The sequence below is a fragment of the Pedobacter westerhofensis genome, from assembly GCF_900182595.1.
Taxonomy (GTDB): Bacteria; Bacteroidota; Bacteroidia; order Sphingobacteriales; family Sphingobacteriaceae; genus Pedobacter; species Pedobacter westerhofensis.
In genome coordinates, this window is sequence record NZ_FXTN01000011.1 from 230,686 (window position 1) to 278,072 (window position 47,387).

At 42.5% G+C, this 47,387-nt stretch carries 48 protein-coding genes; 25 read left to right on the forward strand and 23 right to left on the reverse strand.

What is annotated here, in order from left to right; translation table 11 throughout:
- Window positions 1–262: 262 nt before the first annotated feature.
- Both FN831_RS21000 and FN831_RS21005 read right to left on the reverse strand, forming a co-directional pair.
- Window positions 263–1,024, reverse strand: coding sequence for a DUF72 domain-containing protein (locus FN831_RS21000; protein ID WP_142530156.1), 762 nt, complete (start codon window positions 1,022–1,024; stop codon window positions 263–265).
- 32 nt (window positions 1,025–1,056) lie between these two features.
- Window positions 1,057–1,419 (reverse strand): hypothetical protein, encoded by a 363-nt coding sequence (locus FN831_RS21005; protein WP_142530157.1) that lies wholly within the window; start codon window positions 1,417–1,419, stop codon window positions 1,057–1,059.
- Between the two features lie 209 nt (window positions 1,420–1,628).
- Between FN831_RS21005 and FN831_RS21010 the strand changes: the two genes are divergently transcribed.
- Window positions 1,629–2,207, forward strand: coding sequence for a TetR/AcrR family transcriptional regulator (locus FN831_RS21010; RefSeq protein WP_142530158.1), 579 nt, complete (start codon window positions 1,629–1,631; stop codon window positions 2,205–2,207).
- 24 nt (window positions 2,208–2,231) lie between these two features.
- Here the strand turns inward: FN831_RS21010 and FN831_RS21015 are convergent, their stop codons facing one another.
- The 3 genes from FN831_RS21015 to FN831_RS21025 form a co-directional block, all read right to left on the reverse strand.
- Entirely contained in the window at window positions 2,232–3,008 is a 777-nt protein-coding gene (locus FN831_RS21015; RefSeq protein ID WP_394348330.1) for a saccharopine dehydrogenase family protein, read from the reverse strand.
- Between the two features lie 417 nt (window positions 3,009–3,425).
- Window positions 3,426–4,004, reverse strand: coding sequence for a TetR/AcrR family transcriptional regulator (locus FN831_RS21020; RefSeq protein ID WP_142530160.1), 579 nt, complete (start codon window positions 4,002–4,004; stop codon window positions 3,426–3,428).
- 50 nt (window positions 4,005–4,054) lie between these two features.
- Entirely contained in the window at window positions 4,055–4,963 is a 909-nt protein-coding gene (locus FN831_RS21025) for an alpha/beta hydrolase family esterase (protein ID WP_185960562.1), read from the reverse strand.
- A 191-nt stretch (window positions 4,964–5,154) separates the two neighbouring features.
- Between FN831_RS21025 and FN831_RS21030 the strand changes: the two genes are divergently transcribed.
- From FN831_RS21030 to FN831_RS21075, 11 genes are all read left to right on the forward strand, one after another.
- Entirely contained in the window at window positions 5,155–5,517 is a 363-nt protein-coding gene (locus FN831_RS21030) for a winged helix-turn-helix transcriptional regulator (protein ID WP_142530162.1), read from the forward strand.
- 89 nt (window positions 5,518–5,606) lie between these two features.
- A complete protein-coding gene (locus FN831_RS21035; RefSeq protein ID WP_142530163.1) occupies window positions 5,607–5,975 on the forward strand; it encodes a hypothetical protein in 369 nt (122 codons plus the stop codon).
- A gap of 47 nt (window positions 5,976–6,022) precedes the next feature.
- The gene (locus FN831_RS28175; RefSeq protein WP_246101668.1) at window positions 6,023–6,235 is read left to right on the forward strand and encodes a hypothetical protein; all 213 of its coding nucleotides are present in this window, start codon (window positions 6,023–6,025) and stop codon (window positions 6,233–6,235) included.
- Complete coding sequence (locus tag FN831_RS28470) at window positions 6,211–6,573, forward strand: SDR family NAD(P)-dependent oxidoreductase (protein WP_394348331.1); 363 nt, start codon at window positions 6,211–6,213, stop codon at window positions 6,571–6,573. The genes FN831_RS28175 and FN831_RS28470 overlap by 25 nt, the downstream gene beginning before the upstream one ends.
- Before the next feature lie 245 nt (window positions 6,574–6,818).
- A complete protein-coding gene (locus tag FN831_RS21045; protein WP_142530164.1) occupies window positions 6,819–7,439 on the forward strand; it encodes an RNA polymerase sigma factor in 621 nt (206 codons plus the stop codon).
- A 105-nt stretch (window positions 7,440–7,544) separates the two neighbouring features.
- The gene (locus FN831_RS21050) at window positions 7,545–8,645 is read left to right on the forward strand and encodes a FecR family protein (protein WP_142530165.1); all 1,101 of its coding nucleotides are present in this window, start codon (window positions 7,545–7,547) and stop codon (window positions 8,643–8,645) included.
- Between the two features lie 187 nt (window positions 8,646–8,832).
- Window positions 8,833–12,108, forward strand: coding sequence for a SusC/RagA family TonB-linked outer membrane protein (locus FN831_RS21055; RefSeq protein WP_185960563.1), 3,276 nt, complete (start codon window positions 8,833–8,835; stop codon window positions 12,106–12,108).
- A gap of 14 nt (window positions 12,109–12,122) precedes the next feature.
- Window positions 12,123–13,526 carry a RagB/SusD family nutrient uptake outer membrane protein gene (locus tag FN831_RS21060; protein ID WP_142530167.1) on the forward strand — a complete coding sequence of 468 codons (1,404 nt, stop codon included), beginning with the start codon at window positions 12,123–12,125 and terminating at the stop codon, window positions 13,524–13,526.
- A gap of 8 nt (window positions 13,527–13,534) precedes the next feature.
- The gene (locus FN831_RS21065; protein ID WP_185960564.1) at window positions 13,535–14,662 is read left to right on the forward strand and encodes a TlpA disulfide reductase family protein; all 1,128 of its coding nucleotides are present in this window, start codon (window positions 13,535–13,537) and stop codon (window positions 14,660–14,662) included.
- A gap of 11 nt (window positions 14,663–14,673) precedes the next feature.
- Window positions 14,674–16,176: a redoxin domain-containing protein gene (locus tag FN831_RS21070; RefSeq protein WP_142530169.1), complete on the forward strand. Its 1,503-nt coding sequence runs from the start codon at window positions 14,674–14,676 to the stop codon at window positions 16,174–16,176.
- A gap of 151 nt (window positions 16,177–16,327) precedes the next feature.
- On the forward strand, window positions 16,328–17,575 hold the full coding sequence (locus tag FN831_RS21075; protein ID WP_142530170.1) for a glycoside hydrolase family 28 protein: 1,248 nt from the start codon (window positions 16,328–16,330) through the stop codon (window positions 17,573–17,575).
- A gap of 14 nt (window positions 17,576–17,589) precedes the next feature.
- Here the strand turns inward: FN831_RS21075 and FN831_RS21080 are convergent, their stop codons facing one another.
- Genes FN831_RS21080 through FN831_RS21095 form a run of 4 tightly spaced genes read right to left on the reverse strand, consistent with a single transcriptional unit; the run spans window position 17,590 to window position 24,175 of the window.
- Entirely contained in the window at window positions 17,590–18,618 is a 1,029-nt protein-coding gene (locus FN831_RS21080; RefSeq protein WP_142530171.1) for a DUF6268 family outer membrane beta-barrel protein, read from the reverse strand.
- A 14-nt stretch (window positions 18,619–18,632) separates the two neighbouring features.
- Window positions 18,633–21,758 carry an efflux RND transporter permease subunit gene (locus tag FN831_RS21085; protein ID WP_142530172.1) on the reverse strand — a complete coding sequence of 1,042 codons (3,126 nt, stop codon included), beginning with the start codon at window positions 21,756–21,758 and terminating at the stop codon, window positions 18,633–18,635.
- Between the two features lie 12 nt (window positions 21,759–21,770).
- On the reverse strand, window positions 21,771–22,829 hold the full coding sequence (locus FN831_RS21090; protein ID WP_142530173.1) for an efflux RND transporter periplasmic adaptor subunit: 1,059 nt from the start codon (window positions 22,827–22,829) through the stop codon (window positions 21,771–21,773).
- A 2-nt stretch (window positions 22,830–22,831) separates the two neighbouring features.
- Entirely contained in the window at window positions 22,832–24,175 is a 1,344-nt protein-coding gene (locus FN831_RS21095; RefSeq protein WP_142530174.1) for a TolC family protein, read from the reverse strand.
- A gap of 410 nt (window positions 24,176–24,585) precedes the next feature.
- Here FN831_RS21095 and FN831_RS21100 point away from each other — a divergent pair, with 410 nt between their 5' ends.
- The 4 genes from FN831_RS21100 (at window position 24,586) to FN831_RS21115 (ending at window position 28,120) form a co-directional block, all read left to right on the forward strand.
- A complete protein-coding gene (locus FN831_RS21100; protein WP_142530175.1) occupies window positions 24,586–25,173 on the forward strand; it encodes a Crp/Fnr family transcriptional regulator in 588 nt (195 codons plus the stop codon).
- Window positions 25,174–25,238: 65 nt separating this feature from the next.
- On the forward strand, window positions 25,239–26,267 hold the full coding sequence (locus FN831_RS21105) for an alpha/beta hydrolase family protein (RefSeq protein WP_142530176.1): 1,029 nt from the start codon (window positions 25,239–25,241) through the stop codon (window positions 26,265–26,267).
- 158 nt (window positions 26,268–26,425) lie between these two features.
- Complete coding sequence (locus FN831_RS21110) at window positions 26,426–26,995, forward strand: Crp/Fnr family transcriptional regulator (protein ID WP_185960565.1); 570 nt, start codon at window positions 26,426–26,428, stop codon at window positions 26,993–26,995.
- 87 nt (window positions 26,996–27,082) lie between these two features.
- Entirely contained in the window at window positions 27,083–28,120 is a 1,038-nt protein-coding gene (locus FN831_RS21115; RefSeq protein ID WP_142530178.1) for an NADP-dependent oxidoreductase, read from the forward strand.
- Between the two features lie 71 nt (window positions 28,121–28,191).
- Here the strand turns inward: FN831_RS21115 and FN831_RS21120 are convergent, their stop codons facing one another.
- The 4 genes from FN831_RS21120 to FN831_RS21135 form a co-directional block, all read right to left on the reverse strand.
- Window positions 28,192–29,469 carry a methylated-DNA--[protein]-cysteine S-methyltransferase gene (locus tag FN831_RS21120; protein ID WP_142530179.1) on the reverse strand — a complete coding sequence of 426 codons (1,278 nt, stop codon included), beginning with the start codon at window positions 29,467–29,469 and terminating at the stop codon, window positions 28,192–28,194.
- 12 nt (window positions 29,470–29,481) lie between these two features.
- The gene (locus FN831_RS21125; protein WP_142530180.1) at window positions 29,482–30,195 is read right to left on the reverse strand and encodes a 2OG-Fe(II) oxygenase; all 714 of its coding nucleotides are present in this window, start codon (window positions 30,193–30,195) and stop codon (window positions 29,482–29,484) included.
- A 178-nt stretch (window positions 30,196–30,373) separates the two neighbouring features.
- Window positions 30,374–30,958, reverse strand: a complete 585-nt coding sequence (locus FN831_RS21130; protein WP_142530181.1) for an NADPH-dependent F420 reductase — start codon at window positions 30,956–30,958, stop codon at window positions 30,374–30,376.
- A 69-nt stretch (window positions 30,959–31,027) separates the two neighbouring features.
- The gene (locus tag FN831_RS21135; RefSeq protein WP_142530182.1) at window positions 31,028–31,450 is read right to left on the reverse strand and encodes a nuclear transport factor 2 family protein; all 423 of its coding nucleotides are present in this window, start codon (window positions 31,448–31,450) and stop codon (window positions 31,028–31,030) included.
- A 104-nt stretch (window positions 31,451–31,554) separates the two neighbouring features.
- On the opposite strand from FN831_RS21135, the gene FN831_RS21140 reads away from it, so the two are divergent.
- Entirely contained in the window at window positions 31,555–31,911 is a 357-nt protein-coding gene (locus tag FN831_RS21140; RefSeq protein WP_142530183.1) for a winged helix-turn-helix transcriptional regulator, read from the forward strand.
- Between the two features lie 3 nt (window positions 31,912–31,914).
- Here the strand turns inward: FN831_RS21140 and FN831_RS21145 are convergent, their stop codons facing one another.
- Together FN831_RS21145 and FN831_RS21150 are read right to left on the reverse strand one after the other, a co-directional pair.
- Window positions 31,915–32,790 carry an aldo/keto reductase gene (locus FN831_RS21145; protein ID WP_142530184.1) on the reverse strand — a complete coding sequence of 292 codons (876 nt, stop codon included), beginning with the start codon at window positions 32,788–32,790 and terminating at the stop codon, window positions 31,915–31,917.
- Window positions 32,791–32,799: 9 nt separating this feature from the next.
- A complete protein-coding gene (locus FN831_RS21150) occupies window positions 32,800–33,219 on the reverse strand; it encodes a helix-turn-helix domain-containing protein (RefSeq protein WP_221931375.1) in 420 nt (139 codons plus the stop codon).
- A 184-nt stretch (window positions 33,220–33,403) separates the two neighbouring features.
- Between FN831_RS21150 and FN831_RS21155 the strand changes: the two genes are divergently transcribed.
- Genes FN831_RS21155 through FN831_RS21170 form a run of 4 tightly spaced genes read left to right on the forward strand, consistent with a single transcriptional unit; the run spans window position 33,404 to window position 36,353 of the window.
- Window positions 33,404–34,219, forward strand: coding sequence for an SDR family oxidoreductase (locus tag FN831_RS21155; RefSeq protein ID WP_142530185.1), 816 nt, complete (start codon window positions 33,404–33,406; stop codon window positions 34,217–34,219).
- Between the two features lie 25 nt (window positions 34,220–34,244).
- Entirely contained in the window at window positions 34,245–35,168 is a 924-nt protein-coding gene (locus FN831_RS21160) for a helix-turn-helix domain-containing protein (protein ID WP_142530186.1), read from the forward strand.
- Window positions 35,169–35,175: 7 nt separating this feature from the next.
- Window positions 35,176–35,898, forward strand: a complete 723-nt coding sequence (locus FN831_RS21165) for a helix-turn-helix transcriptional regulator (RefSeq protein WP_142530187.1) — start codon at window positions 35,176–35,178, stop codon at window positions 35,896–35,898.
- Between the two features lie 59 nt (window positions 35,899–35,957).
- The gene (locus FN831_RS21170; protein ID WP_142530188.1) at window positions 35,958–36,353 is read left to right on the forward strand and encodes a VOC family protein; all 396 of its coding nucleotides are present in this window, start codon (window positions 35,958–35,960) and stop codon (window positions 36,351–36,353) included.
- Window positions 36,354–36,381: 28 nt separating this feature from the next.
- Here FN831_RS21170 and FN831_RS21175 read toward each other — a convergent pair whose 3' ends face one another.
- The 4 genes from FN831_RS21175 to FN831_RS21195 form a co-directional block, all read right to left on the reverse strand.
- A complete protein-coding gene (locus tag FN831_RS21175; RefSeq protein WP_246101670.1) occupies window positions 36,382–37,557 on the reverse strand; it encodes an FAD-dependent monooxygenase in 1,176 nt (391 codons plus the stop codon).
- A gap of 70 nt (window positions 37,558–37,627) precedes the next feature.
- Window positions 37,628–38,527 carry an AraC family transcriptional regulator gene (locus FN831_RS21180; protein WP_142530190.1) on the reverse strand — a complete coding sequence of 300 codons (900 nt, stop codon included), beginning with the start codon at window positions 38,525–38,527 and terminating at the stop codon, window positions 37,628–37,630.
- Between the two features lie 361 nt (window positions 38,528–38,888).
- Window positions 38,889–39,773 carry a helix-turn-helix domain-containing protein gene (locus FN831_RS21190; RefSeq protein WP_142530191.1) on the reverse strand — a complete coding sequence of 295 codons (885 nt, stop codon included), beginning with the start codon at window positions 39,771–39,773 and terminating at the stop codon, window positions 38,889–38,891.
- A gap of 77 nt (window positions 39,774–39,850) precedes the next feature.
- Window positions 39,851–40,669: an SDR family NAD(P)-dependent oxidoreductase gene (locus FN831_RS21195; protein WP_142530192.1), complete on the reverse strand. Its 819-nt coding sequence runs from the start codon at window positions 40,667–40,669 to the stop codon at window positions 39,851–39,853.
- A 207-nt stretch (window positions 40,670–40,876) separates the two neighbouring features.
- On the opposite strand from FN831_RS21195, the gene FN831_RS21200 reads away from it, so the two are divergent.
- From FN831_RS21200 to rhuM, 4 genes are all read left to right on the forward strand, one after another.
- A complete protein-coding gene (locus FN831_RS21200; RefSeq protein ID WP_142530193.1) occupies window positions 40,877–41,671 on the forward strand; it encodes an aldo/keto reductase in 795 nt (264 codons plus the stop codon).
- A 104-nt stretch (window positions 41,672–41,775) separates the two neighbouring features.
- On the forward strand, window positions 41,776–42,753 hold the full coding sequence (locus FN831_RS21205) for an aldo/keto reductase (RefSeq protein ID WP_142530194.1): 978 nt from the start codon (window positions 41,776–41,778) through the stop codon (window positions 42,751–42,753).
- A gap of 109 nt (window positions 42,754–42,862) precedes the next feature.
- Window positions 42,863–43,777 carry a helix-turn-helix domain-containing protein gene (locus FN831_RS21210; protein ID WP_142530195.1) on the forward strand — a complete coding sequence of 305 codons (915 nt, stop codon included), beginning with the start codon at window positions 42,863–42,865 and terminating at the stop codon, window positions 43,775–43,777.
- 21 nt (window positions 43,778–43,798) lie between these two features.
- Complete coding sequence (gene rhuM, locus FN831_RS28475) at window positions 43,799–43,924, forward strand: RhuM family protein (protein ID WP_221931376.1); 126 nt, start codon at window positions 43,799–43,801, stop codon at window positions 43,922–43,924.
- 62 nt (window positions 43,925–43,986) lie between these two features.
- Here rhuM and FN831_RS21220 read toward each other — a convergent pair whose 3' ends face one another.
- From FN831_RS21220 to FN831_RS21235, 4 genes are all read right to left on the reverse strand, one after another.
- Entirely contained in the window at window positions 43,987–44,796 is an 810-nt protein-coding gene (locus FN831_RS21220; protein ID WP_142530196.1) for a helix-turn-helix domain-containing protein, read from the reverse strand.
- Between the two features lie 62 nt (window positions 44,797–44,858).
- A complete protein-coding gene (locus FN831_RS21225) occupies window positions 44,859–45,890 on the reverse strand; it encodes an SDR family NAD(P)-dependent oxidoreductase (protein WP_142530197.1) in 1,032 nt (343 codons plus the stop codon).
- 100 nt (window positions 45,891–45,990) lie between these two features.
- Entirely contained in the window at window positions 45,991–46,611 is a 621-nt protein-coding gene (locus FN831_RS21230; RefSeq protein WP_142530198.1) for an FMN-dependent NADH-azoreductase, read from the reverse strand.
- A gap of 137 nt (window positions 46,612–46,748) precedes the next feature.
- Window positions 46,749–47,093, reverse strand: a complete 345-nt coding sequence (locus FN831_RS21235; protein WP_142530199.1) for an EthD domain-containing protein — start codon at window positions 47,091–47,093, stop codon at window positions 46,749–46,751.
- Window positions 47,094–47,387: the final 294 nt, after the last annotated feature.

Genomic DNA, 47,387 nt, shown 5'->3' on the forward strand with positions numbered 1-47,387 from the left:
GAAAACAAATGAATTGATTCATTTCTGTTATAATTTCATTTTCTTTATAAGAAAGAACCGGTAGCCTGGCTCCCGGCTGGTCTTTCAGAAAAATATTAGTTTGATGATCAATCTACTGATATCTGTGGCCGATTTGAATATTGCTTGAACCTTACATCAAATCCTTTCTTGTTATGGTAAACTAAACCTTATAATTTACAAAATGTATTTCTAAAACAATAAATTTTGCAAATTAATTTTACTTTAAGTGTTCTTAATTTTATTAAAGTGGCTTTATGAGCTCTTTCAAAGTATTCAGGTTCGCGACTGCCTCTCCCATCGTATTGTTAAAATAAGTGTAAACTGTTTTCCCCTCAGCCAGCCAGTCGTTAATATAACCGGCATATTCTGCCAGGAGATCTGTCTCATAGCTCCCCCTGTAGCTCCCGTCCGGACCATGAAAACGTAAATACACAAAAGCAAGATCAGATTCCAGCATCGGCGTAACAGCCGGCGGTTTATCCTGGATCACCATCGCCATGCGCTGATTTTCCAGCATGCCGTACACATCCTCATGGTACAGGGAAACATGCCTGAACTCTACGGCGATTTTCCATTCTTCAGCAGGATCATTTTCACGCAGGATTTCCGTAAGCAACATCAGCTGTTTTAGGTTACCGATCCGTACGCTGGGAGGGAGCTGAACCAGCAGGCAGCCTTTTTTATCTCCCGCAGCAGCGATCACGTTCATGAACTTTTTGATCAGCTCAGGATCAAAAGCAAGCCCTTTGTTGTGGGTAATCTCTTTAAAAAGTTTATAGCTGAACCTGAAATCGACCGGCACCTCAGCCGCCCAGCGCTGTACCGTAGATGCCATCGGAATTTTATAAAAAGAACTGTTCACCTCGATACTGTTCATCAGTGAGCCATAAAAGCACAGCCTGCTTTTATCCTGAAATTCAGGCGGATAAAAAAGCTTGTTCCGTACAGGCAACAATAAACCGCTTGTACCTGAAAAGTAACCGGGGACAGATATTTCTTCCATAGCCCTATAAACTCATCACAGAAAAAATTGTTTTACAGCGAGATAAAACGCTCTGGCCTGTCCTCTCCCAGAGCAGCATAAAAATCCGGAAAGCAGCCAATCTCCGCACCATCCAAAATCGTGGTGACAACGCATTCTGTTGGTTTAGGTAAAGGCTGATATGCAAATCCTGTCGATTTTTCGGCCTTCATCAGCACAATATTCTTCTCTCGCGACAGCTGCGCAAGGCGCTGCCCGATTTCGTTATCCATACTGAGCGCAATCGCATTCTCATTAAAAAAACACATGGCCACTACTTTAAAACTGTGGGTATTGCTCTCTAATTCAGGTAAGATCGATTGGATCAAACGCTGTAATCCTGTATTTGGGGAAAGAAAAAAGTAAGCTATGGTCATCGGTACAAAAGAACAGAAGTGGGTCCAGGCTTACAATCCCCTATTAGGGGGATCAGTCCGTCTATATGCAAGCTGCCAAAAAACTATATTTGCAGTACCATACCATGCAAAAGAAAAACACTCAAATGCCTGTGAACACATTACTTTCGGGAACCAGGGAAGGAATTTATTAATTTGGAACATTCGGTTTGATATAATAGCTTTGTGCCATGCCGCGTCTTAAAGAATTTGATTACGACCAGAAACTGGAAACAGCAAGAAATCTTTTTTGGGAAAAAGGGTACAATGCAACCTCGATGCACGACCTGGTGGATACGCTGAAGCTAAACCGCAGCAGCATCTATGATACCTATGGCAATAAACACACGCTATTTATCAAATGCCTGAACAGCTATATCCTTAAAAAAGAAGGAGATTACCAGGCAGCAGCAGCAAAAGCAAATTCGCCCCTGGAGGCTGTTCAGCTCATTATCAAAAGTGTGGTCAAAAACATGGTACTGGAAGAAAAAACCTGTATGTCTGTGAAAACAACTTTTGAACTGGGCCAAACAGATCCGGAAACACAGGCGCTATTAAACAACCAGGCTAAAAATTCTGTCAGATTATTCTCCGGGCTCCTGCAAACAGCCAAAGACCAGGGAGAGCTTGCACAGGATAAAGATCCCGAAATGATTGCGCATTTCATTGTAGCCTCCTTTAGTTCATTATGGAATGCAGATATTCTTTTTAAGGATAAAAAATTAACAAAAAAACTCCTTGATCATTTAATAGGAACCATAGCAGGCTAATTCATTGTGGCAGCCTTGATGTGATTAAAAATCAGTGATACGAACATCCAACAGTGACTTCAGCAGCTCTGCCCCGTAGGCAGAAGCAGGAGATTGAAATCCTGGTTGGTATGCTCCGCTCAGAGCGCGGCTAACTATCTCTACTGCAGAAGTAACCGTAGGCATATAACCATCCTGTGTATCTGCCATTGACCGCACAATCGTTCCATCCTCATCTGTAATTTCCACGAGGATCTTGCTTCGCGCTGAGCCGGCCCCCGCTTGTGGCTGCCCCTCTTCAAATTTCACAGTTGCGTTACCGCCTGTAGCTGCAGGAACCGCCATTGAAAAATATTCCTCGATATCAGGAATGCCCGTTGATTTATAACTGAGCACAACACCGCCCAGTGGCATCAGTGAAAAATCCTCAGGGCCATCGCCTAGATCAAAAACAGCAGATGGAGCTTCATCCAGTTTTTTGATCAGGCCATTCTTCCTGACCAAGAGTCCGGCACCAATAATATTAGCGCTGCTGGCTACCGAGCCGGGCGTAAAGCCTCCTGAGTACTTAAATGCTACCCGCATTTTAACCGGATTTTTTACCCGGTTTGCGGTATGTAAAACCAGGGGATCATAGGTAGCGAACAATCCTGCGCCAGATAACAACATGATACCTGCTGCTTTTGCTGCGGCATCTTTAGATTCGGCAAGGCGATAAATATCAACTTCGGCTGTGATATCAAAATAGTGGACCTTAAACTTTATGGATGCTTCCATTGCCTGCTCAGCAGTTTCGCTAAAGGGCCCGGCTATGTTCAGCAAAGCAGTTTTACCTTCCAGGCTTCTTTTCCATCCCTCAGCATCATCTATTGAAAATACATGGTAGGGAACGCTGAGTTCAGCAGCAAGGGCTGCTAATTTTTCCTCATTTCTGCCGGCAATTTCGAAATCCAGGCCTCTGCGGGCGGCTTCTTTAACAATTAATGTACCGGTGTATCCGGTTGCACCGTAAATCAGTAATTTTCCTTCTGAAGTATGCTGTAAGTTATTTATATGATTTAATTTTCTGTAATATTTGTTTCAGAATTAAAGCAACAGAGATGATTTCATTCCAAATAAAAACGAATCTAATGCTTTATTTTCACAGCAAACCTAAGTTAAATGTAAAACAAACGTTTCAGATTAGTGTCATTTTAAACTTACTCCAGGAGCATCATCCCCGATTGGGACTGAAGAAATTTATTCTGAAAACTGGGAAATCAGGTATTTGGCCATTTTTTTGATCCTGACCGGGTCTTTGTGAATGATATAGGATTCGTGCCATCCTGTAAAGTTGCTGATGATGAAATTCGTAATGGTTTCAGCGTCAGCCTTGGTGACGATCTCTTTTTGTTCAATAGCCTTTTGGACGAGATTTAACAAAAACTCATGCGTGAACTCACTGTCTTCCCTGAGCAAAGCCATTACATCAGGATCAGTGCCAGCGAGTTCAAAGGTGGTTTTTATAGCCAGGCAATGGTTATCACTGTAAAGTATAGTATTTACACAATCATTGATCATACCGGTGATTGCTTTCAGCGGAGACTTAATTTTTGATGAATGTGCCGACGCTTCCTTCATCCGGCCATGTACATAATTGGTAATACACCTCACAAAAAGCTGGTGTTTATCACCAATTGTATTATAAAGGCTGCTGCTGTTAATCTGCATCGCTTCCGTCAGGTCGCGCATAGAAGCACCATTGTAGCCCTTCTTCCAAAAAACTTCCATCGCTTTTTGAATTGCCTTTTCTTCATCAAATTCAACGTTCCTTGCCATATTCTTCCTCAAAGATAGCACAAATCTGAAATGTATGTTTTAGATTAATGTCATTTAACGCGCATCTCCGATGACCCGGTCGAAAGTTTGAAAAATCTCACAGCCTCTCTGGGCGCATCCAGGTCTCCCGTTACAGTTCCCATTAACCGCGGGAACCTGGCTGTTTGCTGTGGCACTACATGTCCACCACCATTTACCGTGTATAGCTCTACTACCGGCTCAGCCTCACGCAGCCATACCTCCTGATCAACTGAGCTTGGATCGCTTTCAACTCTATGAGGCAATCGTACGGCATCTTTAACTTTAACAGCCCTGCCTGCCTGTGCAAAACGTTCTGCGGTTGCCCTGGCTGAAAGTACATATCCAAAATTTTGTCCAAAAAAGAATATTTTGCCTCCCTCATAGGGAACGATAGGATCGCTGGTACCATTCACCAGCATGATCCGGGAAGTGATGTTATCAATCCTGCCGTTAAAATTATCAGGCGTTGGCAGAGAGGCGCCTATTGCTGCAATTGCATTCAGCAGCTGTGGTTGTTCAATCGCCATTCTGTATGCCATCCCCCCGCCGTTGGAATAACCAAACGCAAACACTTTCTGCGGATCAACCCCATAACCTGATTCATATTTCCTGACGAGGGAGGTGAGAAATCCAACGTCATCAATATTCTGCTTTTTAGCAGGATAAGGCGCGTTCCTGCGACAATCATTCCAGTTTTTTTTATAGCCGTCGGGATATAAGACGATAAAATTATGATCATCAGCCATCTGATCAAACTCGTAACCTGTCCACTGGCGGATCCTGTCGCCATCAATCCCGGATCCATGTAAAACAATAATCAACCCCGGTTTACTGCTTTTAACCACAGATCTTGGAACGTAGCTGAGGTACGTTCTTTCGTAATTATCCCATTTAATCATTTCCTTTTCTATACTGGCACTTAATTTCGGAGCTTTCATGTAAGGCACGTACAACCAATAAAAAAAAGCGATCAACCCGAGAATCATCAGACAACCAATAGCAGAGACTGTTATTATCATAATTTTTTTAAATATTTTCATGTTGAAGGCAAAGATATGTACATTAGCTATTCAATTAATAGCAGTATACCAAAGCATAGTACTATCCTTTGGTATAGTTAAAAATCACTATGGAAAACGATCATATCTCAGAAAGTGAATGCAGCGCAAAAATCCGGGCTATGGAAGATGCATTATACGTAATTGGCGGCAAATGGAAGTTAAGGGTGATCCTTGCCCTCTCCAATGGCTCAAGAAGGTTCAATGAGATACAGCGGAAAGTTGCCGGGATCACGCCCCGTGTTTTATCTGCTGAATTAAAAGATATGGAAGCCAATGGTTTTTTAAAAAGGAAAGTAAATATTGAAGCTACGCCTGTGATTGTTGAATATGAGCTTACAGCGTATAGTTATAGTTTGAAGGAGGTGGTGGAATCATTGATCAACTGGGGCACAATGCACCGTATCAAATTAAAGCAGGAAAACGGTAGCTGACATTTGCTTACGCTATTTGAATCTCATAAACAATAGATTGATTTTCGCAAACCAGGAATTCCCATAGCAGTTACCTTTGATCAAAAAAGATGATGTACATAAAATTGATCAGTGGATTTCTCATACTATTTTCTGCTTTTATGGGGGCCAGGCATGGATGGAGCAGACTCAATTTCAAACCCGGTGATACCACTCCCATAGCTGAACTTCAGCGGACATTAAACCTCAGCGCCGATACCCTAAAGGTTTTTTCAATAGCTACAATCCTTGGAGGTTTGCTATTGCTGCCTCCACAGACATTCCTGGCAGGAAACATTCTGAACATCTGCCTGTTTGTATTTTTAATCATTCGCTTTCTGATCGCAGGCGATATTAAACACGCCTTGATTGAAATTCCGTTTTTATTGATTCCTGTTGTGCTGATCTTTCTTAAACATCCACTGTCGCCAAACATTTAACTAAATAACAACTTGCTATAAAATGAAATTTATCAAACAACACAATTTTGATTACAGGCGTTGCCAGCGGAATCGGTCTTGGGCTTACAGAAAGATTTCTTAGTGAAAACAATACTGTCAATATCTGCGGCAGACCTGAAGAATTGCTGAACGAAGTAGCTGCAAAGTTCCCCTCGGGGATTACACGGGTTGTGACCTTGCTATTGCGGCAGAAAGAACTGCGCTATACGACTGGATTGCAGAAAACCACAGCGATGTAAATGTGCTGATCAACAATGCAGGAATCCAGAATTGGATGACTGTATCTGATGAAAATTTTTATCAGAAAGCCAGTGCAGTGATAACTACAAATTTTACGTATCCTGTACACCTCACTAACCCATTCCTTGGTCTGACCTCCCTGGATACGATCATTAATGTAACCTCCGGTCTGGCATTTGTTCAGCTTACAAAAGTTCCCGTTTACTGTGCAACTAAAGCATTTTTTCATACTTTCACCAATGCGCTGAGGTATATGCTTAAAGCGCGGAATATCGAAGTAACAGAAATAATTCCCCCGGGCATTAGATACCGATCTTGGCGGAAATGGAATTCATGACGGAAACCCCTCTGTTAGTGATTTCGTAACCGCTGTCTTTGATCAGCTGAAAGAAGGAAAAGAGCAGCTTACATTTGGCTTTAGTGAACTGATGTTTAATGCAAACCAGAAACCATCGCGGCAACGTTCAATAATATGAAACCTTAGGATGAATTGCCTTTTATATCAAGCCAGCAGGTAACCTGCTGGCTTTTTGGTTAACCTTAATTTAACAATTCATTCATGCAAAACAGTATATTTGAATCATGGCAGATGGGTTTAAAGAAACATGGCGGGAGTTTACTGAGGGCAGCCATGATGCTTTAAATCAAATTTACACACAGCATTATCTAGGTTTGATTAACTATGGTACTAAGCTCAGCGGCGACAGACAATACGCGAACGACTGTTTTGTCGAAATGCTGATCCATTTGTGGGACAAACGGGATAGGCTGCCCCAGGTAGATAATGTAAGAAGTTACCTGATGACATGTTTGAGGACACTGATCCTGCAGAAATTCCGGTCTGACAAACTTCGGGAAGTTAAAGAAAGCTATGCGCATTCGCTCATCAATCAGGAGGAAATCTCTTATGAAGATTATATCACCAGGATACAGACAGACTCCCTTGTTAAAGATAAACTCAAACGAAGCCTTGAAAAATTAACTGAACGCCAACGCGAATTATTGCAATACCGCTTCTTTGACAGTATGAATTATGATGAAATTGCAATAAGATGTGGTATTTCAAAAAAAACAGCCTACAATATCGTATATGATGCGCTCACAAAATTAAAAACCGACCTTAATAACGAGAACAGCGGAGAAAATATGTATTTACTGGCTCTTATCTTCCTGACAATGGGATCTATCAGTCATATTATCTGACAACTACCTCAAGTAAATTACATTTATTACAAAAAATTATAAATTACTCCAGTTTTTCATAGGAAAAATGACAACTCCGATCATCAATAGTCTAAACATCGTAGAATGGACTATTCGAAATTTGAAGTTGAAGACTTTTTGTGTGACGATTCATTTCTGGAATATTGCCTGGAAACCAATCCGGAAGCAGTTAAATTTTGGAATGACTGGTTAGATAAACATCCTGAAAAAGCCCTGGTTGCAGAGCGCGCCCGTAAACTGTTTTATACCCTCAATGGCAATATAACTGCCGAAACCTTCCACCGGGATCATGAGCTCTTTAAAAGTGCGGTAACAGAAAGACTTGGCGAACACATAGTCAAACCTGATTTTTTTGCGGTAAATAGAAAAAATTACGTCCGACGCCTATGGATTGGTGCAGCAAGCCTTGCTGCATGCGGAATACTTGTGGCCAGTCTTTTCTTCTTAAAATCTGAGCAAACAAAAATACCCGCACACAGTGAAACCCTCTCATACGCTACTCCTATGGGCAAGAAAAGGAAAGTCAAACTTCCTGATGGATCAGTGGTAACGCTCAACGGTGGTAGTCATCTCCAATTACAACAAGGCTTTAATACCGGCAACCGCGAGCTCAGCCTCACAGGTGAAGGATACTTTGTCGTTGTCCATAATGCCGCAAAGCCATTTATCGTTCATACTGAAAAAATTACGATCAGAGATGTAGGTACAGAGTTTAACGTGAAAGCTTACCTGAACGATAAGGCGACTGAAGCATCATTAATCAATGGACTGATTGAAATTACGATCAAAGGAACAGCTCATACAACAGTGGGCCTAACACCAGTTATCCTTGCTCCAAATAAAAAGTTCATACTGATAAACGATGCCCCTGCAAGCGGTAAGACACCGGGAATTACAAAACCAATCTTTGACGTGAAAAACATTACCACTACCGAAAACAATTCAGTAGCCGAAACTGACTGGACTCAAAATAAATTAACATTTGTAGACGAGCCGCTATCCGAAATCGCAACGCAGATAGAAAGATGGTATGGTGTAAAGGTTATTATTGCGAACCCCGCTTTAAACAACCTGCATTTTACCGCCACTTTCGACCACGGTGATATCGTACAAATCTTAGAGGCACTTAAACTATCCGGAAACTTTAACTACAGAAAGGAGGACAATATGATTCGTATTTACTAAACCGGTATATACAAAAAATGGGGAATACATAAGTATTCCCCGGGCGACTTAAATCTAAGAAACAGGCAAATCAATTGGCGTTGGTGCCTGCTTCAACCTAAACTTTAAATCATTTAAACTTATGCAAAAAAGCACAAAAAACGGTGCACTTTTTTCCCTATGCCCTATCGGTAAAATTCCCCTTGTTATGAAACTAGCTTTCACGCTGATCATTGTCAGCTGTTTAACCGTCTCCGCAACTGCTGTGCGCTCACAGGACGTGAAGATGTCAATCAACCTTAAGAATGCCCCAATCAGTACAGTGCTTAAAAGCATTGAAAAAAGCACTCCTTATAAATTTGTATACAATAACAACACCTTTCCGGCAAGCACTAAGGTGAGTATCGAAGCCAATAGTCTTTCTGTTGCGGAAATTCTAAGCAATGTACTCGCAAACTCCGGGTTCACTTTTAAGCTACTGGGCGACAACATGATTGTGGTAACTAAACTGAATCAGACCGCTCAGCCACAAAGGATCTCAGGTATAGTAGTTGATGAGCAAGGCATTCCTGTTCCCGGCGTAACCATCCGGTTCAGGAACGACAAACGTACAAGCACTGGTACAGACGCCAACGGGCATTTCGGAATCCAGTCGGCCGATGATAGCGATGTCCTGATTGTTAGCCTGGTTGGCTTTAAAACACAGGAGTTTAATGTGAACAGCATTCCCTCCAACTTTCGTATTGTGATGCAATCCTCTATTGGCAGCCTGGACGAAGTTCAGGTGATTGGTTACGGAACCACAACTCGCCAGCTGAACACGGGCGCAGTGAGCTCTCTGAGCATGAAAGACATTGCTAACCAACCGGTCTCAAACCCATTAGCCGCAATGCAGGGTAAACTTGCCGGTGTTCAGATCACACAGAATAATGGTTTGCCAGGTGCAGGTTTCCGCGTTCAGATCAGAGGCGTTGGCTCCATTGGAAGTGGAACATTGCCTCTTTATGTGATCGATGGAGTGCCTTTCACTTTATTCAACGGATCAACACCCGCAACTGACGGACTGAACGCATACGGTATAAGTGGCGCAAATGGTGGTGAGGCCAGTCCTCTCGGCATGATCAATCCGGATGACATTGAGCGCATAGACGTATTGAAAGATGCCGACGCTACCGCAATCTATGGTTCAAAAGGAGCTAATGGTGTAGTACTGATCACTACCAAAAAAGGTACTGCAGGGAAAACTAAATACAGCGTAAACTTTTATCAAGGTGTTGGTACAGTAGGCCATTTCCTGGACATGCTGAATACACAGGATTATTTAGCCATGCGCAAAGGAGCTTTCGCCGCATCAGGAGCAACACCAAGTACTGCGAACGCACCAGACCTTGTAACCTGGGACCCCAATGCTTACACTAACTGGCAGCAGAAATTCATCGGTGGTACGGCCCATACTACAAACGCAGATTTCTCGGTTTCCGGCGGAAATGCACAGAATACATTTTTGTTTAGCTCAAACTACCGCCATGATGGAACAGTATATCCCGGTGATTTTGGAGGCAATATCTTCTCAAACCGCCTCAATGCAGGACATAAAAGCGAAGATAACCGTTTTGGAATCAACCTGAATGTGAATTATGCCTACCAGCATAATGTGATGCCTTCCACGGATCTTACCTCATTGTATAATCTTGCTCCCAACTTACCATTGTACAATCCAGATGGTTCACTTTACTGGCACCCATCAGTTACCAACCCAATGGCATACCTGATGAGGCCAAACGACAACACGACAACGAACCTCATTACCAACATGGATGTGCATTATGATATATTGCCAGGACTAGTTGTCAAAGCAAATCTCGGTTACTCCCTGACAGGAGAAAAACAAACGCTGGAAACACCACTTACATCTTTGAATCCAAGCACTGTCAATCTGGCCTCACCAGCAAATACATTGCGCTACGCAAATAATACCATCTCAAATTATATTGTAGAGCCACAGCTAGCGTACCAAAGAAAAATAGGAAAAGGAAGTTTAGATGCACTTGTAGGTTCTACATTCCAAAGAACACAGGCAGATGGGTTGAGTTTGACGGGTACGGGTTTTAGTAGTGATGCTTTGATCGGATCCATAAACAATGCCGCTGCAATCGTCAATAATGGCAGTAATAATTCTGATTATAAATACAATGCGTTATTTGCCCGCGCTAATTACAACTGGGAGGATAAATACCTGATTAACGGAACATTCCGACGTGACGGATCTTCAAGATTTGGTGCCAATCGCCGCTTTGGTAATTTCTGGGCAGTTGGTGCTGGCTGGATATTTACGAATGAATCTTTCATGGAAGATATCTCCTGGCTAAGCTTTGGAAAGCTGCGCGGAAGTTATGGATTAACAGGTAATGATCAGATAGCAAACTATCAGTCTGATGCTTATTACAATGCAGTAGGGTCAGCATCATCTTACCAGGGACAATCAATCATCTTCCCGAGCAACATTCCTAATGCAGACCTGCACTGGGAAACCAACAAAAAACTGGATGCGGCAGTTGAACTCGGGTTCTTTAAAGACAGGATCTTCCTGAAAGCAGATTATTTCCGCAACCTGTCTTCAGATCAGTTATTAAATATTGTCGTTCCCACACAGGCAGGTATCAGTTCGTACCTTGCAAACTTTCCCGCTGTTGTGGAGAACAAAGGATTTGAATTTGAGCTGAGTACTACCAATATCCAGGCTAAAAACTTCAGATGGACTACGTCCCTCAACCTAACTATCCAGCGTAACAAAATTTTGAGTATTGACCAGCCGCAAAAACTATTTAGCACCTATTTTATAGGCCAACCTGTAAATGCTATTCAATTGTATCACTATACAGGAGTGAATCCTGCAACAGGGATACCAACTTACCAGGATATGAACGGAGATGGTGGGGTTACCTTTGCCGGAGACCGGTCTGGTGCGCCGCTTGGGCATCCCTATTATGGTGGCCTGACAAACAGCTTTACCTGCAAGAATTTAACACTGGATGTTTCTTTCCTTTTCAATCATCGCATGGGCTATATCAATAACAGCTCATCATATCCTCTTGGTGTTAGCGCGACTAATCAGAATGTTACCGCATTACAACGCTGGATGGCTCCGGGCAATAATTCGCTTTATCCAGGGGTAACGACAGTAAGCACTGCAGATTATTCAAATTACAATTCTTCAGACGCAAACTGGGGTGATGCCTCTTTTATAAAGTTAAAAAATGTGAGTCTGAATTATCTGTTGCCTAATCAATGGACCAAAAAAATCGGCTTCAACACGGTGTCTGTATTTGCAAGGGGAGAAAATCTTTATACCTGGGCAAAACAGAAGTACACTTACGATCCGGAATCAACAGTATCAGGTGCTGCACCAGGTTTAGGAACCGGCCAGTTTATCGCGATGCCTCAATTACGGACAACGGTTATCGGTCTTAACTGCACATTTTAAATATTTAGAACGACATGAAAATAAAATATGACTTAACAAAAGTATTATTGATCTGCATTGGTTCAATGGCAGTGGTCTTCTCATCCTGTAAAAAATCTCTGGAACTGGATGCACCTTTAAATAAAATAGATGCTTCTACTGCATATACTACGGATGCTACGGCAACAGCTGCAATTGGTGCGCTCTATAATTATGGTATTTATAATTCCTTCAGTACCTGGCTGGCCAATGTATCGCTGCTTGGTGGTATTAGTTCAGATGAAATCCATTTTTCATACACCACTACGCCGGCTATTTCCGAGTTCGAAAATAATTTGATTACCCCTGCAAATGGAACAAACGGCACCTTCTGGGGAAGTGCCTACGCAGAGCTGCTTGTTGCAAATGCGGCAATTACCGGTATCGGCGCTTCAAACACATTAACCCCTTCAGTAAAATCGCAATTACTGGGAGAGGCTAAGTTTTTCAGGGCATTTGTAAACTTTTACCTGGTCAATTATTACGGTGGTGTGCCTTTAACAGGTAGCGATCCTTTGACCAGTGCTACTTTACCGCGTTCTACAACTGCACAGGTTTACGCATCGATCATCAGTGATTTGAAAGAAGCTCAGACATTATTGCCAGTGGCATATGTAGGAACGTTAAAATCAAGGGTAAACCAACATGCTGTTACCGCTCTTCTGGCACGTGTATATCTTTATCAAAAAGATTATGTGAATGCTGAGGCTATGGCAACTGCCGTTATTGGTTCAGGTACATATACGATGGCCACTACCAACTCGGTATTTATGAATACCAGCACCGAAACTATTCTGCAGTTTGCCACGTATTACGGATATTCTGCTGTGGCAAGTTCTTACCGCACCGCCATAGCCACAGCAACTACAGTTCCACCTAACTATACATTGACCACTTCGGTCGTAAACAGCTTTGATGCAGGTGACAACCGAAAAATCAACTGGGTTGACTCTACCGTAAGCGGCACAAAGTTCTACAGGATAAATAAGTATAAACTTTATACCGCCGCTACTGCCGGGGCAGGAAATGAATTTAACGTCATCCTCCGTCTGGCAGAACAATACCTGATCAGGGCAGAAGCAAGGGCACAGCAGAATAACTTAAACGGGGCTGCAAGTGACGTAAACGTTATTCGCACAAGAGCTGGTCTGGCTAATTTGTCAACAACCGCTACTGCCACACAGACATCCATCCTTGCTGCTATCGCGAAAGAAAGAAAAGTTGAATTATTTGGTGAATTAGGGCATCGGTGGTTCGATCTACTGAGAACAGGACAGGCAAATACAGTTTTAAGCGCAATGAAACCGACAACATGGAATGCAACCCGATCAGTGCTATTCCCTATTCCCGATCAGCAAGTACAGCAAAACCCTGCACTTACACAAAACCCTGGTTATTAACAAATACCATGCAAAAAAAAACCAAAAACATAAAAACGCCGGCAGCAATTGCGCTGCTGGCATTTACAATCCTGCTTTCAGCGTTTCAGTTTGGTGGCGGGTTTACCATTGCCGGCCATATTGAAGGTATACCGGCAGGCACAGTATATTTAAGCTATCCAAAAGGAACCGCGCAAATCACTGACTCTGCAAAAATCACCAATGGTGATTTCGTTTTTAAAGGATCTTTAACTGAACCAGTCATGCTGGTTCTAAAAACCAATAAAAGCAAGTCGCAACTTTACTTTTTTGGCGACAACTCAGCAATCAGTATTAAAGCACACAAAGATTCGTCAAATACCGCACAGGTCAACGGATCAATCCCGCAAAACGACTGGAAAGCGTACTTAAAAGACTATAAAACAGTGGTGAATTACGCAGGTGGATATTACCATAAATCAGATTCTGTATACAAGCAATTTAACAACAAACCGGATTCATCAGCTAAACAATACCTGAAAGCTGAAAATGCCAAATTAACGGAACTGGATTTTAAAGTTCATAAAGAATTCTTTGCAGCACATCCCTCATCTATCGTCTGCGCATATGTGGTAAGCAGCCACTTTATACCTTATTTTCAATTTGAACAAGCCAGGACACTGTTCGCCTTGTTAGACCCGGCGGTACAAAAATCTTATTACGGGCGACAAATTGAAGAAAGTTTTGCGGTAGAAAAGCGCTCGGGAATAGGTGCCAAACCAACTTTTAAAATGGCTGATGTAAATGGCAAAACAGTAGACTTAGCCTCTTTCCGAGGCAAATATGTCCTGGTAGACTTCTGGGCAAGCTGGTGCGCACCATGCCGCAGGGAAAACCCCAATGTGCTTGCCAATTATAAAAAATACCACGATCAGGGCTTTGAGGTCCTTGGAGTATCCCTGGACAGCAAGAAAGAACCCTGGTTAAAAGCTATTGAAGCAGATGGACTGGTGTGGACACATGTGTCTGACCTGAAGGGATGGAATAACGCTGCTGCTCTGGAATTTGGTGTGCATGTAGTTCCTTCAAACTTCCTGCTGGACAGGGATGGGAAAGTAATTGCCAAAAACATACGCGAAGAGGCATTAGGCAATAAATTAAAATCAATTTTTAATTAACAATCAAAGCAATGAGTAACATTAAAAATTTTGGAATAAGTGCAGGCGTTTTGTTGGTGAATACAATACTGTGTTATCAGACACAAGCGCAAAATATTCAACCAGACAGTCTCAGGAAACAGCTGGATAAATTAGTGGCTTCTAAAGACGCAGCCGATCAGCAGGTATTGAAAAGCAGATTAAAAACACTGGCGGCCAGCGACAAAGAAACCGAAATGACTATAGCTGCCCAGTATTACTACCGGATTAAAAACACTATGATTTCTGACTCTCTTTTTGAGGTGATGGTGATTAAGTTTCCGAAAGGCATGCAGGCACGCAGCAAAGAACAGCAGGTTGTTATTAATATCAAATCACTGCCTGATATGGAAATAGCCTACAACAACTGGATCAAAAAATTTCCGCCTGAAAGTTATCCTGCCCTGCCTTTGGGTGAAGACAGGGTAACCTATGACTATATCCGCAGCCAGTTGGCAAGCAGGTATGCAGCTACTAAAAACACCGCAAAAGCAATTTATTATGCTAACCAGCTGGAAGCAGATTTCTGGAAAGGCAACGGCTATGGCGGATTAGGAGAGGCATTTTATAAAGCCGGAGACTTGAACAATGCGCTGATCTATACTAAAAAAGCGATGGAGAGTGCAGAATCCTTTACAGATGGAAAAAAGGGGAAAAGTGGAGCAGCTAATTTTGCCGCATCAGGTTATGCAGGCTTAACGGGTACTTATGCGAAGTTGTTGTATGAACAGAAAAAATACAATGAGGCCTTAAAATATATTGAACTCGCTATTAAGTCCAGTCCTCAGCCAAGAGCGGATTTCAACTACCGGTATGCACAGATTTTGGTGGCCCTTAACCGCAACCAGGAAGCATACGACAGAATGGATTCCGCAGTCAAATCGGGTAAAGCTACCCAGGAAATGTCTGACCTCTTTAAAGTGCTGTATGTTAAAGTTAAAGGAAGCAATGCCGGTTTGGATGTTTACCAGGCTGATATCCGGAAGGGAATAATCTTAGGGATCCAAAAAAGATTGGTGAAAGAGATCGTTAATGAACCAGCGGCAGGATTTACCCTGACTGATCTGCAGGGGAATAAAGTTTCTCTGGCTGATCTGAAAGGAAAAGTGGTCATTCTTGATTTTTGGGCAACCTGGTGCGGGCCATGTAAGGCTTCGTTCCCTGCTATGCAAATGGCTGTAGATAAATACAAAGCAGATCCTAATGTAAAGTTCCTTTTTATTCATACCTGGGAGAGAGCGGACAATCCAACAGAGGATGCCAGAGCTTACATTGAAAGTATGAAATATAACTTTCAGGTGTTAATGGATACTAAGGATCCTGAGACAAAAACAAATAAAGTGGTTAGCAGTTACAAAGTTTACGGGATACCCGCTAAGTTTGTAATTGATCAAAAAGGAAATATCCGTTTCAAACTTACCGGCTTTGACGGAAGCAAAGAAGCCGCAGTAGATGAGATATCCATGATGATTGATATGGCAAAGGCATCAATATAATTCGCCTTTGATAAGCTTAAAATGTGGATGATAATTTCCGCAAAACAGAAAAGACCGCATATAAACTGCGGTCTTTTCTCGTTTTTACCTAACAGCGATCAACCAATAGTCACAAAATAAAACTATCTTGCCCCTATTAGTCTACAACCAAATGAAACAGACCCTTCTCCTTTTTTGCCTGCTTTTTAGCATAGGTACCGCCAAATCCCAGGACTATATAATTACAAAATTTGGTATTAAACCCGACAGTACTAAACTCAATACAGCGGCAATACAGCGCGTGATCGATAAGGCTGCTGTTAAAGGTGGAACGATAGTGATACCCAATGGGACTTTCCTCAGCGGTGCCCTTTTCTTTAAGCCAAACACAAAGCTGAGGCTCATGGAAGGCGCAGTATTAAAAGGATCGGATGATATTAAAGATTACCCCCTGCTCCCATCCCGTATGGAAGGGCAAAACCTGGATTACTATGCCGCGCTGATCAATGCCTACAAAGTAGACCATTTCAGCATTACAGGTCCGGGTTCCATCAATGGCAACGGACTGCGTTTCTGGAAAGCCTTCTGGGCAAACAGGGAAGAAAAAGCAAAGCTGAAGCTGCCGAGCACAAACCTCGAAGTACACCGCCCTCGCCTGGTATTTATCTGGGGCTGCAACGACGTAACCATCAAAGATGTGAAAATGCATAATTCCGGATTCTGGACCACACACCTGTACCAGTGCCAGAATGTGCTGATGGAAAACTGCGATATCCGCTCGCCCTTCAGGCCGGTTAAAGCTCCAAGCACCGATGGTGTAGATATAGACGTTTGCAGCAAAGTAACCATCCGTAACTGTTATATCTCCGTTAACGATGATGCAGTCTGCATCAAAGGAGGAAAAGGCGTTGACGCGCAAAATCTTCCGGGCAATGGTATCGTAGAAGATATACTTGTGGAGAACTGCACCTTTGGTGAAGCGCATTCCACATTGACGCTGGGCAGTGAATGTATACATGCCCGTAACATCACCATCAGAAACTGTAAGGTGGCAAATACCTGCCCTATCCTGCGGTTAAAAATGAGGCCCGATACGTACCAGCTTTTTGAAAATATCACTGTAGACAATATTACCGGAAGCTGCGGATCTGTCATTCTCATCAATCCCTGGAAACAATTTTTTGATCTGAAAGGCAGCACCAAGAAACCTTATGGTACCATCAAAAACATAAAGATCTCCAACATCAATGTGCAGGCCGGGAGTTTTGGCGTTATGGAAGGAAATCCTAATGATACCGTATCAGACTTTGTGTTCAAAAATGTTACCGTCACTACAAAATCTCCCGCATTACAAAATAAGTATAAGGATGTTAAAGTAGAAAACGTTACGGTAAACGGGGCAGCACTGATCATGAATTAGTTTTTAAAGACTCTTTACAAGCGGCTGATGAAAGGCAGGAACGAAACGGAGAAACTCACATAGGGAACAGAACCTGCCTGACTGCGGTAAAAATAGCTGTCTGGTTTGGCATTGTGGTCAAACATTCTTGATGCGGTTGTAGAGTAAATGCCGCCGTTGATGCCCAGGATCAGTTTCTTTGTGGCCAGGTACTCAAAGGTAGCACCGCTGCGTACCTCTACGTTCGTGTAAATAGTATTCTGTGGCAGAGATGGCTGATTTACATCAAAAAATAATAGTGTTCCCCCAAGTTCGCTGCCAAGCGAAGCAGAGCTTCTTTTGGACAACTGCTTTCTTAAAGATATCCTGGATGGCAGGTCTACAAACAAGTCTAAGTCTCTCTCTTTAAATTTATGCCAGTAGCTGATGATCGGTATCACCGGAGAAACGGCCGATGGATCGATGAATATGGCCATGCCCACAGTAAGTGATGAATACCGGCTCCTTTTTAACGGAACGGTCACAGTACCGATGTAGTTAACCCTCTTTACGGAAGAGAACTCATCCGAGATGCCTGAAATCCCAGCGGAATAAATTACCTGCTTGTTAAAGATCGAGTCAGACCGGCTGAAAGTGGCGGTAAAACTACCTGCCGATTTAGTAATGTCCCTGTCCAGGGCGGAGAACTCCGGATTAAAACTATTGATCTCCGTGGTCTGCAAATGCTGCTGCTGATAGCCCAGTGTTCCGGTGATCCTGTTCCTGCCCCACTGTGCCAGTGGCAGGTTAAAGTTTGTCCTGATCCTGGTGATCTTCATTTTGCCATCATACAGATCTTTACCGTTCAGCTCAGAATGTACATTTGCATTGCCAATAAAATCTGCACTGAAAAAACCCTGGCGCAGCTGCGGATATAATTGTGCGTAACCGGATAATGCTTCCATTTTCAGAGAGTCCGTCATTCTTTGCACAGCAAGTTTTTTTGCATCTGACTGCTGTGCTGTTTGTGCTGTTGAGTTTGAGATAAATGCGTTGAGCAATATTGCTATAAAAAGATATTTCATATCCGGGATCTTATTTAATGATGTGCTTCGATCAGAAGCGGTGTACTTGTTTTTTTCGTTTTAAACCTTAATATCAAATGGTCGATGATCAGGTACATGGATGGCACTACAAAAAGTGTCAGGATCATTGAACTGGTAAGGCCGCCGATAATCACCCAGGCCATCCCATTCTTAATCTCTGCACCTGCCCCGCTGGCCAGTGCGATGGGGAGCATCCCGAGGATCATCGCCAGGGTAGTCATCAGGATAGGCCTGAGCCTTTCTTTTCCTGCTTCGACCAGGGCTTCTTCTACCGGACGGCCTTCAGCTTTCAGCTGATTGGTAAAATCCACGATCAGGATCGCGTTTTTAGACACCAGTCCCAGCAGCATGATCATCCCTATGATCGAGAATATGTTGAGGGTCTGCATCGTAAGTGCCAGTGCCAGCAGTGCCCCAACCAGGGCTACAGGAATCGAAAACAGCACCACAAAAGGGTAGACTGCATTTTCATACAGGGCAACCATGATCAGGTAAACCAGCACAATGGCAACTACCAGTGCAAAACCAAGGCTGCCAAAAGCATCACCCTGATTTTTAAGGTCACCAAGATATTCTACAGTCACTCCTGCCGGCAACTGCACAGCTTTTACTTTTTCCTGGATATCCTTGCCTACCGAGCCTGAGGGCCTTCCGGCAACATTAGCTTTTACGGTAATCGAGCCCAGCCGGTCGCTGCGTTCCAGCACGCTCTCCCCAAGGCCTTCGGTCACATCCGCAAACTGGCTCAGCACAAAAGTCTGCCCGTCGTTATTGCTAAATGATAAGTTCCTCACATTATTGATATCGGAACGGTCGTATTGATCCAGGCCAATCAGGATATCATACTCGTTACCGGCCTGTTTAAACTTGCTCTTGTCGTTTCCGCTAAAGGCATTCTGCAATGCAGCCCCTACCTGGCTTGCATCAATGCCCAGTAAGGTCATTTTTTCCCTGTTAAGGCTCACCTCAACCTGCTGCTTCTGGTTTTTCACAGAAAGTTCAACAAATCGGGTGCCCGGTACGGTCGCAACAATCTTCCTGTACTCCTCTGCAACTTTACGGATCGCCTTCAAGTCTATTCCCTTGATTGCGATCTGGATAGGCGCCTGATTGGCCCCGCCCGTAATAGATGTTGGCGAAGCCGTAATCTTAACACCCGGGATCACCCTGCTCAGTTTCTTCTGCAGCAGGATACCGAAATCCTCTGCCGTAATATCCCTTTTATCCTTGTCCACCATACTGATAGTCATCTCCGCAAGGTTGCTGTTATTGGTGGTACCTGCCACACTACCACTCACAAAACCAATACTGGAGAACACCCGTGTCACCTCAGGTTGTTGCATGATCATCTTTTCTGCCTGCTGTGTGATCATATTGGTTTGATAAACCGAGGCTGAAGGTGCCAGCTCCAGGTTGATCAGCAGCTCGCCCTGATCGGCCGAAGGAATAAAGGCCGCACCCACAAATCCAAAGGGAATTAAGGCAATGCTGCCGATAATGAGCAGGATCACGCCAGACAGCAGCCATCTTTTCTTATGGATCAGGATCACCAGCAACTTCCCATAATCCTCTTTCAGTACATCCAGGAAGTGTTCAAAGCCCAGATTAAGCCTGCCCCACAAACTTTTACCGTTCATTTCTTCGATTTTTCCAAACCTGCTGGCCAGCATTGGCGTAACCGTAAAGGATACAAATAAGCTCATCAGTGTTGAGAATACCACCACCAGGGAGAATTCCTGAAGCAGTGAGCCGATGATACCGCCCGTAAATGCGATTGGCAAAAACACCACCACATCCACCAGCGTAATGGCCAGGGCGGTAAAACCAATCTCATTTCTTCCCTCGAGCGCAGCTTTCTCTTTTGAGGAGCCCATCTCCAGATGCCTGTATATATTTTCGAGCACTACAATCGAGTCGTCCACCAGAATACCCACCACCAACGACATCGCCATTAAGGTCATCAGGTTTAATGAAAAACCCAGCGCGTACATGGCGATAAAAGTAGGGATGATAGAGGATGGCAGTGCCACCAGTACAAACATGGAACTCCGGAAACTGTGCAGAAAGGCAAGCATCACGATACCCACAATCACTACTGCAAGCCCCAGATCTTCCATTACACCATCGGCCGACTTCAGGGTGTACACACTCTGATCTGAAGATACACTGAATTTCAGCGCGTTTGTTTTATACTGCTCCTCTATCGCTGTAAACTTCAGCTTCACCTGCCTGCTCACCTCTACGGCATTAGCATCACTCTGTTTGATAATCTGCACGCCAATAGAGGGAATACCATTGATATGGTTGATCGCCGTTGTTTTTGCCGTGGCATCCACTACCTCAGCGATATCTTTCAGATACACACTGCCGGCGCCAGGCCTTTGCTTAACGATCAGTCCGCGGATCTGGTTTACCGAGGTAACATTTGCATCAAAGCGGATAGACATCTGCTGGTCCCGCGTTTCAATGCTCCCTGCGGGGAAGGACTGGTTGGCCTTGCTGAGTGCATCCGTTACCTGCCCGATGCCTAAGCCGTAGGCATTGAGCTTATCCTGATCAATGTTCACCTGGATTTCGCGCTCATCGCCGCCAATGATATTTACCTGCCCTACCCCCTGCACATTTTGCAGAATGGGCAGCAACTGCTTGTCCACAAAGTCGTAGAGGTCACGCGGCGACAGCTTTGAGGTTACGCCCGCTTTCAGGATCGGCGCATCTTCAAGGTTGATCTTGTTGACCAGCGGTTTGTCTATATCATCCGGCAGGTCGTTCTGGGCCTGATCGGCCTTGCGCTGAATATCGCGCTCTGCCTGATCGATGTCTGTACCGCTTTTCAGCTGTATCACCACACTCGATATTCCTTCCTGCGAGGTAGAACTGATTTTGTCCAGTCCCTCAACAGAGGAAAAAGCATCTTCCAGTTTCTTGGTCACCGACGTTTCTACCTCTGCCGCCGCCGCACCGGGATAAACAGTACTGACAGATACGGTGGGGACTTCCAGCTTGGGAAGCAGGTTATAATTTAAACTAAAGTAAGATCGCGCTCCGAAAATAAAGAGTACTGTAAATATTACTATGATCAGCAGGGGCCGCTTAACGGCAATTTCTGTAATTGACATATCTGGCTTTTGTTATTTGGAAATACTTACCCTGGCACCTTCTTTTAAATTGATCTGACCGGAGGTTACTACCACTTCAGCTGCTTTAAGTCCGCTGATCACCTGGATCAGGTTGTTCATTTCCAGGCCAGTTTTGATAGCTTTCTGATGTACAATATTGTTTTCCACCACATATACGCTGGCATCTTTGATACTTTCAGTGAGTGCTTCGCGCGGTATCAGCAGGATATTCTGTTTGGTTTTTCTGGAGAAATCGGCATACACAAACGTACCCGAACGCAGCAGCGCCTTATCATTGTTATCAGCCATAATCTCTACCTTATAATTGTGCGTTTCATCTGCCTGCGGACTGATAAAGGTGATTTTGCCGTTAAACACCTGACCGGGATAAACATCTGTAGTGATTTTTACCTGCTGGCCCTGTGTGGCCTGGTACACCTCGGTCTCTGTCAGGTTCAGCTGCACCTTCAGCTGCGATAAGTTCACAATGGTTGCGATCTCCGCACCGGCATTCGCAAATACGCCCTGTTCCAGTGTTTTCTTGGCGATTGTGCCGCTGGTAGGCGCTTTTACCAGTGCATCAGAAATTTGTTTTTTTACCTGGCTCACCTGATTGGCGGCATCCAGATAGTTTTGCCTGATCTCATTTACCTTCTCCTGCGTGGCGGCCTGTCCCTGCAGCAGTTCAGTATAATTTTGCAGGTCGCGCTTCAGTTTTGCTGCATTGGTTTCAGCTTTTTGCAGATCCAGTTCCATTAACCTGGTATCCATTACTGCCAGCACCTGTCCCTCGTTTACATGATCACCAAGCTCAAACCTGAGTTGTTTGATCGTGCCTCCAACAGTAGTGAGCACGCTTGCTTCTTTAAATGGAGCCAGGCTACCTGTTTTGATCAGGCTGATTTCCTGAAGCTCTTCTTTAACAGCAGAAACTTTAACAGGAATATTCACTACAGAATCCTGTGCAGGTGCTTCTTTTTTATTCAGCGTACTTTTATTGGAGGCAAGCCTAAAGACAATAAGTGCCAGGATTACAAGGGCAATCATTGCTATGATGTATTTACGTTTCATATTTAGAGTGAGGTATAAAATGTTTTGAGATTCCCTGAAGCTTTTTCCAGATCAAGCTTTGCCTGATAAAAACTGAAGAGTGAATTGAGATAATTATTTTGTGATTCCTTGATCGAGTTTTGCGCCGTAAGCCATTCTGTGAGGTCTGTCACCCCTTTTCTGTATTGCAGATCAGTGGTTTTAAAGACAGATTCTGCCAGCTGGATATTGCGGCTGTCACTTTCCAGGTTCTGCCGTGCATTGTTTATCTTGGTCTTTGCATTTTCGTATTCCAGCTCATACTTGCCCTCATCAAGCTTTAAGTTTTCTGTGGCATTCAGGCTTTTATACTTTGCCTGATTGTACTGTGCGTTCCTCCTGAAAAAATCAAAAATGGGGATGCTCAGTTTAAGGCCTACGGCCGAGAAGGGGCTCAGATCTTTAAAAGCAGGCCCTATTGAATTGCCAAAACCCACCGCACCGTACCGGGCATAACCGGTAAGCTTGGGCATTGCGCCGGCTTTGATCCGTTTCTCATCTATATCCAACAGCCGGGCGTTGATCTCAGACAGCCGGTAATCTACGCGGTTTCCCACTACAAAGGGGCTTGCCAGATCATTGCTGTTTGTTGCATCAATATGAATGGCAACATCCTGCTGTGAAACACTGTCAACCGGCAGGGCCGAACTGATCGGATAACCCATTTCATATTTAAGCTGGTTTTGTGAAAGTGTGAGGTTGCTTTCGGCGATGCGGATCTGCGATATCGCATTGTTGTAATCCACTGTTACCTTGTCCAGATCTTTTTGCAGGGTCACCCCCTTTTCTACCTGCAGCTTAAAGATATTTACCTGTCCGCGGTATGTGCCCAGGTTTTCTTTTAGCAGCCGCAGCTGTTCGCGGTAAACGTAAATCTGGTAATAGGCATTGCCGATATTATAGATAATTGTTTCCTCGCTTTTGCGGATGTTTACTTCTGCCTGCTGTTTATTATACTTACTGGCTTTAAGCCCGGTTAAGAGCGATTGGTCATAAATGGTCTGATCCAGCTGTGCCTGTGCATTGCTGTTATATTTCTGGCTAAAGGCCACCCTGATGGGGTCTGGCCCGAACACCCCTCCGGGGATCACTGACTCCTGGACTTTCAGGTTGTTGTCTAAAGTTCCGGTCAGGCTAACCTTGGGCAGGTAATCAGCAAGGGCTTCCTTTGCTTTGGCATCAGCAGCTCTTTTTTCATTTTCGTAAACCGTACTGTTGCGGTTGTTCTTCAGCCCATATGCTATGCACGCTTTTAAATTCCACTGCTCCTGCGAAAACAGCTGAAAGGGAACAAAAAAGATAAAGGCTAATAGTATTTTTTTATTCATTACCCTGCTTCAAGTTCTTTACCGCAGGTCATACCAAGACACTAACGGAATAATTATTTAATTAATTATTCCAAAACTAGCGCGCTAAGGGTGTCAGATTTAAAGTTCAAGTATGAAATGGACAAAATGAAGAATGAAATGGACAAAAGTCACGGATTATGAAAGTTTCGCAAGCTTGATAGATAAGCGTCAGATTTAATCAGCTCCCAGCCCCGCCCTTATTTCTTTTAAATATCAGTTTGACGGGGATCATATTTCATAACCCCGGTTTTTCCAGGTTAAAGAAACCGGAGAACGGATATCATTGCTTAGCAATGTCATATAGTCTTGAAGGACGTACGCAGTAAACGAACATATTACTGATAAATTAAAACAACCAGCAGATCAAGAAAAATTGTATATTTCTGATCATGCAAACGCCAGACCATACTTACGGAGTTTTCATGCAATTCCTGACCGCACATTTCAACGCAGATGAGGAACAGTTAAAAACTATTTGCAGTAAATTCAGCCGTAAAACCGCCAAACGTAATGAGATTTTGCTTGCTTCAGGTGAGGTATGCAAGCATTTATATTTTGTCAATTCCGGTTGCCTACGCATTTATCTTTTAGACCTGAAAGGTAATGAATCTACCCGCTTCCTTGTTACGGAAGGTAAATTTGGCACTTCCTTTCCAAGTTACAGATTGCAGGAACCTTCTGTTGCTGCAATCCAAAGCCTGGAACTCTCGGATTTATTTTATATCAGCTATCACGATTTCCAGGCCCTGCTGGATGAAATTCCTGCCTGGGAGCATATTTACCGTATTGCTCTGGAACAAGAATATATTTCCTCGATCCAAAGAATTGAAAGCCTGATCTCCATGAATGCCACAATGCGTTATCAGGCCCTGATGGAAAGCAACCCTTCAATTATCCAAAGGTTTCCCTCCAAAATAATAGCCGATTATCTGGGGATTTCGCAGGAAACCCTTAGCCGGCTTAAATCTAAAAAGTGAATTATTTGACTTTTGTCAATAACGAATTTTGATAAAATGCCTTGCTTTGTATATAACCTTTGAAAATGCGATTCAACAACATTTTAATCCTATCGTTTTTGTTTCCGCTGTTCCTTTCAGCGCAAACCATTCAGCCTGTTATCGGCGAGAAAACATTCCGTTTTACGGATACTGTCCGTGAGCGGAAACTGACCACAGAAATATGGTATCCTACAAATGACACCCGGAAAGCTACCCTAAAACAAGATTATCCCTTTATTGCAGAACCCACGGTGAGGGATGCGGTTTATCCGTCGTCCAAGCATCCGCTTATACTTTTGTCGCATGGAACAGGTGGCAGCCGCATGACCTTGGAGTGGCTGGCAGGTGCACTGGTGAAAAAAGGTTTTATTGTAGCGGCAGTAGATCATTGGGGAAATACCTATGACAATAAAATCGCGATAGATTTTGTAACGCCATGGCAAAGGTCGCGTGATATCAGCTTTGTCCTTACCAAGTTATTAAAAGATACTTCCCTCAGCAAAATTATAGATCGCGACCGTATCGGAGCAGCAGGTTTTTCTATAGGTGGCTATACCGTACTTGCCCTTGCCGGTGCACAATTGGATTTAGATGCTTTAAATAAATTTTCCGACACTTCAGAGGGCATGCAGGAAGCTAATATCCCGGAGTTTCCCGGGTTACTCAAAACTGTAGATGAAGCAGCAGTATGGGAGTCGTTCAGGAAAAGTCCTCCATTAAAAGATAATCGTATCAAAGCATTTTTTGCGATGAGCCCCGCCATTGGACAGGGCTTCGTCAGCAGGAAACAGTTTACAGCGATAAACCGGCCGGTTTATATCGTTGGGGCACAAAGTGACAGCATAGCGCCGGTTAAAACCAATGCTGCACATTATCACCAGCTCATTCCAAAATCCCGTTTGTATATTTTAGGTGGCAAAGCAGGCCATTATGTATTTTTAAATGAAGCGATGCCTGAATTAAAGAAAACGGGCACGCCACTTTTTAATGATGACAAATCTGTAGACCGCCATGTTGCCCATGAATTAACCGGTGCTATGGCTGTAAAATTCTTTAAAGAGAGTTTAAAATAGCTGGCAGAACAAATTAACCGACTTTTCCCTGATCAGCAGAGCAATATTTGGAGCTGGCCATGGAATCGGGCATCCGCTGATAATAGGAACTCCTGATCTTATCAGATAATAAGATGACAATCATTAACAAGCTTTTAACTAGCTTTGTACATATAATTATGTTCGATATTTTCAGAAACTACATCACAGGTTATTCAGCTTTTACTGACAATGAATTCGCTTTGATCGCATCGGTTGTCCGTTTTAAGACAGTCAGGAAGCACCAGCATCTTTTGCAGGAAGGGGAAATTGCCCGTTATCATTACTTTGTTGCCAAAGGCTTGCTCCGAACCTATTCTATTGATAAAAAGGGAAACGAACTTATCTTACGTTTTGCCCGGGAAAATGGTTGGATCAGCGATTGTGAAAGCCTGTACATGGGCACTCCAAGTCAGTTTAATATCGATGCTATAGAAAACTCAGAGGTCATTTTATTTGAAAACAGTGCTAAGGAGTTATTGATGGAGCAGGTTCCTGCCTTCGGTAAAATGATCAATACCCTCAAAAACAAAAACACAGTTAATTTTCAAAACCGTCTGCACGAATCTCTCACCAGCAACGCCGAACAGAAATACCACAATTTCGTTGCCGGATATCCGGAACTTGCTTTGAGGGTGCCGCAACATATGGTAGCTTCTTATTTGGGGGTGCAGCCAGAAACACTGAGCCGCATCCGCAGCAAGCGGTAGTTTTTACATCAATTCATTAATTGACCTGATATCAATTTCTGCTGCTCCCCTTTCCTGCACCTTTGCTGATAAATAAAAGCAAAATCTATGTCAGGTAATATAAAAAACAATCTTGCGCCCTTAATGAAAGCCGTGCGCCTGCATCAATTCGGTGGGCCGGAAGTGCTTCTTTATGAGGATGCGCCTAAACCTTCGATGAAAGCAGGTGAAGTGTTAGTGAAAGTAATTGCAGTTGGTATTAATCCGCCGGACTGGTATCTGAGAGAAGGCATGAAAATGTTACCTCCTGAATGGAGGCCGGAGATCCCTTTGCCTACCATACCGGGAACAGATATATCCGGTATAATTGAGGCCGTAGCAGACGATGTAAAATCCTTTGTTGTTGGTGATGAGGTATATGGTATGATCCGTTTTCCAAGCTTTGGTGATAGCAGGGCCTATGCTCAATACGTATCTGCTCCGGTTGCTGATCTTGCCCTTAAGCCCAAAGAAACCGATCATTTGCATGCAGCAGCTGCGCCCATGGCTGCTTTAACAGCATGGCAGTTCCTGATCGAACGGGGACACAATGAGCCTAATCCGCTTCAGCCAGACCTTCACGTGCCGGTCCCGTTGGAAGGCAGGAAAGTGCTGATCAACGGCGCTGCCGGTGGCGTGGGACATTATGCTGTCCAGTTAGCCAAATGGAAGGGCGCTTACGTCATCGCAGTTGCTTCTGGCAAGCACGAGGAGATGCTTCGGGGTCTTGGGGCAGATGAATTTATAGATTATACTCAAACAGCCCCGGAAGATGTTATCAGTAACCTTGATCTTGTACTGGATACCCTTGGCGGCCCAACCACCGGGCGATTTCTGCGTACCTTAAAATCAGGGGGAGCTTTATTCCCGGTATTCCTGGGCTTTTCAGATCATGCGGAGGCTGCCGAGCGGGGGGTCACAGTCTCCAATTCTCAGGTCCGTTCCAATGGCAAACAGCTTGGCGAAATTGCGCAGCTTTTTGATACTGGCTTACTGCAGACAGTGATCGACAGTGTTTTTCCTTTGGAAGAGGCTTCCAAGGCACATGAAAGAGCGTCCCATGGCCATATACAGGGCAAGATCGTTTTAAAGGTCCCGCAAGATTAAAAAGATCAGGGCTTTATATAAAGCGCCCGGAGTTTTTCCTCTCCGGGCGTTAATCAACGAATTTGTGAAACCTATGCCTGGTTCTTTAATGCAGCTTCCCAGCCGATGATTGCATTCTTGCGAATTGCGCCCCAATGGTATTGACCGATTTCACCTGTCGATTTAATTACGCGGTGGCAGGGGATCAGGAAAGCGACCGGATTATTCCCTACTGCCGTGCCTACAGCTCTTGATGCGCCATTATAGCCCGCTTTTTGGGCAAGAGCTGAATAGGTAGTAAGCCCCCCAACAGGCACTTCGAGCAGTGTCTGCCAGATCTTGATCTGGAAATCCGTTCCTTTCAAATGCAGTTTGATCTTATCCAGTTTGCTCCAGTCCTGGCTAAAGATAAACAAGGCGTTTTGCTGAATAGAAGACACGATCTGGGCATATTTTGCATTCGGAAAGATACTTTTTAATTGTTCCAGCGCGGGTTCCTCGCCCTCATCGGCAAATGCCATATGGCAAATCCCTTTGTCTGTTGAGGCTACGATTACCTTTCCAAAAGGGGTATCTGCGAAACTGTAATTAATATTCAATAATGCACCGCCGTTTTTCCATTCACCAGGTGTCATGCCTTCCACTTTAATGAACAGGTCATGCAGTCTGCCAGTTCCGGACAAACCGGTTTCATAGGCAGTATCAAACAGGCTTGCACCTGTTGTCGCTATAATGTTTTTTGCATGTTCTACACTTAGATATTGCAGGAATTGCTTTGGTGTAACTCCCGCCCATTGCTGAAACATCCTTTGGAAGTGAAAGGGGCTCAGGTTTACATGTCCGGCCACGTCTTCCAGTTTAGGCTGGTTTTTAAAATTCTCTTTAAAAAAGCTGATCGCTTCGGCAACCCGCTTATAATCTAATTCTTGTTGAGTTTCCATGATTCTATTTTTTAATACGTTGATACAAAAATACTTCGCTTCCAGGCAGTATAAAACCCGATACTTGTGGTCTTTATGATAAGTATCCTGATGATTGTTTTTTTGTAAGCCGCCCATGAAATAGATCTCCCTGTCCCCTCTGCTATTCTCCGGCCTCCGGCGGCTGAGATTCTTAGTCTCTTTCCAATGCTTATATGCCTCCGGAAGGCAATGCGCACAGGGACGGTACCCGTTATGAACTGCTTCCTCCAGGTCTTTAAAAAAAACTCGGTTCTCTGCTTTCATCCGTTTACCAGATGAACAGCTCAGTAAGCCATAAATTTTGTCTTTTTTGTAACCACCCAGGGTAATAGCTCCCGAGCGGATCAGACTGCAGGCTTTTCTTTTTCGTTCTCCGGCAGTTTCTCCTAACTGTATATGCTGGTACATCGCCTGTTATGATTAATTAAGTCCGTCGTGAAAAATAATACCTAAGCTATGTCTTTTGCCGCTGTGAAGCGGACTCACCCCATGTTTCATATTCACCCGGTAATATCCCGAGCTGCCTTTTACCGGGCGAAAATTAGTGGTAAAAATGACCATGTCGCCCAGATCAGGCGTTAGTACATTTGCTTTGGATTGCGCGCGGGGTATTTGTTCTGTAATGACAAACTCGCCACCAGTGTAATCCTGGTTAATCTGGTCAAGCAGAAAAACCATTTGCATCGGAAAATAGACTTCCCCGTACAGGTCCTGATGTAAGGTATTAAAACCGCCTTCAGCGTACTTCAAAATCAGGACAGTAGGTTTTTCCTGTCCATGCTCCCCGCACAGCTTTTTCATTTCCCGATGGGTGGCCGGAAATTCCCTGTTCAGCTTTAGTTCCTTCATCCATTCATTAGCTATGGGAGCAATTTTTGCATACACCATTTCCCTTAGCCCATTGATCAATGCAGGCAGCGGATACTGAAAGTATTTATATTCCCCGAGGCCAAACCGGTACCGCTCCATACTGATGGTTTTTCGATAAGTATCTCCGGCGTTGTAACCGGTGATCAATTCATCGCATTCCTGTATCGACAATACATCCTTAATAATTACAAAACCCTTATCATGCAATTCCTTCGTGATTGCCTGCCAGTCTTTTGTTTCTAATCTTGTTTCTATATTTGTCATAATTTCTCTGCTAACGTAAGCCAAAATTAGCTCGTCAACAGTAGAGATTAAACCCGATTCTTGCGTAGTTAAACGGTTATGGGATGATCGGGAAAAGAGGAAGAAAACATAGGTTTCAAAAAAATACAAACCTACCTGAAAGTATCATTCAAAATCCTTTCAGATAGGTTTGAAGAGGTTAGGCTGGATAACTAACCAAATTCAGCCCGGATAATGCCGTTCCTAAATCAGTAACCGGCCCGGCTTGTTCTAAACTGCCAAGGTCTACAACCTTAAATCCCAATTGTGTTATCATTTTTCCAACGGTCTCGTTGGCGGATGGGTGATCACCTGAAATAAAGCTCACACGCTTGCCGCCGTTTACTGCGGGGTCTGCCTCAAGCCATCTTGCAAATAAACAATTAAATGCTTTAACGATTTTAGAATCCGGCAGCAGCTCAGCAACTACAATGCTCGCCGGCTTTGCAGATTTGTTTTCCTGCGGACGATTGCTTGCGTCTATGACGATTTTTCCCGCAAGCTGTTTCTTCAGCTTACTGACTACATCGGGTATTTGTTCCCATCTTACGGCTAAAATAACAACATCTGCATTACTGGCATCTTCATTTGTGCCAGCCAGTGCCAATGTTCCGAGTTCTTTGATAAAGGGTTGCAGTGATTCAACTCCCCTGGAATTGGAAAGAATAACAGGATACCCTGCATTTACTAATTTCTTTGCGAGCGCTTTGCCGATATGGCCCGCACCAATGATTCCTGTTTTCATAAGCTTCTTTGTTTGTTACAATTGATAGATTTAATATTCAACCATCTTTTTCGGGCTGATAACGGACACCTATTCAGTACCTGGGTTCATCTCAGACGCGTGCGCCAGTGCCTGTGTGTCTATATACTCCCTGATGTTTGTCAGTTTGCCATCCTGCACTGTGATCGCGAAGACCCAGTAGTCCTTAAACGGCTTACCCGTGGCTTTGATTTTCCCGGTAGCAATGCCGGTTACCATCACCCGGTCTTTCTGCCCCATGAATTCAGGAGGCACCAGATAGGTCATTTCCACCTCTTCAGAGGACTTCTTCAACACATCCGCTAGTCCCGCGTGACCACTATGCCTTCCGGCCAGCGGCCAGTTCTCACCGGGTATGATCCATTCAAAATCTTCGGCAACCAGTGCCAGCATGCCGTCCCTGTCGCCGCTGCCCATTGCCTCAAAAAAATCTTTTACAATCAGGACATTCTCAGCTGTTATACTGTCTTTCATTTTTATAGATTTAAAGATTGAGCGGTAAAGGTAGAGCAGCAAAGTTATTTTTAGTAACTTTGTACGATAAAAGAACAGTAACACAGAGATAACCAAGTAACTTTATGGGCTGTAAAATAGCAGAGTTTCAACAGGAACAAAAGAAAAGGATAAGATCGGTTCAGGATTCAATGGATGTCCTGAACGGCAAATGGAAGATTGCTATTATTTCCTCCATTTGCTGTTTCGGCACCAGGCGGTTTTCAGATATCCTGAATGATGTAGAGGGCATTTCCAACAGAATGCTAAGCAAAGAATTAAAGGAATTAGAAGTAAACCAGCTGATCACACGGACTGTTTTAGCTACACAACCTATAACCGTTCAGTATGAACTAACGGAACACGGCGATACACTTCAAACCATCATCAGCAATCTTACAGACTGGGGACAGGTACACCGGCAGAAAATAACAGGTAAATAAAGCTTATCCCAAAAAATCCAGTTCTTCATTTAATAGTGAAATATCTGCTGCTTTGATATTTTCTTCCAGGTGCAGGATGGACGTAGTTCCGGGAATTGGCAAAATCCAGGCTGACTGATGAAGCAACCAGGCGATGTTTAACTGCGCAATGGATACACCCTTACGGTCTGCCAGCTCTTTCATCCTGCTTTGCCCGGTTGGTACGGAGGTTTGGAGTGAAAAGAAAGGGATAAAAGGAATCTGATATTCATTGCACAAAGGGAGTACTTCCCCACCCTGAAATCCATAGGGACTGCCCGGATCAGTGACCCGCTGGGTATAGCTGTACATATTTTCTACACTGGCAATTCTTCCCATTTTCATTGCAGTGTTCAGCTGATCAGGGTTCGCATTACTCAATCCTACATGTAAAATCTTACCCTCTCTCTGCATCTCAAAAATTGTGGCTAAGCCTTCCTCATAATTACCGTGACTATTTGCTGCCTTTCCATAATGCACTAAAGAAAGTTGCTCCAACTTAAGTTCCCTAAGGTTATTTTCGATACTCGCTCTCAATTCTTCGGGCCTGCCGTAGGGCAGCCAACTCTTGTCCTCTCCGCGTTTCGTTCCAACTTTTGTAGCAATAATAAGGTCGGCAGGATAAGGGTAAAAGGCCTCTGCCAGCAGTTTATTGGTTACTCCGGGCCCATAAAAATCTGCGGTATCAAAAAAATTAACACCCAGTTCCAGGGCCCTTCTCAGCAGCTTTATAACACCATCACGATCTTGTGGTTCACCCCAAAAATTTTCACCGGTAAGACGCATGGTTCCGTAACCCGGGGTACGGGCAGTCAGGGGGGCTGGCGTACCTGCCCCTATAGTAATCACCTTGTTAGTCATATCTATTGATTAAATTGTTTTATCTGAAGGTATTGCATCTATCTTTCCGGAATGATTAATGATTGATTTCCTGTACAAAGACGGAGTGATCCCCATAAATCTTTTAAAGAACTTGCTGAAGTTTGACACGTCATAGTCCAGCCTGTACGCAACCATGCCGATAGGCAAAGTTGGATCAGCCAGCAGCTTTTTAGCTTCTAATAAGATTCTTTGTTCGTAATGATAGCAGGCATGATAACCCGTTTCCAATTTGATAACCTTGCTTAAATGAACGGGGTGCAGGGACATCATCTCAGCGATTTCCTTTATTTCATACATTTTATCTATTCTGCCCGCCATAAAGTCGTCCAGATGGCTCTGCAAAATATCTTTAAACTGAGCGAGAATTTCAGCTTTGCGCGAAATATATACATTTGGGATTTCTGCCATAATTATCTGTATTACTGCTGCAAAAGTATATAACAAGTATCATACAAAATGGTGAAGAATCAATTTCTTATATTACTTTTTGATTTTATAATCAAAATGCCTTTAAAAGTATAAGTTTCGCATTGAAATGTATAAGTTTCACGCTTATGCAAGTCTGAACTTTGTATGATAAAAAATTCAGAATATGGCAAAGACAGTATTAATTACGGGCGCGTCCTCCGGTTTCGGAAGAGAAGCCTCCAATGTATTTCAAAAAAATGGATGGAATGTAATAGCCACTATGCGTTCCCCGGAAAAAGAGACAAAACTTAATCAGCTGGAAAATATCCTGGTTGCCGCTCTTGATGTGCAGGATCCGAAATCAATCCAACATGCAATAACCGCTGGTGTAGAAAAATTTGGAACAATAGATGTACTGATAAACAGCGCGGGCTATGGCCTGATGGGTGTTTTTGAATCTGCTGAAGGCGGGCAAATTAAAAATTTGTTTGATGTCAATGTGTTTGGATTAATGGAGGTTACCAAACAAGTATTGCCATATTTTAGAGCAAATGGAGGTGGGACGATCATTAACATCTCCTCTATTGGCGGCGTTGTTGCTATGCCTTTCGCAAGTCCTTACATCAGTTCAAAGTTTGCTGTGGAGGGCTTGTCAGAATCGCTCTACCATGAACTTTCATCACTAAACATTCTGATTAAAATCATAGAGCCAGGGAGTATCGCCACTAATTTCAGCAATGGTGTAGAAATGATCAAAAATGACAAAGCTGTTTACGATCCGGTCATGGCTGCATCTTTTCCAAGTTATCAGAAGCTTACTGCGCATTTAGGGAAATCAACTGTTACAGATGTTGCGGATACTATTTACAGGGCGGCAACAGACGGAACTACGCAGTTACGTTATATTATCGGAGCTGATGCGCACTTCTTTATTGATAAAAAAGCAAAAGCTGCTGATCAGGAATTCGTCAACCGGATGCGCGAATACTTTATCCATTAATACCTACTAAAATTTATCTTTACTTATGCAGAATAATATCGTCGATATAAACTCTATTACTGAGTTACACGATTTCTACGGATATGGGAAACCTAAGCACCCTCTGATTTCGGTAGTTGATCTGAATAAAATAGACAGATCCAATTATCAGAAATATGCTTTAGGGACTTCCTACCGAATGGGATTTTATACTATATTCTGCAAAAAATTTAAAGGGAATCTAAAGTACGGTAAATCATATTACGATTTTAATGAGGGATCGCTGATATTTATAGCTCCCGATCAATTAGTGTCCAGCGATTCAGAAACTGATGCTGAAGAAGGCTGGGCGCTTTTCTTTCATCCTGATTTACTGAATACCTCGCCACTTGGCAGTAAAATGAATGACTATACATTTTTTCATTACGATACAAACGAAGCACTGCATCTCTCTGATGAGGAAAAAGGTATACTTAAAGATTGCCTGAAAAATATCGAACGGGAATATTCGCAGAACATCGATCACCATACCCATAGTCTCATTCAAAGTAATATTGAGTTGCTGCTCAATTATTGTGAGCGGTTTTATGGCAGGCAATTTATAACAAGGATCAAAGGCAGTAAAGATATTGTGCAGCGTTTTGAAAGCGCAATAAAATTATATTTTCAACAGGAAACACTAATAGAAAAAGGCATTCCGGATGTAAAATACTTTGCGAATGAACTATGCCTGTCTCCAAATTACCTTTCCGACCTGCTGAAACGCCATACCGGAAAAACAACACATGAGTATATCCATTTGCAACTTTTAGAAAAAGCCAAAATGCTGCTATGGAGTTCTGAGAAATCAGTAAGTGAGATCGCCTACGAATTAGGGTTTGGGCACCCCTCACATTTCAATAAAATTTTTAAAGGCAAACTAGGTCTCTCGCCCAAACAATACAGGATACAGAGGGCTATTCCAGGATAAAAAACAAATGAACAATAAGGACACTAAAAGGATTACCAGGCTAACAGCAATTCTTACTCAGCTGCAAACCAAAAGGATGATAACGTCCACAGCACTGGCTCAAAAATTTGATGTGAGCGTGAGAACGATTTATCGGGATATACGGGTTTTGGAACAGGCAGGCGTGCCAATATCTATGGAAGATGGAAAGGGATATTCGTTAATGGAAGGTTACAGAATTCCACCTGTTATGTTTACTGAAAATGAGGCAAATGCTTTAATTACCATAGAACAGGTCATGCTAAAAAACAGTGATATTTCACTTGTGAGGGCCTACAGTGATGCCGTCAGTAAAATAAAAGCTGTTTTAAAATATGCAACAAAAGATAGTGTTGACTTACTGGCAAACAGGATAGCTGTCAGTCCTGCGATTCCAAATATCAGTCCAAGTAATTCATTAACATTGATTCAGGAGGCACTAACAGCATTCAAGATCCTGGATATTACTTATTGGTCGCAACATAAAGACGAGAAAACCAATCGAAAAGTTGAACCCTTTGCGCTTTATTATACCTTACAGGAAAGCTGGGCCCTGATCGCTTATTGCCATTTAAGAAAGGACTACAGAATGTTCCGTTTAGACAGGATATTATCAGTTAGAAAGCTAGAAACAGATTTCATTCCCCACAAACTTACGCTCGCTTCCTATCTGAAAGAAAAAGAAAATAAATTTATGACCCCTGACACATAGCCGTCATCCGGCCGGACTATGTTTGTGGCATACGCTAAGAAATTTAAAATATAGGCCTCATGAATTTAGTATCATTAAGAATTATAAGCCCTGACATCAAACGTTTGGTTCAATTTTACGAAAAAGTCACCCACCTGTCTGCACAATGGTATACAGAAGATTTTGCAGAGATCAACTCCCCTGCCTGCACCTTGGCAATAGGAAGTACGCGTACGCTGGGTTTATTTGGAAAAGATTTAACGCATACAGGTAGCAGCAACAGCGTCATCATAGAATTTCATGTGGCAGATGTTGATGAACAATACGGAAAAATTAAAGATTTATTAAGCGAGATTATTCAGGAACCAACTACGATGCCCTGGGGAAATCGTTCATTGATGTTTCGTGATCCTGATGGTAATTTGATTAATTTTTTTAGCCCTGTCACTGCAGCTGCTATTAAAAAATTCAGTTAAGATTTTTTTAACAGCAGTCCGGTTCTGATCAATAGTTTTTGAGTATTAAAGGAATTACTGACAATCCAAAGTCGGATAAATCAGCTGGTTCAATAGCAGACCCTTCTTCGGATTGTTTGTCAGGCATCTGTTGAGGTTCAGTGCTGGTATTGAAAGCCAGTTTTTGATTGGTTAAGATATATTCGCGCAGTTCACTTTCATAATGACCAAATGCCGTTTGCAAATCTTCTTTATGCGCCGCCAGTTCACCAGCCAGTACATAAGCGCCCACCATAGCTACCGAAGTGCTCTGGCCCAGTGAAAGCGACACGCTGTAACCAGCATCACCAACTAATGCTATACACCCCTTAGACCATGAATCCATCACGGTTTGGTTTACGGAGTCGAAGTAAAAATTTGTTGAAACCAGCATCAGCTCTTTTATTTTTGCAATTTCGCCTCCAACATTTGCAGCCCTTTCAGCGATCATCAGTTTCTGTGCATCAATATCCCTGTAATCATACAACAAAGGCTCAATAGAACTGAATCCCAGATAAGTCCTTGCTTCACTTTCTTTTTCCTTCACTATACACACCGCTAGCGGAGTTCCTTTATGCTGAAAGATCATTTCCCAATGATCAAGTTCAAAATAATTGGGCATCGTAAAGATTGCGACATAATGTCCCAGATAACGTATAAATTCTTCATCCTGGCCAAACACGATCCGTCGCACATTTGAGCGTATTCCGTCCGCGCCAATTACTAGGTCAAAACGCCGGGGAGCAGAACGTTCAAATATAACATCAACGCCAGTCTCATCCTGCCTGAGCATTGCAATACTATCATTAAAAATATAGGTAGCCTGCTCTCCTACCGCCTTAAAGAGAACATTACAAAGATCATCACGCAATATCTCCACATCAGGGCTATCATGCCTCCCGCCAGTAAGTGTTTGCTCGTTGTTTCTATAAATCTCCTCCCCTGATACGGCGTCAACAATCGACATTCCCTTTAGCTTTGTACTGTTTTTACGAATTTCGCTCAACAATCCCATCCGCGCGGCTACTTCCAAAGCAGGCCCGCGTACATCAACTGCCTGCCCACCCGGCCGGATATGTGCTGCACGTTCAACAAGGGTAACATTAAACCCATATTTTGTAAGCCAAAATTCTGTGCTTAGCCCTGCGATACCTGCACCCGAAATAAGTACATTTTTTTGTTCCATTGAGTTCATTTTCAGACGATTTGCTATCCGGTACAAATGAACACCGTGCAATCAGGCTAAACAACGCTAATTAAAGGTAAGTATTGAATAGATCGAGGTTTTGATTCCGGAACGTCAACGCAGTCATCCCGGCGATCTTGGTAAACAACCGTGAAAACTGAGGGTAATCATCATATCCCAGTTCAAACGCGATCTCTTTTACAGATTTATCAGAATGATGGAGGAAGCGCTTTGCTTCTAAAATAACGCGTTGCTGGATGTGGTGCGAAACAGAATAGCCTGTTGTATTTTTCACACATTCGTTTAAATAAGGGATAGATAAATGCAATTTTTGAGCATACATCCCTGGCTTTTTTGCTATCCTGAAATCACGTTCCAATGCGAGTTTAAATGCTTTGGTAACAACTTCAAATCTTGAAAGCCGGTCTGCAGGCTTAAATTGTGCCAGATATTGTGAAGCTACTAATGAAACTAAAGTATTGCAACTGTCTTTTAGCAGGGAACGATGTAATTTTTCACGATGCCGTTCAGCAATTTTGATAGAAAGTGAGGCCGCATCGGAGAGAATAGAAAAAGTATCCTTATCCAAGGTTAAGGGCATTGCAGGAGTAATATTTTCCAGCAAAAGGAGATTTTCAGGATTTAAATTTTCATTTGTGATTGTCCAAAAAGTGACTGTCACATTCTCAAAAGACAATATCCGATGTACCTGACTGGGGTGAATGCAGATTACAGAAGATGGATTTATCGTATGCCTTTGAAAATCGATTTCAATGGATATAGTTCCTTCTTCCAGTAAAAAAAAAAGATGATAATTGTCACGGTGTGATTGCTCTGCCTGCGCTAAAATACACAGGTCTGCTTGTTCAAAACTATTAAAATCTTTAACCAAGGCTTTTTCAATACGAATACCTGAGCCAAACTCATCCGCCAGGGGATTTACAAGAATGGAGGCTGCCTTTTTACGCATTGTCTTTCAATTCGGAGATAAGGATAATTGAGAAGGGTTAAACAATAACATCTCCCTCATTAATGCTAAGTTCTGGCTTCAAAGATACCTGATGCTTTAGTTTGTGCCAAATAATTCATTAATGAAATGAAGTATTGGTTAAGAAGCCTTACCACTTTCAAGCGTGATTTTAATACTATTTATGGAGCCACCCCACAGCGTTGGCTAACAAAGAAACGCCTCAAACTGGCCCACTACCTGCTGTCGGAAAATGAACAAAAACCAGTTGAAGTATATCGGGAAGTACGATTTGAATCTGTCGCCTTTCTCTTTTGCCTTCAAAATAGCATTTTGGTTATGCCCCTAAAGAGATAAAATAAGTCTAGTTTTGATTCCGAAATTGTTTCGGGCTTATGCCGGTCTCTTTCTTAAACAAACGCGAAAAATAAGGCAGATTATCAAACCCAAGCGCATAAGCCGTCTCAGTGATGTTATTACTTGAACTTTTCAGCATATTTTTGGCTTCGGAGATTAAATAAGTATGGATCAGTTCCAATGCTGTTTTCCCAGTTTCCTGTTTAAGCAGGTCGCTGAGGTAGTGAGCTGAAATATTGAGCTGCTCAGCCATAAACTTAACAGAAGGAAAACCATTTTCGTGAAGTGAGCCACTTTCCGAGTAACTGGCCAGCAGTTGATCAAATCTCGAAACTGTCTTTCCGGTGAGTTCTTTTCTGTTCAGAAATTGTCTTTTGTAATAACGCTGAGAATACTTAAGGATAGAATTGATATGTCCGATCATGATCTCCCGGCTATATTCATCCTGATTATTCAGATATTCTAACTTAATTTTGTCATGAATTTCCCATATAACTTTTTCTTCCTGAGGAGAAAGGTGCAAAGCCTCGTTCACGTCATAATCAAAGAAACTATATTTTTTGATCTCATGGTGAAGTGGATTACCGAGTAAAAAGTCTTCATGAAAGAAAAGCAGGAAGTCGTCCTCTTCAAATTTCAGATCCTGAAATGCAACAACCTGCCCCGGTTTTACATAAGACATGGAACCACTCTGATGATCGTACTTAGTCTTACCATAGCTGAAGATACCTGACTGAAGTTTTTTTAAGCCAATCATGTAAAAATCTGTAGTAAATTTATGAGTACCTGAACTGCATTGTCCGCCACATTTTACAAGGCTAATCAAAGGATTTTCTGGCAATGCAAAGCCAGTAGCCTGATGCAGTTCGCTTACGGTCTTGAAATGTTTCATAATCATCAGAAAGTTGTTAAATCTACGCCTATTCGGGCGTAGATTATGTCAGTTAAATTTAAACTTACAGCGATGGTCTATGCACCGTGTGCAGCAGCTGATATCTCTTTCCATTCTTCCCATGTAGCTAGCTTCTGTTCGTAAACATATTTAATCCAGGGGTAAGCCATATTCCCCAGGAATAACCTCAGTGGAGGATTTTCGCTGTCCACCAGCTTAAGCAGTGCAGCTGATGTTGCTGCAGGGTCACCATAATCACTTGGTTTTGCATTATTTTGAAAAGCACTGTGAACACCGGCATATTCGTCCATTGGTGTACTATGCGAAGATGAAGCTCCGGCCCAGTCTGTAGAAAAACCATTTGGCTCAAGCAGGGTTACTTTGATACCAAATCCTGCAACTTCCGCAGCAAGCGACTCGCTCAATCCTTCCACTGCAAATTTTGAAGCACTATAGATGCCCAGGGTAGGAACTGCTGTAAGCCCCAGGGCACTGGATAATTGTATGATATGACCATGTCCCTGATTTCTCATAATGGGAAGAATTGCCTGCGTTGCCCAAAGCAAGCCAAAAATATTTGTTTCAATCTGTTGCCTTGCTTCTTCTTCAGTTGCCTCTTCAATAGCACCAAATAATCCGAATCCTGCATTGTTAATTAAGATATCAATACTACCCAAAGCAGCATTTGCATACTTTATTGCTTCAAAAGTTGAATTTCTATTGGTCACATCCAATTGGATCGGAACAACCAATTCACCAAATTCGCTTACCAGATCATCTAAATCTGATAGCCTTCTGGCTGTCGCAGCTACTTTATCCCCACGTTCTAAAAATGTTTTTGCCCAGAGTTTTCCAAAACCCCTTGATGCTCCTGTTATTAAAATTGTCTTTGTCATTTTTTAAATTTGATACAGCAAAGCTAGAGCGGCAAGCTGTTTGAGATTTATACAAAAACGGGGATTACTGATACAAAACGGGGATTTACAGCAGATCATCAAGCTAGCCACCACCTTATACCATTTGACTACAAAAAATACCAATTCAGATACATTTCAACGGACGGCTAACGAGAATTTTGCAAGGAAATTTAAGCCAGTGCAAAAATGGAAAATGTAACACTAAACAATGGAGTAAAAATGCCGCTGCTTGGCTTTGGCACTTACTTGCTTCGGGACGGTTTGGAGTGTGAGCAGGCTGTGCTCAATGCTTTAAATACCGGCTACAGACTTATAGACACAGCTGCAGTATACTATAATGAAGAATCGGTAGGCAGAGCGATTAAAAAAAGTAATGTCAAACGGGAACAAATCTTTGTAACCACAAAATTTTTGCCAGCGGATAATGGGTACAAAAAAGCCTTTGAAGCATCTCTAAAAAAAATGGGGCTTGATTATATTGATTTATACTTGATTCACCTTCCGCAGGGAGACATAAATTCTTCCTGGACCGCAATGGAAGAATTATACAGAGAAGGTAAAGTAAGGGCGATAGGCGTAAGTAATTTTAATATAAATCAGATTCAGAATTTACTTGAGCAGCATAGTGTGATCCCGGCGGTCAATCAGGTAGAAACTCATCCGTTTTCCCAAAAAACAGAAATGCAGAAAGATTTGAAATCTCAGGGCATACAGTTGGAGTCCTGGGCACCCTTTGCTCAGGGTAAAAATAATCTCTTTAAGAATGAACTTTTAAAAGTGCTTTCGAGCAAATACAATAAGAGCATTGCCCAGGTGGTTCTACGGTGGTTAATTCAAAAAGAGGTAGTTGCTATTCCAAAATCAGCAAATGTAAAAAGGATCAATGAAAACTTCAATGTATTTGATTTTGAGTTGTCTGCCGATGATATGGCAACTATCAAATCATTAGATAAAGGGAGCGGATTAATTTATAGTGTTTAAAAATCTGACTACAACACTTACCAGTTCAACTACTTTTTATAGAAGGACAATCTGGAATTTTGTACCAGAAATTTATTCAGTATCAGGTACAAATCAACAAAATTATGCAAAAAAGAAAATTAGGAAACAGCGGACTGGAAGTTTCCGCATTGGGCTTTGGCTGTATGGGTTTAAACTTTTTGGATGGCAAAGGCCTTGATAAAAAAGATGCCATAACACTACTACGCAGCGCAGTTGGAAGGGGTATTACATTTTTTGATACCGCAGAAGCCTATGGGCCTTACACCAATGAAGAACTTGTTGGCGAAGGATTAAGGCCTTACAGAAAAGAGGTGATTATAGCAACAAAATTTGGTTGTAAAGATGCAAGGCCAGCAACAGGTTTAGACAGCAGGCCCGAAACTATCAGAGCAGTAACCGAAGCATCTTTGAAAAGATTAAATACAGATTACATTGATCTGCTTTATCAGCACAGAGTTGACCCCAATGTGCCAATAGAAGATGTTGCGGGAACAGTTAAAGACTTGATACAGGAAGGTAAAGTAAAATATTTTGGCTTGTCGGAAGCCAGTGCAAAAACTATCCGCAAGGCACATTCTGTTCAACCTGTTACAGCATTACAAAGTGAATACTCTTTGTTTTGGCGCGAACCTGAAACTGAGATCATACCAACATTAGAGGAGCTAGGAATTGGTTTCGTTCCCTTCAGTCCTTTGGGCAAAGGATTCCTCACGGGTACAATAAATTCAAAATTAGCGGATGTAGACCGCAGAAATGTCATTCCCCGTTTCAGCGAAGAGAACATCAAAGCCAATCTGATTCTGGTGGACGCACTTTCTGAGATCGCTGAACAAAAAAATATTACAACCGGACAATTGGCACTGGCTTGGATCTTAGCGCAAAAGCCCTGGATAGCACCAATACCAGGGACTACAAAATTGCATCGTTTAGAAGAAAACATTCGCAGTACAGATATTGTACTAACAGCTGATGAACTTGCAAAGATCAACACAACAGTGAATGGAATCACACTTGTGGGCGAGCGCTATCCCGAAGTTTTAGAAAAACAAATAGATAGATAATTAAGGCTGTGTGTGCAAGAAAAGTATGGGCTTGCACACACAACCTTACACAGCGGCTGAAAAAAGTATGTCCTTCAAAACAAAGTGATTACATTTATAACCAAAAAAAATGCACGGTCAATCCAACATAAATCATATCAAAAGTATATCGCAGCTTGTACGGGTATTGGGACTTCCTGCGCCTCTGCACCCATTGATTGCATTGGTTGATTATACTAATGTTTCAATTGATATGTTCCCAAAAGGGCAAAAAACAAGTTTAGATTTTTACAAAATCTCCTTTAAGCCTACATTTATAGGACAAATAAAATACGGACAGGGATATTACGATTTTGAAGAAGGCGGATTGGCATTTTTGAAGCCAAAACAAATCGTCCTTCCACCAGAAAACATAGAAAGCTATGAAGGTATTGCTTTGTATTTCCATCCGGACTTCATACGAAACTATCCATTAGGAAATACAATAAATCAATATGGCTTTTTCTCTTACGACGTCGCAGAAGCCTTGTTTTTATCGGCAAAAGAAAAAGAAATTACAACCAATCTATTTGCTACAATAGCCACTGAATTAGCCAACAATATTGACAGTTTCAGCCAGGATGTTTTGGTGTCTCAAATAGAATTGTTGTTGAATTACAGCAATCGTTTTTATAACAGGCAATTTATTACGAGAAAAACAGTTAATCATGACATTATAACTTCTTTGGACAAACTTTTATACAACTATTTTGAAGAAGAAAACAGTCTGAAAAACGGTTTGCCATCCGTGAAGTATGTCAGCGCAGAATTAAAGTTATCGCAACGCTATTTGAGTGACATGTTGAGTTCACTGACAGGGCTAAATACACAACAATACATTCAGAATGCAATCATAGAAAAAGCCAAAGAAAAATTATCCGCAACAAATCTATCTGTTTCAGAAATCGCTTATGAATTGGGCTTTGAACATTCACAATCGTTCAGCAAACTTTTCAAGACAAAAACGAACGTTTCGCCTCTGGAGTTCAGACAGTCGTTTAATTAAAATATCTATAAAGAAGAAGAATTGACAAAACAAGCAACTGTTGCAAAAAATGCAATAGTTCAAATAGAAGCTAATAGACACGTAGAAAAGATTATTGAATATTATAACCTTGATGTGATCATTTCTGTTGGTTACCGAGTGACGTGATTGCAACCTGATCAACACCAATAATTAGAACCAAAAAGTACCTCATACCGCACATGGCAATATCAGCCTTGATTTATACTCGTTGGTGCATATCCAAATTGTTTCTTAAACGCGCGGGAAAAATGCGATAAGTTTTCAAATCCAACCTCGTAATAGACGTTTATCGGTTTGAGGTGATTTTCTGAAATGTAGTAATGAGCCAGCTCCAAACGTTTTTGCGTTAGCCACCGTTGCGGGCTGAGGTGGAAAGCTTTTTCGAAATCCCGTTTAAAAGTGGTTAAGCTTCTACCTGTAAGAGCACTGAACTTTACTAATGGAATGTTAAAAATGTAATTTTTCTCCATAAAATCTGCCAGATTAATCCTGCCTGGTTCCGTGAAATCCGACAGAATATTATCCACATCCTTATTTATATTTCTCAATATTTCAACTGCTTCATTAATTTTCAGAGTCAGTATTTTCTGCGGTAACTGCTTATCAAGATCGAAATATGGTACCACAGAAGAGAAAAAGCTTTCCAGTAAAACATTCTTATCCAGGGGCACGATCCCAACAGTGTGCGCTTGCAACTGATCGTATTGATTCTTCGTATAGTACTCCCTCAACTGAGCAGAAGCCAGCCTGATGACGATGGATTTATACGCTCTGCCATCCTTTGCTGTTTTGACCAGCGTTGATAATTGGTTGCGTGGAAAAAGTAGTGTATCACCTGCATTAAAGATGAAAGTTTTATTAGCCTGTATAACTTTTAGCTCACCTGAAACTACTCGTACAAGCGCGTGATCGTCAAGTACTTTCTCAGCCCGATACTGATGATCTTCACTACAGGACAGAACCATTTCTGCATACTTATTTTCACGTTTTACGGCCATAGTACAAAGCTAATAATTATAAAAGTCAGGCTCGGTATCCCCTGAATCCACGGTAACAATTGTTAAGACAGGTTCAAAGTAACTCCGCTCATCTCCTCACTTATTGTCCAAAGCTTTTGAGCTGATTCTTTTTCCAGGGCATAGGGCATTACACCCTTGATACTTTCAACATTTTTGCGCCAGTCAACAGTTGGATCAAAGTTGGAATCTAATACTGCAATATCGGTATTTTCGCAATATACCCCACCAATATCATTCAATTGAGGGCTTACTGCGCACCAGATCTGTGTTGAAATTCCTTGTTGAACGGTTTTAGCACCAGGAACTGCTTTTAAAAAAGGTTTCCCATCTGCATCCAGCATACCCAGCTTTTTCATATCCTCCAGGCTGCGTGAACGTGCCAGACCAGTACTTTGAACAACTCCTGGATGGATCGAATAAGAACGAACGCCGAATGACTTTGCCCGCTCATCCAGTTCCAGGGCAAATAATACGTTTGCCGTTTTAGCCTGGCCATATGATCTCATCGTTTCATATTCCCGGTGATCAAAATTGATGTCTTCAAAGTTCACTGGCGCATTATGATGTCCCCAGGAAGAGGTGTTCAATACTCTTGCACCCTCAGCCTGCTTTAATGCCGGCCACAATCGGGCTGTCAGATGGAAATGTCCCAAATGATTGGTTGAGAACTGACTCTCGTAGCCCCTTGCATCGCGTTGCAGCGGTACCCACATAATTCCTGCATTATTGAACAGCAAGTGCAAAGGCCTTGCAGAAGCGATAAACTTCGCGGCAAAATTTTCAATAGATCCCGGATCAGTCAACTCTAAAGATTCCAGCTCCACATTAGGGATACCTTCCAAATTTTGTGCAGCCTTTTCAATGTCACGTGCTGCAACGATCACTGTTGCACCGGCTGCGACCAGCACTTTAGTGGTCTCTAGTCCTAAGCCCGAGTGTCCGCCAGTTACGATGGCGATCTTACCTTTCAGGTCTATACCTTTTATAACTTCATCTGCAGTGGTATTCCTGTCGAATCCGGAGTTGATGGGTAGTTGTATTTTCCCATCATAGTTATTTTTATATTTTTCCATTGTCTTGTTAGATTTTCATCAAAGGTCGATTTTGGATATTGATTTAGTTTTGCTCAAACGTCGTATTTTGCTTTGCTCAAAAGTTCATTCATTGCAATTGCTAAACAATCATGGTTTTTATCAATGCCTTAAGCCTTACTTCTTTCTCCTGCGCAGCGCCCACTCCTTCCACCCTGAACTCGCCAACTACTTCAAAACCGATCAGTTCAAGAACTGCTTTGAGGTATGGTGTAGCAAAATCAAAAGATTTTAGGGCGGGATCACTGAAATCCCAGCCGGCCGAAAAAGCGATATATGCTTTCTTATTTTTAAATATCCCGACAGCACCATTTTCAGAAAAACCGAAAGTGACACCAGCTCTTACGACGTGGTCGAGATAGGCCTTTAAGGCTGATGGGATGCCATAATTGTGCATCGGGGCACTGATAACAAGTATGTCGGCTGCAAGTAACTGTCTGATGGCCTGATCTGACCTGTGCACTGCCTGGGCTTGGTCTGGTGTCAATTCATGAGCAGGAATATGATAGCTTTCCCACTGTAAGGCACTGAAATGAGGAAATGGATCCGAAACCAAATCCAGCTCCTGAACGCTAACTTCGCTCTGCTGCTGCATCCTGATTTTATCAATGATCGCTTTTCCAAGTCTTGTGGTTATGGAGTTTAGTACTTTGTGGCTGGACGCAATGTGGAGAATATTGATCAGCATCTGTTCTTTTTTCACAAAAGTAGATGCAGAATAATTGCTACTTTTTGCTTAAACGTCCTGATTCTTTTTGCTCAAACGTCCGTCGGGTATTTTTTAAATCAATAACGCTATCAACCGATCAGGTCAATTCGCGTTATCGATTAGGGTATTAATTACGCTCCAGCTTTGATGATAGTTTCATTGGTTGCCATTGCAACGTAGTTTGAAGTATCAAAAAATGTAGGCTCATCGGGATGGACCTTTGTCAGATAATTTTCTGAATTGAAGAAACTGTTGAAATCATCAAACGAGTCAAATGAGATTTCTACTAGCGCATCGTACAAAGGCTTAGGAAAACCTTCAGCTACTATAGGGTGGTTAACTACATACTTTCTAACGTAAAGTTCTACCTCAGGGATAGAACAGAATAACGGAGCGTGGTGATTTTTGTGATAATCCACAAATTCTTCAGTGCTTAGGTGCGGTAGTTTGTTTACTAAAAATGTAAATTTGATCATCGTCTTTATTTATAATTTGAGACAAACTTATTTCATTACATACAATGCCGCAAGTACGCACAAATTTGTGCTTATTTGCTTTGACAATTGATTGACTGAGCGATGTACAAAAAGAAAATTCCTATCAGGATGGATTGTGGCCTGCACGTATTTAAGGAACTTTTGAATGGAAAGTGGAAACTGATGCTGATCTATTACATGGAATTGCAACAATAAAGTAGACATTTAGTTAAGCGGCAATATTTTGTTTATTTAAATTTCTACCAAATTCTTCCGGGGACAGATATCCCAGTG

Bases quoted from the DNA above. Each gene is read 5' to 3' on its own strand.
- FN831_RS21135 (WP_142530182.1), bottom strand. From the start codon at position 31,450: ATGAAAGACAGTATAACAGCTGAGAATGTCCTGATTGTAAAAGATTTT.
- FN831_RS21235 (WP_142530199.1), bottom strand. From the start codon at position 47,093: ATGATCAAATTTACATTTTTAGTAAACAAACTACCGCACCTAAGCACT.
- FN831_RS21110 (WP_185960565.1), top strand. From the start codon at position 26,426: ATGTTCGATATTTTCAGAAACTACATCACAGGTTATTCAGCTTTTACT.
- FN831_RS21105 (WP_142530176.1), top strand. From the start codon at position 25,239: ATGCGATTCAACAACATTTTAATCCTATCGTTTTTGTTTCCGCTGTTC.
- FN831_RS21165 (WP_142530187.1), top strand. From the start codon at position 35,176: ATGAACAATAAGGACACTAAAAGGATTACCAGGCTAACAGCAATTCTT.
- FN831_RS21035 (WP_142530163.1), top strand. From the start codon at position 5,607: ATGATGTACATAAAATTGATCAGTGGATTTCTCATACTATTTTCTGCT.
- FN831_RS21140 (WP_142530183.1), top strand. From the start codon at position 31,555: ATGGGCTGTAAAATAGCAGAGTTTCAACAGGAACAAAAGAAAAGGATA.
- FN831_RS21155 (WP_142530185.1), top strand. From the start codon at position 33,404: ATGGCAAAGACAGTATTAATTACGGGCGCGTCCTCCGGTTTCGGAAGA.
- FN831_RS21020 (WP_142530160.1), bottom strand. From the start codon at position 4,004: ATGGCAAGGAACGTTGAATTTGATGAAGAAAAGGCAATTCAAAAAGCG.
- FN831_RS21225 (WP_142530197.1), bottom strand. From the start codon at position 45,890: ATGGAAAAATATAAAAATAACTATGATGGGAAAATACAACTACCCATC.
- FN831_RS21075 (WP_142530170.1), top strand. From the start codon at position 16,328: ATGAAACAGACCCTTCTCCTTTTTTGCCTGCTTTTTAGCATAGGTACC.
- FN831_RS21145 (WP_142530184.1), bottom strand. From the start codon at position 32,790: ATGACTAACAAGGTGATTACTATAGGGGCAGGTACGCCAGCCCCCCTG.
- FN831_RS21175 (WP_246101670.1), bottom strand. From the start codon at position 37,557: ATGGAACAAAAAAATGTACTTATTTCGGGTGCAGGTATCGCAGGGCTA.
- FN831_RS21085 (WP_142530172.1), bottom strand. From the start codon at position 21,758: ATGTCAATTACAGAAATTGCCGTTAAGCGGCCCCTGCTGATCATAGTA.
- FN831_RS21170 (WP_142530188.1), top strand. From the start codon at position 35,958: ATGAATTTAGTATCATTAAGAATTATAAGCCCTGACATCAAACGTTTG.
- FN831_RS21010 (WP_142530158.1), top strand. From the start codon at position 1,629: ATGCCGCGTCTTAAAGAATTTGATTACGACCAGAAACTGGAAACAGCA.
- FN831_RS21005 (WP_142530157.1), bottom strand. From the start codon at position 1,419: ATGACCATAGCTTACTTTTTTCTTTCCCCAAATACAGGATTACAGCGT.
- FN831_RS21055 (WP_185960563.1), top strand. From the start codon at position 8,833: ATGAAACTAGCTTTCACGCTGATCATTGTCAGCTGTTTAACCGTCTCC.
- FN831_RS21095 (WP_142530174.1), bottom strand. From the start codon at position 24,175: ATGAATAAAAAAATACTATTAGCCTTTATCTTTTTTGTTCCCTTTCAG.
- FN831_RS21180 (WP_142530190.1), bottom strand. From the start codon at position 38,527: ATGCGTAAAAAGGCAGCCTCCATTCTTGTAAATCCCCTGGCGGATGAG.
- FN831_RS21030 (WP_142530162.1), top strand. From the start codon at position 5,155: ATGGAAAACGATCATATCTCAGAAAGTGAATGCAGCGCAAAAATCCGG.
- FN831_RS21160 (WP_142530186.1), top strand. From the start codon at position 34,245: ATGCAGAATAATATCGTCGATATAAACTCTATTACTGAGTTACACGAT.
- FN831_RS21070 (WP_142530169.1), top strand. From the start codon at position 14,674: ATGAGTAACATTAAAAATTTTGGAATAAGTGCAGGCGTTTTGTTGGTG.
- FN831_RS21000 (WP_142530156.1), bottom strand. From the start codon at position 1,024: ATGGAAGAAATATCTGTCCCCGGTTACTTTTCAGGTACAAGCGGTTTA.
- FN831_RS21045 (WP_142530164.1), top strand. From the start codon at position 6,819: ATGGCAGATGGGTTTAAAGAAACATGGCGGGAGTTTACTGAGGGCAGC.
- FN831_RS21210 (WP_142530195.1), top strand. From the start codon at position 42,863: ATGCACGGTCAATCCAACATAAATCATATCAAAAGTATATCGCAGCTT.
- FN831_RS21025 (WP_185960562.1), bottom strand. From the start codon at position 4,963: ATGAAAGCTCCGAAATTAAGTGCCAGTATAGAAAAGGAAATGATTAAA.
- FN831_RS21125 (WP_142530180.1), bottom strand. From the start codon at position 30,195: ATGACAAATATAGAAACAAGATTAGAAACAAAAGACTGGCAGGCAATC.
- FN831_RS21060 (WP_142530167.1), top strand. From the start codon at position 12,123: ATGAAAATAAAATATGACTTAACAAAAGTATTATTGATCTGCATTGGT.
- FN831_RS21090 (WP_142530173.1), bottom strand. From the start codon at position 22,829: ATGAAACGTAAATACATCATAGCAATGATTGCCCTTGTAATCCTGGCA.
- FN831_RS21080 (WP_142530171.1), bottom strand. From the start codon at position 18,618: ATGAAATATCTTTTTATAGCAATATTGCTCAACGCATTTATCTCAAAC.
- FN831_RS21200 (WP_142530193.1), top strand. From the start codon at position 40,877: ATGGAAAATGTAACACTAAACAATGGAGTAAAAATGCCGCTGCTTGGC.
- FN831_RS21220 (WP_142530196.1), bottom strand. From the start codon at position 44,796: ATGGCCGTAAAACGTGAAAATAAGTATGCAGAAATGGTTCTGTCCTGT.
- FN831_RS21130 (WP_142530181.1), bottom strand. From the start codon at position 30,958: ATGAAAACAGGAATCATTGGTGCGGGCCATATCGGCAAAGCGCTCGCA.
- FN831_RS21205 (WP_142530194.1), top strand. From the start codon at position 41,776: ATGCAAAAAAGAAAATTAGGAAACAGCGGACTGGAAGTTTCCGCATTG.
- FN831_RS21100 (WP_142530175.1), top strand. From the start codon at position 24,586: ATGCAAACGCCAGACCATACTTACGGAGTTTTCATGCAATTCCTGACC.
- FN831_RS21065 (WP_185960564.1), top strand. From the start codon at position 13,535: ATGCAAAAAAAAACCAAAAACATAAAAACGCCGGCAGCAATTGCGCTG.
- FN831_RS21195 (WP_142530192.1), bottom strand. From the start codon at position 40,669: ATGACAAAGACAATTTTAATAACAGGAGCATCAAGGGGTTTTGGAAAA.
- FN831_RS21115 (WP_142530178.1), top strand. From the start codon at position 27,083: ATGTCAGGTAATATAAAAAACAATCTTGCGCCCTTAATGAAAGCCGTG.
- FN831_RS21190 (WP_142530191.1), bottom strand. From the start codon at position 39,773: ATGAAACATTTCAAGACCGTAAGCGAACTGCATCAGGCTACTGGCTTT.
- FN831_RS21120 (WP_142530179.1), bottom strand. From the start codon at position 29,469: ATGTACCAGCATATACAGTTAGGAGAAACTGCCGGAGAACGAAAAAGA.
- FN831_RS21150 (WP_221931375.1), bottom strand. From the start codon at position 33,219: ATGGCAGAAATCCCAAATGTATATATTTCGCGCAAAGCTGAAATTCTC.
- FN831_RS21050 (WP_142530165.1), top strand. From the start codon at position 7,545: ATGGACTATTCGAAATTTGAAGTTGAAGACTTTTTGTGTGACGATTCA.